This is a genomic window from Sphaerisporangium sp. NPDC049457 (genome assembly GCF_055586705.1).
On sequence record NZ_JBVJHR010000007.1, the window covers coordinates 175,440 to 231,371 of the forward strand.

Annotated in this window: 54 protein-coding genes (1 of these 54 cut by a window edge); 27 read left to right on the forward strand and 27 right to left on the reverse strand. The window is 70.2% G+C overall.

Features of this window, described 5'->3' with window-relative positions; genetic code table 11:
• Positions 1-620: 620 nt before the first annotated feature.
• Positions 621-812, forward strand: coding sequence for a hypothetical protein (locus ACZ6QO_RS13295; RefSeq protein ID WP_465850449.1), 192 nt, complete (start codon positions 621-623; stop codon positions 810-812).
• Positions 813-875: 63 nt separating this feature from the next.
• Here the strand turns inward: ACZ6QO_RS13295 and ACZ6QO_RS13300 are convergent, their stop codons facing one another.
• Positions 876-1,895 carry an aldo/keto reductase gene (locus tag ACZ6QO_RS13300; protein ID WP_465850450.1) on the reverse strand — a complete coding sequence of 340 codons (1,020 nt, stop codon included), beginning with the start codon at positions 1,893-1,895 and terminating at the stop codon, positions 876-878.
• A gap of 157 nt (positions 1,896-2,052) precedes the next feature.
• Between ACZ6QO_RS13300 and ACZ6QO_RS13305 the strand changes: the two genes are divergently transcribed.
• Positions 2,053-2,643, forward strand: a complete 591-nt coding sequence (locus ACZ6QO_RS13305) for a TetR/AcrR family transcriptional regulator (RefSeq protein WP_465850452.1) — start codon at positions 2,053-2,055, stop codon at positions 2,641-2,643.
• Positions 2,644-2,752: 109 nt separating this feature from the next.
• Here ACZ6QO_RS13305 and ACZ6QO_RS13310 read toward each other — a convergent pair whose 3' ends face one another.
• The 3 genes from ACZ6QO_RS13310 to ACZ6QO_RS13320 form a co-directional block, all read right to left on the reverse strand.
• Positions 2,753-3,574: an alpha/beta fold hydrolase gene (locus ACZ6QO_RS13310; RefSeq protein ID WP_465850453.1), complete on the reverse strand. Its 822-nt coding sequence runs from the start codon at positions 3,572-3,574 to the stop codon at positions 2,753-2,755.
• A 19-nt stretch (positions 3,575-3,593) separates the two neighbouring features.
• Positions 3,594-4,163: a DJ-1/PfpI family protein gene (locus tag ACZ6QO_RS13315; RefSeq protein ID WP_465850455.1), complete on the reverse strand. Its 570-nt coding sequence runs from the start codon at positions 4,161-4,163 to the stop codon at positions 3,594-3,596.
• An 87-nt stretch (positions 4,164-4,250) separates the two neighbouring features.
• Positions 4,251-4,994 (reverse strand): GntR family transcriptional regulator, encoded by a 744-nt coding sequence (locus ACZ6QO_RS13320; RefSeq protein WP_465850456.1) that lies wholly within the window; start codon positions 4,992-4,994, stop codon positions 4,251-4,253.
• A gap of 442 nt (positions 4,995-5,436) precedes the next feature.
• On the opposite strand from ACZ6QO_RS13320, the gene ACZ6QO_RS13325 reads away from it, so the two are divergent.
• From ACZ6QO_RS13325 to ACZ6QO_RS13360, 8 genes are all read left to right on the forward strand, one after another.
• A complete protein-coding gene (locus ACZ6QO_RS13325; RefSeq protein WP_465850458.1) occupies positions 5,437-6,816 on the forward strand; it encodes an extracellular solute-binding protein in 1,380 nt (459 codons plus the stop codon).
• A gap of 80 nt (positions 6,817-6,896) precedes the next feature.
• Complete coding sequence (locus ACZ6QO_RS13330) at positions 6,897-7,763, forward strand: carbohydrate ABC transporter permease (RefSeq protein WP_465850459.1); 867 nt, start codon at positions 6,897-6,899, stop codon at positions 7,761-7,763.
• Positions 7,763-8,674 carry a carbohydrate ABC transporter permease gene (locus ACZ6QO_RS13335; protein WP_465850461.1) on the forward strand — a complete coding sequence of 304 codons (912 nt, stop codon included), beginning with the start codon at positions 7,763-7,765 and terminating at the stop codon, positions 8,672-8,674. Before ACZ6QO_RS13330 ends, ACZ6QO_RS13335 begins: the two co-directional genes overlap by 1 nt.
• Complete coding sequence (locus ACZ6QO_RS13340) at positions 8,674-9,741, forward strand: ABC transporter ATP-binding protein (protein WP_465850462.1); 1,068 nt, start codon at positions 8,674-8,676, stop codon at positions 9,739-9,741. The genes ACZ6QO_RS13335 and ACZ6QO_RS13340 overlap by 1 nt, the downstream gene beginning before the upstream one ends.
• A complete protein-coding gene (locus ACZ6QO_RS13345) occupies positions 9,741-10,817 on the forward strand; it encodes an ABC transporter ATP-binding protein (RefSeq protein WP_465850464.1) in 1,077 nt (358 codons plus the stop codon). Before ACZ6QO_RS13340 ends, ACZ6QO_RS13345 begins: the two co-directional genes overlap by 1 nt.
• Positions 10,818-10,840: 23 nt before the next feature.
• Positions 10,841-11,011: a hypothetical protein gene (locus tag ACZ6QO_RS13350; protein ID WP_465850466.1), complete on the forward strand. Its 171-nt coding sequence runs from the start codon at positions 10,841-10,843 to the stop codon at positions 11,009-11,011.
• Between the two features lie 76 nt (positions 11,012-11,087).
• Positions 11,088-12,548 (forward strand): NAD-dependent succinate-semialdehyde dehydrogenase, encoded by a 1,461-nt coding sequence (locus ACZ6QO_RS13355; RefSeq protein WP_465850468.1) that lies wholly within the window; start codon positions 11,088-11,090, stop codon positions 12,546-12,548.
• Between the two features lie 207 nt (positions 12,549-12,755).
• On the forward strand, positions 12,756-13,994 hold the full coding sequence (locus ACZ6QO_RS13360; protein ID WP_465850469.1) for an iron-containing alcohol dehydrogenase: 1,239 nt from the start codon (positions 12,756-12,758) through the stop codon (positions 13,992-13,994).
• Between the two features lie 46 nt (positions 13,995-14,040).
• On the opposite strand, the gene ACZ6QO_RS13365 is transcribed toward ACZ6QO_RS13360, so the two are convergent.
• Entirely contained in the window at positions 14,041-14,643 is a 603-nt protein-coding gene (locus ACZ6QO_RS13365) for a class I SAM-dependent methyltransferase (protein WP_465850471.1), read from the reverse strand.
• Positions 14,644-14,674: 31 nt separating this feature from the next.
• Positions 14,675-15,787 (reverse strand): serine hydrolase domain-containing protein, encoded by a 1,113-nt coding sequence (locus ACZ6QO_RS13370; RefSeq protein ID WP_465850473.1) that lies wholly within the window; start codon positions 15,785-15,787, stop codon positions 14,675-14,677.
• Positions 15,788-16,225: 438 nt separating this feature from the next.
• On the opposite strand from ACZ6QO_RS13370, the gene ACZ6QO_RS13375 reads away from it, so the two are divergent.
• Positions 16,226-16,399: a VOC family protein gene (locus ACZ6QO_RS13375; RefSeq protein WP_465850474.1), complete on the forward strand. Its 174-nt coding sequence runs from the start codon at positions 16,226-16,228 to the stop codon at positions 16,397-16,399.
• Positions 16,400-16,714: 315 nt separating this feature from the next.
• Positions 16,715-17,026, forward strand: coding sequence for a hypothetical protein (locus ACZ6QO_RS13380; RefSeq protein ID WP_465850476.1), 312 nt, complete (start codon positions 16,715-16,717; stop codon positions 17,024-17,026).
• A gap of 20 nt (positions 17,027-17,046) precedes the next feature.
• Here ACZ6QO_RS13380 and ACZ6QO_RS13385 read toward each other — a convergent pair whose 3' ends face one another.
• The 3 genes from ACZ6QO_RS13385 to ACZ6QO_RS13395 all read right to left on the reverse strand — a co-directional run bounded on the left by ACZ6QO_RS13385 (position 17,047) and on the right by ACZ6QO_RS13395 (position 18,397).
• A complete protein-coding gene (locus ACZ6QO_RS13385) occupies positions 17,047-17,772 on the reverse strand; it encodes a spermidine synthase (RefSeq protein WP_465850693.1) in 726 nt (241 codons plus the stop codon).
• A 162-nt stretch (positions 17,773-17,934) separates the two neighbouring features.
• Positions 17,935-18,099, reverse strand: coding sequence for a hypothetical protein (locus tag ACZ6QO_RS13390; protein ID WP_465850477.1), 165 nt, complete (start codon positions 18,097-18,099; stop codon positions 17,935-17,937).
• A 79-nt stretch (positions 18,100-18,178) separates the two neighbouring features.
• On the reverse strand, positions 18,179-18,397 hold the full coding sequence (locus ACZ6QO_RS13395) for a hypothetical protein (protein ID WP_465850479.1): 219 nt from the start codon (positions 18,395-18,397) through the stop codon (positions 18,179-18,181).
• 105 nt (positions 18,398-18,502) lie between these two features.
• Between ACZ6QO_RS13395 and ACZ6QO_RS13400 the strand changes: the two genes are divergently transcribed.
• On the forward strand, positions 18,503-19,831 hold the full coding sequence (locus tag ACZ6QO_RS13400) for an MFS transporter (RefSeq protein WP_465850480.1): 1,329 nt from the start codon (positions 18,503-18,505) through the stop codon (positions 19,829-19,831).
• 239 nt (positions 19,832-20,070) lie between these two features.
• Here the strand turns inward: ACZ6QO_RS13400 and ACZ6QO_RS13405 are convergent, their stop codons facing one another.
• Together ACZ6QO_RS13405 and ACZ6QO_RS13410 are read right to left on the reverse strand one after the other, a co-directional pair.
• Positions 20,071-21,387 (reverse strand): HD-GYP domain-containing protein, encoded by a 1,317-nt coding sequence (locus tag ACZ6QO_RS13405; protein WP_465850481.1) that lies wholly within the window; start codon positions 21,385-21,387, stop codon positions 20,071-20,073.
• A gap of 95 nt (positions 21,388-21,482) precedes the next feature.
• Positions 21,483-22,325: a PP2C family protein-serine/threonine phosphatase gene (locus ACZ6QO_RS13410; protein WP_465850482.1), complete on the reverse strand. Its 843-nt coding sequence runs from the start codon at positions 22,323-22,325 to the stop codon at positions 21,483-21,485.
• 189 nt (positions 22,326-22,514) lie between these two features.
• Here ACZ6QO_RS13410 and ACZ6QO_RS13415 point away from each other — a divergent pair, with 189 nt between their 5' ends.
• The 4 genes from ACZ6QO_RS13415 (at position 22,515) to ACZ6QO_RS13430 (ending at position 26,088) form a co-directional block, all read left to right on the forward strand.
• Entirely contained in the window at positions 22,515-22,706 is a 192-nt protein-coding gene (locus tag ACZ6QO_RS13415; RefSeq protein ID WP_465850484.1) for a hypothetical protein, read from the forward strand.
• On the forward strand, positions 22,703-23,305 hold the full coding sequence (locus tag ACZ6QO_RS13420; RefSeq protein ID WP_465850486.1) for a hypothetical protein: 603 nt from the start codon (positions 22,703-22,705) through the stop codon (positions 23,303-23,305). The genes ACZ6QO_RS13415 and ACZ6QO_RS13420 overlap by 4 nt, the downstream gene beginning before the upstream one ends.
• Positions 23,306-23,836: 531 nt before the next feature.
• Positions 23,837-24,235, forward strand: coding sequence for a MerR family transcriptional regulator (locus ACZ6QO_RS13425; protein WP_465850488.1), 399 nt, complete (start codon positions 23,837-23,839; stop codon positions 24,233-24,235).
• A gap of 347 nt (positions 24,236-24,582) precedes the next feature.
• Positions 24,583-26,088 (forward strand): SulP family inorganic anion transporter, encoded by a 1,506-nt coding sequence (locus tag ACZ6QO_RS13430; RefSeq protein ID WP_465850489.1) that lies wholly within the window; start codon positions 24,583-24,585, stop codon positions 26,086-26,088.
• A 261-nt stretch (positions 26,089-26,349) separates the two neighbouring features.
• On the opposite strand, the gene ACZ6QO_RS13435 is transcribed toward ACZ6QO_RS13430, so the two are convergent.
• From ACZ6QO_RS13435 to ACZ6QO_RS13445, 3 genes are all read right to left on the reverse strand, one after another.
• Entirely contained in the window at positions 26,350-28,524 is a 2,175-nt protein-coding gene (locus ACZ6QO_RS13435) for a HelD family protein (RefSeq protein WP_465850491.1), read from the reverse strand.
• Between the two features lie 363 nt (positions 28,525-28,887).
• Positions 28,888-29,118: an SDR family oxidoreductase gene (locus tag ACZ6QO_RS13440; protein WP_465850492.1), complete on the reverse strand. Its 231-nt coding sequence runs from the start codon at positions 29,116-29,118 to the stop codon at positions 28,888-28,890.
• Between the two features lie 105 nt (positions 29,119-29,223).
• Complete coding sequence (locus ACZ6QO_RS13445) at positions 29,224-30,420, reverse strand: MFS transporter (protein WP_465850494.1); 1,197 nt, start codon at positions 30,418-30,420, stop codon at positions 29,224-29,226.
• A gap of 122 nt (positions 30,421-30,542) precedes the next feature.
• On the opposite strand from ACZ6QO_RS13445, the gene ACZ6QO_RS13450 reads away from it, so the two are divergent.
• Positions 30,543-31,193, forward strand: a complete 651-nt coding sequence (locus ACZ6QO_RS13450) for a TetR family transcriptional regulator (RefSeq protein WP_465850495.1) — start codon at positions 30,543-30,545, stop codon at positions 31,191-31,193.
• A 31-nt stretch (positions 31,194-31,224) separates the two neighbouring features.
• Here ACZ6QO_RS13450 and ACZ6QO_RS13455 read toward each other — a convergent pair whose 3' ends face one another.
• The 6 genes from ACZ6QO_RS13455 to ACZ6QO_RS13480 form a co-directional block, all read right to left on the reverse strand.
• On the reverse strand, positions 31,225-31,482 hold the full coding sequence (locus ACZ6QO_RS13455) for a hypothetical protein (RefSeq protein ID WP_465850497.1): 258 nt from the start codon (positions 31,480-31,482) through the stop codon (positions 31,225-31,227).
• 223 nt (positions 31,483-31,705) lie between these two features.
• Positions 31,706-32,416 carry a PP2C family protein-serine/threonine phosphatase gene (locus tag ACZ6QO_RS13460; RefSeq protein ID WP_465850499.1) on the reverse strand — a complete coding sequence of 237 codons (711 nt, stop codon included), beginning with the start codon at positions 32,414-32,416 and terminating at the stop codon, positions 31,706-31,708.
• Between the two features lie 907 nt (positions 32,417-33,323).
• Positions 33,324-33,500: a hypothetical protein gene (locus tag ACZ6QO_RS13465; RefSeq protein WP_465850500.1), complete on the reverse strand. Its 177-nt coding sequence runs from the start codon at positions 33,498-33,500 to the stop codon at positions 33,324-33,326.
• 192 nt (positions 33,501-33,692) lie between these two features.
• Positions 33,693-35,378 (reverse strand): ribonuclease J, encoded by a 1,686-nt coding sequence (locus tag ACZ6QO_RS13470; protein WP_465850502.1) that lies wholly within the window; start codon positions 35,376-35,378, stop codon positions 33,693-33,695.
• A complete protein-coding gene (locus ACZ6QO_RS13475) occupies positions 35,359-36,150 on the reverse strand; it encodes a hypothetical protein (protein WP_465850504.1) in 792 nt (263 codons plus the stop codon). Before ACZ6QO_RS13475 ends, ACZ6QO_RS13470 begins: the two co-directional genes overlap by 20 nt.
• Position 36,151: 1 nt before the next feature.
• Entirely contained in the window at positions 36,152-36,352 is a 201-nt protein-coding gene (locus tag ACZ6QO_RS13480; RefSeq protein WP_465850505.1) for a hypothetical protein, read from the reverse strand.
• A gap of 204 nt (positions 36,353-36,556) precedes the next feature.
• On the opposite strand from ACZ6QO_RS13480, the gene ACZ6QO_RS13485 reads away from it, so the two are divergent.
• From ACZ6QO_RS13485 to ACZ6QO_RS13500, 4 genes are all read left to right on the forward strand, one after another.
• Positions 36,557-36,967, forward strand: coding sequence for a MerR family transcriptional regulator (locus ACZ6QO_RS13485; protein WP_465850506.1), 411 nt, complete (start codon positions 36,557-36,559; stop codon positions 36,965-36,967).
• Positions 36,964-38,556, forward strand: a complete 1,593-nt coding sequence (locus ACZ6QO_RS13490) for a peptide chain release factor 3 (protein ID WP_465850508.1) — start codon at positions 36,964-36,966, stop codon at positions 38,554-38,556. The genes ACZ6QO_RS13485 and ACZ6QO_RS13490 overlap by 4 nt, the downstream gene beginning before the upstream one ends.
• Positions 38,553-39,560, forward strand: coding sequence for an ADP-ribosylglycohydrolase family protein (locus ACZ6QO_RS13495; protein WP_465850510.1), 1,008 nt, complete (start codon positions 38,553-38,555; stop codon positions 39,558-39,560). Before ACZ6QO_RS13490 ends, ACZ6QO_RS13495 begins: the two co-directional genes overlap by 4 nt.
• A gap of 765 nt (positions 39,561-40,325) precedes the next feature.
• Positions 40,326-41,303, forward strand: coding sequence for a GlxA family transcriptional regulator (locus ACZ6QO_RS13500; protein WP_465850511.1), 978 nt, complete (start codon positions 40,326-40,328; stop codon positions 41,301-41,303).
• A gap of 186 nt (positions 41,304-41,489) precedes the next feature.
• Here the strand turns inward: ACZ6QO_RS13500 and sigJ are convergent, their stop codons facing one another.
• Positions 41,490-43,310 carry an RNA polymerase sigma factor SigJ gene (gene sigJ / locus ACZ6QO_RS13505; protein WP_465850512.1) on the reverse strand — a complete coding sequence of 607 codons (1,821 nt, stop codon included), beginning with the start codon at positions 43,308-43,310 and terminating at the stop codon, positions 41,490-41,492.
• A gap of 383 nt (positions 43,311-43,693) precedes the next feature.
• Between sigJ and ACZ6QO_RS13510 the strand changes: the two genes are divergently transcribed.
• Positions 43,694-44,278: a TetR/AcrR family transcriptional regulator gene (locus tag ACZ6QO_RS13510; protein WP_465850514.1), complete on the forward strand. Its 585-nt coding sequence runs from the start codon at positions 43,694-43,696 to the stop codon at positions 44,276-44,278.
• A gap of 191 nt (positions 44,279-44,469) precedes the next feature.
• A complete protein-coding gene (locus tag ACZ6QO_RS13515; protein ID WP_465850516.1) occupies positions 44,470-45,504 on the forward strand; it encodes a zinc-dependent alcohol dehydrogenase family protein in 1,035 nt (344 codons plus the stop codon).
• Here the strand turns inward: ACZ6QO_RS13515 and ACZ6QO_RS13520 are convergent.
• From ACZ6QO_RS13520 to ACZ6QO_RS13530, 3 genes are all read right to left on the reverse strand, one after another.
• Positions 45,474-46,124, reverse strand: coding sequence for a DsbA family oxidoreductase (locus ACZ6QO_RS13520; protein ID WP_465850695.1), 651 nt, complete (start codon positions 46,122-46,124; stop codon positions 45,474-45,476). The two genes, ACZ6QO_RS13515 and ACZ6QO_RS13520, sit on opposite strands and share 31 nt — an antisense overlap.
• A gap of 32 nt (positions 46,125-46,156) precedes the next feature.
• Entirely contained in the window at positions 46,157-46,366 is a 210-nt protein-coding gene (locus ACZ6QO_RS13525) for a hypothetical protein (protein ID WP_465850518.1), read from the reverse strand.
• 138 nt (positions 46,367-46,504) lie between these two features.
• On the reverse strand, positions 46,505-48,781 hold the full coding sequence (locus ACZ6QO_RS13530; protein ID WP_465850519.1) for an LLM class flavin-dependent oxidoreductase: 2,277 nt from the start codon (positions 48,779-48,781) through the stop codon (positions 46,505-46,507).
• 87 nt (positions 48,782-48,868) lie between these two features.
• Between ACZ6QO_RS13530 and ACZ6QO_RS13535 the strand changes: the two genes are divergently transcribed.
• Complete coding sequence (locus ACZ6QO_RS13535) at positions 48,869-49,405, forward strand: MarR family winged helix-turn-helix transcriptional regulator (RefSeq protein WP_465850521.1); 537 nt, start codon at positions 48,869-48,871, stop codon at positions 49,403-49,405.
• Here ACZ6QO_RS13535 and ACZ6QO_RS13540 read toward each other — a convergent pair.
• The 3 genes from ACZ6QO_RS13540 to ACZ6QO_RS13550 form a co-directional block, all read right to left on the reverse strand.
• Positions 49,378-49,983: a CGNR zinc finger domain-containing protein gene (locus ACZ6QO_RS13540; RefSeq protein WP_465850523.1), complete on the reverse strand. Its 606-nt coding sequence runs from the start codon at positions 49,981-49,983 to the stop codon at positions 49,378-49,380. The genes ACZ6QO_RS13535 and ACZ6QO_RS13540 overlap by 28 nt on opposite strands.
• A gap of 235 nt (positions 49,984-50,218) precedes the next feature.
• A complete protein-coding gene (locus ACZ6QO_RS13545) occupies positions 50,219-51,469 on the reverse strand; it encodes an RNA polymerase sigma factor (protein WP_465850525.1) in 1,251 nt (416 codons plus the stop codon).
• A 57-nt stretch (positions 51,470-51,526) separates the two neighbouring features.
• Complete coding sequence (locus ACZ6QO_RS13550; RefSeq protein WP_465850527.1) at positions 51,527-52,882, reverse strand: serine hydrolase domain-containing protein; 1,356 nt, start codon at positions 52,880-52,882, stop codon at positions 51,527-51,529.
• A gap of 152 nt (positions 52,883-53,034) precedes the next feature.
• On the opposite strand from ACZ6QO_RS13550, the gene recD2 reads away from it, so the two are divergent.
• Both recD2 and ACZ6QO_RS13560 read left to right on the forward strand, forming a co-directional pair.
• Positions 53,035-55,251: an SF1B family DNA helicase RecD2 gene (gene recD2 / locus ACZ6QO_RS13555; protein ID WP_465850528.1), complete on the forward strand. Its 2,217-nt coding sequence runs from the start codon at positions 53,035-53,037 to the stop codon at positions 55,249-55,251.
• Positions 55,252-55,474: 223 nt separating this feature from the next.
• Positions 55,475-55,932, forward strand: partial view of a L,D-transpeptidase gene (locus ACZ6QO_RS13560; RefSeq protein WP_465850530.1) — the 5' portion only. 751 nt of this gene lie beyond the right edge of the window; the window shows 458 of its 1,209 coding nt (coding positions 1-458); the start codon lies at positions 55,475-55,477; its stop codon lies off the right edge, out of view.

Here is a 55,932-nt window from a genome sequence, read left to right on the forward strand (position 1 = left end):
ATTTTTTTCGCGCAGGTTCGTTCGTCACGGATTGCTTCCCCCGACTCTTTTTCCCCCCCCCCCCCCCCCCCCCCCCCCCCCCCCCCCCCCCCCCCCCCCCCCCCCCCGCCCCGCCGACGGTTCGAAGTCCCCGTACGACACGTGCACCGACGACGACACCCGCATTTCACAGCCCCGTTTCCGCAGGTTCCGGCCTCGGCCGTCGATTGTGCGGCATGACCGGGGTCTTGCCGCAAGCCCCCCGGTGCGCTATACGTTGAGAGTGGCAAGGAGTGGTTCGTCCCCTTGCCGTTGCTCGTCCGCTGCGGACGGCAACCTTCTCAGGCTCTCATGAGGCGGCCGCGTGCCGCGCACGCCGGTGCCGTCGGCGCAGGAGAGTTCCCGGCAGGGCCGCGGCACCGATCATGGGGTCTTCCGGGCGCGAACGGGTCGTGGGTGTGCGACGGTGATAGCGACGGGCGCCGTTCGGCGCCCGGCTCCCGCGAGAACGAGGTGTTCAGCTCATGGACATGGAACTCGAGGTCGTCCTCGTGCCGGTTCCCGGCGTCGGCGACCCGGACGGCGGCGGCTGGACGCTGGACATCTCGACGCGCCCGCCGGGCCGGTGACCGATGGACGTCATGAGCCTGACCGCGCTGCTGCGCGAGGCCGAGGAGCACCACGGTGCGTACGAGGCCACCGCTCCCGAGCATCACTGGTCGCACTGGTACGCCGCCTACATCGTGGCCCGCGAGGCGGGCCGCACTCCCGAGGAGGCGGAACGGCAGGCGGCCGAGCACACCGAGGCGACGCGCGCCGAACGCCCACGGTGACCTGATCTCCCTGGACGCGGGTCCTTCGGCGGGGGCGGGCGCGCCGGGCGCCGACGGCAGCGGTCAGCGGCGGCGGAGCGACGCGTCGAGCAGGGCGGGCGGAGTGTCGAACTTCTCGTGCGGCGCGAGGTCGACGCCGGGGGCGACGATCGCGTCGATGGCGTCGAGGACGTCGGCGGAGAGCACGGTGTCCGCCGCGGCGAGCTGTGAGCGCAGGTGGTCAGGCGTGCGGGGGCCGATGATCGCGCTGGTCACGGCCGGGTGCGCGGTAACGAATCCGAGCGCGAGCTGGATCATCGTCAGGCCGGCCTCGTCGGCCACCTTCGCCAGCCGCTCGACCGCGTCGAGTCTGGCGCGGTTGGACGGGATGGACAGATCGAAGCGCTCGGGCAGCAGCGCCGAGCGGCTGGTGGTGATCTCCCGGCCCTCGCGGACCGCGCCCGACAGCCAGCCGGAGGCCAGCGGGCTCCACGCCAGCACGCCGATCCCGTACTGCTCGGTCACGGGCAGGACGTGGGTCTCGATCCCGCGCTGGAGGATCGAGTAGCTGGGCTGTTCGGTGACGTACCGGCTCAGGTGGTGCTCCCGGGCGGCCCACTGGGCCTGTACGAGGCGGTAGGCCGGGAAGGTCGAGGAGCCGAAGTAACGGATCTTGCCGGCGCGCTGCAGGTCGGTCAGGGCCGACAGCGTCTCCTCGTCGCTGGTTTCCGGGTCCCACCGGTGGATCTGGTACAGATCGACGTGCTCGACGCCGAGGCGGCGCAGGCTGTCGTCGAGCTCGGTGACCAGCCAGCGGCGCGAGCTGCCCCGGTGGTTGCGCTCGTCGCCCATCGGCATGCCCGCCTTCGTGGCCAGCACGATGTCGTCGCGGCGGCCGGCGATGGCCTTGCCGACCATCTCTTCGGACTCGCCGTCGCCGTACCTGTCGGCGGTGTCGATGAGGTTGACGCCGGCCTCCAGGGCGGCGTCGACGATGGCGGTGGCCTCCTCCTGGGTGGTGCGCCCGATCCTGCCGAAGTTCATCGCGCCGAGCGCGAGGGAGCTGACCTGCACACCGGTGCGGCCCAAGGTGCGGTACTGCATGAGGGTGTTCCTCCATTGCGGGTGAAAGCGCCGCGGCTGAGTGCGCGGCTTGGCCGTCGGCTCGTGCTCTGACATCATGGCCAAACGGAACCGTGTTCCTGTAACGATAAGGAACGTCGTTCCGTTTAGCAAGCTCGACGGTGGAGGGAACGGCAGAGTGGACGACAGCCAGGGCGGCGCGGGGCGTGCGGCCCCGCGCAAACGGGCCGACGCCCGGCGCAACGAAAGGGCGCTGCTCGACGCCGCCGCGGCGGTCTTCGTGGCCTCGGGCGTACAGGCGCCGGTGCGCGACATCGCGGCCAGGGCGGGCGTCGGGGTGGCCACGATCTACCGTCACTTCCCGACGCGAGCCGATCTCATCATCGCCGTCTACCGGCACCAGGTCGAGGCCTGCGCCGAAGCCGGTCCGGCCCTGCTGGAAAGCTGTGCGACCCCCTACGCCGCGCTGGGACGCTGGGTCAACCTGTTCGTCGACTTCGTGGCCACCAAGCACGGACTCGCTGCCGTGCTGTCGCCCGGCGACGCCGATTTCGAAACGCTGGGCGCCTACTTCATCGACCGGCTCATGCCCGTGTGCGCACGGCTGCTCGACGCCGCGGCCGCCGCCGGCGAGATCCGCCCCGGCGTGGAAGCCTACGAACTCATGCGCGGCGTCGGAAACCTCTGCATCGGCGCGGACAACGATCCCCGCTACGACGCGCGCCGGCTGGTCGAACTCCTCGTCGCGGGACTACGCCCTGCGCGCTAGCCGCCGCGCGTATCGGAATACGGTTCCCGGCGCTCGCCGTACGCGGGCGGAACCATGTTCCGAATCCGCTGATCTGTTTTGAGCACGGGCCGGGAACCGGTCGCAGCGATTACCGACCTCGTTCCCCGCCGAGGAAGCACGACAGGAGTCGCCTGAAGTCGTGCGGGTGCTCGAGCGCCGGCACGTGCCCGCATCGGCCGAACACGTACAGACGGACATCGGCCAGGTGTTCGAGCAGGGGCAGGGCCGCCGTCGCGAGCGGAGTGACCTGGTCCTCGGCGCCGTGGACGAGCAGCACGGGCGCGCGGATCGCTGCCAGCGTTCGCGCCGAGAGGGTGAGATCGTCTGCCCAGCGCGCCCTGGGCGGCGGGAACAGCGACGCGTACGCGGCCGCCCCCGCTCGCATCGCGGCCGCACGGGCGGCGACGGCCGACTCGGTCACGAGTGCCTGGTCGAAGACGAGGCGGCTCAGCATGTCCCGTGCCCCGAGCGGGCCGGCGGGGGCGGCCCAGACCGCGTCGAGCCCGGCGGACAGCGGCGCCCCGGGGGCGCCCATCGTCGAGACCGCCACGACACCGGTGACCTGCCGGGGACGCGCGGCCGCCAGCGCCAGCGCCACGGCACCGCCCATGGAGTGACCCACCACGGCGTAGGACTCGGCGCCGAGAGCGTCCATCAGGCCCGCGGCCTGCTCGGTCCACAGCCGGAGCCCGCCCCTGGAGCCCGCCGGGACCGGTGTGCGGCCGAACCCCGCCTGGTCAGGAGCCACCAGGTGCAACGACGTGCCCAGCGCCTGTGCCGTCGCCGCCCAGGCTCCGGATCCGGTCGTACCGGGTCCGGAGCCGTGCAGCATCAGCACCGCGGGCCCGGCGCCGCTCTCCATGACGTGGACGGGGGAGCCGCCGACGGTGACGGTCCGAAGTGCCGTCACCGCGACAGGCCAGGTGTGCTCATGCCGATGCGGAGTTGACGGACTTCGAGAAGACCTCCATCATCGCCCGGCCGAACTGCGGCATGTCCGGCCACCCGCGGCAGGAGACCAGGTTGCCGTCGATGACGTCGGGAGCGTCGATGACCGTCGCGCCCGCGTTCTCCATGTCACCGGTGATGGGGGGGAAGCACGCCGTCTTCCGGCCCTTCAGCAGCCCGTACACGGCGGGCACCTGCGCGCCGTGGCACACCAGCGCGATCGGCAGGTTGCGCGCGAAGAAGTGCTCGGTGATGCGCCTGACGTCGGCGTCGACCCGGATCCACTCGGGGGCGCGTCCTCCGGGGATGATGAGGGCGTCATAGCGCTCGACGTCGACATCGGCCCAGGGCACGTCGACCGGCAGCTTCCGGCCGTCCTTCTCGACGTAGGCGTCGGAGTTGGGGTCGAACTCGTGGATGACCAGCTGAACGTCACGCATCGTGCGTGACGAGACGTCGACGTCCCAGCCGCCCTCCTGCACGCGGTAGTAGGGATACATGGTGTCGAGCTCCTCGGCGGCGTCGCCGGTAAGGAGCAGCGCTCTGGGCACCTGCTTCTCCTCGCATCTGAGGCGGGTGAGGTGGATCCGATCCGATCCGATCTGGTTGAGTTAGCATTCCTCGGCCCGGCCCGCCCGTCAAGCCTTTACCGCCATTCCGTCAGCGCCCTTGACCTCATCGAACAACCGCCGGAACCGCTCGCCCGACAGCAGGATGTGCCGGCGCATGGCGTAGGCGGCGGCGTCGGGGTCGCGCGCGGCGATCGCGGCCACGACCGCTTCGTGCTCGGCCATGGCCAGGTGGGTGACCTGGGTGTCGTGGAGGAGCCGGAACAGGTGCACGTGCGTGTGCAGGCGGGCGAGCGCTTCGCGGATGACCTGGTTCTCCGCGCTCAGGGCGACGAGGTCGTGGAAGGCGGCGTCGCGTAGCCCGAAGGCGCCATAGGCCAGGGGCCCGTTGCCACCCTCCAGCTCCTCCATCTCCTCCAGCATTCGCCGCAGACCGGCCACCTGCGTCAAGGACGCGCGTTCCGCGGATCTGCGCGCCGCCGCCGGCTCGAGGAGCAGGCGGAGCTCGAGCATGTCCTCGAACCGGTGACGGGTGATCTGTGGGGGAATGCGATAACCGGCATGGGGCACGCGCACGACCAGGCCCTCGGCCTCCATGCGGTTGAGCGCGTCTCGGATCGGCGTCTGCGAGACCCCCAGCTCCCGCGCCAGGACGTCGATCGTGACGCGGGAGCCCGGTTCGATCCGCAGCGACATCAGCTGTCCGAGCAGCGTGTCGTACACCTTGTCGGCGAGCCGGCCGCGGGATCTTCCCTGCGGCGTGCCGCCCGTCATGGCCCCACGGCGCCGCACGATCATCGCTTCGTCGTCCATCGTGACGTGAGGTCCTTTCTTGCGTTTTCCGGGGACCTGTTGACAACGGTCGCAACGCTGCGGGATGTTGACGCCCCCACTCGGATCGTATAGGAAAGGTGGCGGATGCTGGCCAACCCCCCACCCCTCGCGGAACCGCCCGCCATCGCTCCGCTTCGATCAGTTGGAGCTCCTATGAGCACGCTCGACGTCCTACTCGATTCACCACCGGGCCGCACAAGGACCGAAGGACTTCTCGACTGCTTTTAAGCCCCCATCACGTCGCGGCGTACTCGTGACGCCGGTCTGCGGGTCAGCCCTGCGACAGCCGGCAACACGCCTGAACAACCCGGCAACCGCTCGGCGAAGCACGCAGCACGGCTCCAGAGGTCCCCCCCAGAAAGCAGGCAAGAAGATGCGGTATCCAAAACGAATAGGACGACCGTCCGTTCCCCGGCGGAAGGTGCAGCTGGCGGCGGCGGCCATGTTGCTGGCCACCACCACCCTGGCGGCCTGCGGCGACGACGGCGGCGCGAACGCGAGCGCCCCGAAGGCGCCGGCGACCATCCCTGAGCTCACCAAGGACCCGCTCACCCTCAGCTTCATCTGGTTCGAATGGCCCCCCGCCAAGGCGCTGGAAGCCTTCGCGAACGCTGAGTACACCAAGCAGCGGCCGAACGTCACCATCAAGGTCAAGACCGTGCCGAACGCGAACTGGCACGACGCCATGTTCACCCAGTTCGCGGCGCACAAGACCGACTTCGACATCCCGATCCTGGACTCGCAGCACATCGGCGAGGCCGTGACGAACGGCAACATCCTCGACATCACCGACTTCGTCAAGAAGAACATCGACGTCAATGCCTACAACCCGTACCTCCTGGCGGCCTACGGCCAGTTCCCCCAGGCGGAGACCGGGAAGCGCGACGAGAACGCCAGCCTGTACGGACTGCCGCTGCTCGGCGACACCTGGACGATGATCTACCGCAAGGACCTGATCGGCGACAAGCCGCCGCAGACCTGGGACGAGATGATCGCGGCCGCCGAGAAGTGCCAGACGGAGAACCCCGGCGTCAGCGGGCTGGCCTTCCACCAGGCCAACGGCTCCGACGCCGCAGCCGTGACCTACAACACGGTCAACGGCGTCTACGGCGGCAACCTCTGGGACGCCAAGTCGCGTAAGATCAACGGCGTCCTCAACGACGCCGCCGGCCAGGAGGCGATGGACGTCCTGGTCAACAAGATGAAGCCGCTGACAGCCAAGGGCTCCGGCAACTGGTTCATCGACGAGGTGAACGCGGCGGTCGCCCAGGGCAAGGCGTGCATCGCGTTCAACTGGATCGCCGCGAGCGGCGGCCTGCTCGACCCGAAGCAGTCGACGCTCGGCACCACGCGGGAGCAGATTCTCGAGAAGCTGGGTTTCGCCACCCTGCCGAGCCAGAAGACGAACCTGGTGCCTCTCGGCGGCATGGGGATGCACGTGTCGGCCTACTCCTCCGAGGCGAACCAGGCGGAGGCCCTGAACTTCATGAAGTGGTTCGAGCAGGCTGACATCCAGAAGAAGTGGGCCGCCGCCGGCGGCGTGCCGTCGCGTACGGACGCCCTGGAGTCGCCCGAGTTCCTCAATGCCGGGCCGTTCAACCAGGTGTACACCGACTCGGTGCCGCGGATGCGGGACATGTGGAACGTCCCCGAGTACGCGCGTCTCGTCGACATCGAGAACACCAACGTGAACGCGGCTCTCAACGGCGCGAAGAGCCCGAAGGACGCGCTCGACGACATCGCCAAGGAGCAGCAGAGCGTGCTCGACTCCGGCAGCCGCAAGGGCGGCGGCGGATTGTGAGTGACCCCGTCCCTCTGACGACCGAGCACCCGGTGCAGGTGGCGTCCGCGACGCCGCCTGCACCGGGGCGGTCCAGCCGCTTGACCGACCGCCGGCTCGCGGTGGCCTTCATCTCTCCCGCGTTGCTGCTGTTGCTCGCGATGTCGGTGTTCCCGCTGCTGTGGGCGTTGTACCTGTCCTTCACCGACTACTCGGCCACCCGCGGCGGCTCCGCCCATTTCGTGTGGTTCGAGAACTACACCGCCATCCTGGCTTCGGCGCAGGTCCACCTGAGGGCCCTGACGACGTTGATCTACGTGGTCGGCGCGGTCGTCCTGCAGACCGTGCTCGGTTTCGGCATCGCGTACCTGATCTCACGGCGCACGCACGGGCGAGGACTGCTGACCACGCTGTTCCTGGTTCCGATGATGCTGTCGCCGGTCGTGGTCGGGCTGTTCTGGCGATTCATGCTCGACGCGCAGTTCGGCGTGATCAACAGCATGCTCGGCTCGCTCGGCCTGGGGCAGGTGGAGTGGCTCACCCGGCAGCGAACGGCACTGGTCTCCCTGATCGTGGTCGACACCTGGCAGTGGACGCCGTTCATCATGCTCATCGCGCTCGCGGGCCTCACCGCGGTCCCCAAGTACCTGTACGAGGCCGCCTCGATCGACCGGGCGTCGGAGTGGTTCCGGTTCCGCACCATCACTCTTCCGCTGGTGTGGCCGCTGCTCCTCATCGCCGTGTTGTTCCGGGCCATCGAGGCCTTCCGGCTGTTCGACCTCGTCTACATCCTCACCAGCGGAGGTCCCGGGGTCTCCACCGAGACGTTGTCGTTCCACGTCTACAAGGTCGCGTTCCTGGGCTTCAACACCGGAACGGCGTCGGCGTACGGGATCCTCATGGTCCTGGTCGTCATCGTCCTCACGCAGCTCTACCTCCGCTACTTGAACAAGCTCAAGGAGGACTGATGGCCGTCTCCGTCGACGAGGCCGTGTCCACAGGTCCTGTCCGCGATCGCAGGCCCCCCGCGCGCCGCCTCGGCGGCCGGGGCCGCTCGGTGCTGGAAGTCGCGCTGCTGACCGTCCTGGCCGTCGTGATGCTCTTCCCGGCGCTGTGGATGATCGAGACCTCCATCAAGGAGAACCGGGACGTCTACGCCATCCCGGCCAAGTTCTTCGACTTCACGATCACGCTGGACCATTTCAGGGACGTGTTCGTCGCCTCCGGCGGCGGCCGCTCGGCCTTGTCGGTCTCGTTCCTCAACTCCGTCGTGGTCGCCGGGGTGTCCACGGCGCTGGCCACCGTGCTGGGGGTGCCGGCGGCCTGGGCCTACTCGCGCTTCGCCGTGAAGGCCAAGAAGGACCAGCTGTTCTTCATCCTGTCCACCCGCTTCATGCCGCCCGTGGTGGTCGTGATCCCGATCTTCCTCATGTACCGCCAGGTCGGGCTCATCGACAGCAAGCTCGGCCTGATCCTCATCTACGCCGCCTTCAACGTCCCGTTCACGATCTGGATGATGAAGGGGTTCGTCGACGAGGTGCCCGCGGAGTACGAGGACGCCGCCATGCTCGACGGCTACACCCGCCTGCAGGCGTTCTGGCGATTCACCCTTCCCCTGCTGCTGCCCGGCATCGCCGCGACGGCGGTCTTCGCCCTCATCTTCTCGTGGAACGAGTTCGTGTTCGCCATCTTCCTCACCTCCAGCGACAGCGTGCGGACGGCCCCGCCGGCCATCGCCGGCCTCATCGGCGGTACCACCGTGGACTGGGGTCTCGTGGCCGCCGCCTCCGTGGTGTTCGCCCTGCCGGTGCTCGTCTTCGCCTACCTGGTGCGCAAGCACCTCGTCGCCGGCGTGACGCTCGGGGCGGTGCGACGCTGATGGCGGGCATCGAGGTGACCGCGCTGCACAAGCGCTACCCGGACGGGACGGTCGCGGTCGAACACGTGGACCTGTCCATCGGCGACGGCGAGCTGTTCGTGATGCTCGGCCCTTCGGGGTGCGGCAAGACGACCACGCTGCGGGCCATAGCCGGGCTGGAGAGGCAGACGACGGGCGACATCCGCATCGGCGACACGCTGGTCAACGACCTGCCGCCCGCCGAGCGCGACATCGCCATGGTGTTCCAGTTCTACGCTCTCTACCCGCACCTGAGAACCCGCGACAACCTGGCGTTCCCACTGCGGGCCGAGGGACTGCCCAAGGCGGAGGTACAGGAGCGGGTCGACGAGGCCGCCCGGCTGATGCGGCTCGGACCGCTCCTGGACCGGCGACCGCACCGGCTGTCCGGCGGTGAGCAGCAGCGCGTCGCGCTCGCTCGCGCCCTGGTGCGGCGACCGCGCGCGTTCCTCATGGACGAACCCCTCACCAATCTGGACGCGGAGCTGAGGGCGGACATGCGCACGGAGATCAAGCACCTGCAGGGGGAGCTGGGGACGACGATGGTCTACGTCACCCACGACCAGGTCGAGGCGATGTCGCTCGGCCACAGGATCGCCATCCTCAACAAGGGCCGCGTCGAGCAGATCGGCACGCCGCTGGAGGTCTACGACCGTCCGGCGAGTCTCTTCTGCGCGGCGTTCATCGGCTCTCCGCCGATGAACCTGATCGAGGTGGAGGTGGCCGACGGGAAGCTGCGCAGCAAGAGCGGACTGGTCCTCACGCCACCGCCGAACCTGCCGCGCGACCGTTCCCTGGTCGCGGGCGTCCGGCCGGAGGCGCTGGAAGTCACAGAACCAGGGGCGGAACGTTCGGTCCCGGCCCGCGTGGTGTCGGCGGAGTGGCTGGGCGACGAGATCATCTACGTGGTCGACCACGGCGGCGAGCGCGACGTACGGGTGCGGATGCCACCGACCGTCCGTTTCGCCGCGGACGCACCGGTCGGGCTGCGGCACACCGGCGGGCCCCCGGCGGTCTACGACCTGAACACGGAAGAGCTGGTGGCCTGATGGGAACCGTGTCAGTACGCGGGCTGTGCAAGTCCTTCGGCAAGGTCCAGGCCCTGGACGGGGTGACCCTGGACGTGCCGGACGGCTCGTTCTTCGTCGTGCTCGGGCCCTCCGGGGCGGGCAAGACGACGACCCTGCGAGCGATCGCCGGCCTTGAGAAGCTCGACGCCGGGTCGGTGCACCTGGACGGGAAGGACGCGACCGGTGACACCCCGGCCGCACGCGACCTGGCCATGGTCTTCCAGAGCTACGCCCTCTACCCGCGGCACACGGCGTACGAGAACATCGCTTCGCCGCTGCGGGCACGCCGCTGTTCTTCGAGCGAGATCGCCGCCGCCGTCGAGCGGATGTCGAGCCTGCTGCACATCGAACGCCTGCTGCAGCGTCGTCCCGCGCAGTTGTCGGGCGGTGAGATGCAGCGCGTCGCCCTGGCCCGGGCGCTGGTCCGTAGCCCGCGCGCGTTCCTCATGGACGAGCCGCTGACGAACCTCGACCTCAAGCTCCGCGTCGAGATGCGCACCGAGCTCACCCGCATCCACCGCAGCCTCGGGGCGACCTTCATCTACGTGACCAACGACCAGGTCGAGGCCCTGTCCATGGCCGACCAGGTCGCGGTGCTCAAGGAGGGGAAGGTGCAACAGGTCGGGACGCCGGCCGAGGTGTACGAGCGTCCGGCCAACCAGTGGGTCGCGGGCTTCGTCGGGAGCCCGCCGATCAGCCTGCTCGCCTGCCACGCCGAGGGAGATCGTCTGGTCGGGGCGGAAGGCTGGACGCTGCCGCGGCCCCGCTGGACCACGGCCGAGGACGGCCGTCCGCTGATGCTGGGCCTGCGCGCGGAGGACCTGTCCGTCGAGCAGCGCGGGGACGCGTCCTTGCCGGGTGAGCTCTACGGCCTTGAGCCGCTCGGCGACCGGACGCTGGTCGACGTCCGAGTGGGGACGCAGATCCTCAAGGTCAAGGCACGACCCACCGTCACCGGTACGCCGGGCGAGCGGCTGCACGTCACGGTCGACCTGGACCGTGCGCACCTGTTCGACGCGGGCACCGGGCTGGCGCTGTCCGAGGCCGGGCGGTAACCGCGCAGCGCGGCGACGTCGGCATGCGCCCGCACGCGGCGATCGAGCCCCGGCGGACCGTCACCGGTGAGCACGGCCTGACGACGCGCAAGCGGCCATGGCCGGGGAAGGCGATCGGTGGCGCGGGGCCTCGCCCTAAGGCCGGGGCCACGTTCGACCCGCTCGGCGACCTCGCCTCCGGCGAGGCCGGGTGATCCGTTCGTCAACGCGCGTGGCGCGATCGCCGAGGTCACGCCGGACAGCACCAAGAACAGCACAGGAGGCGACGCAATGAGTGACCCGATGGACGTCCTGGCCCCCGAGCACCGGCGGCTCCGGATCGGCGACGCCTGGCGCGACGCCGCCGGCGGAGCCACCTTCGCCGTCGAGGACCCGGCCACCGGCAAGACCATCGCCGAGGTGGCGGACGCCGGCGTCGCCGACGGGCTCGCCGCTCTGGAGGCGGCGAGCAAGGCGATGGCGGAATGGGCGGCGACCCCGCCGCGAAAACGGTCGGAGTTGCTGACCGCGACGTACCGGGCACTGACCGAGCGGTCCGAGGAGGTAGCCCGGCTGATAACGCTCGAGATGGGCAAGCCGCTCGCCGAGGCTCGGGGAGAGGTGGCCTACGGCGCCGAGTTCTTCCGCTGGTTCGCCGAGGAGGCGGTGCGCGTCGAGGGGCGCTACAACACCGCTCCCGGCGGCGGCTATCGCGTCCTCACCGTGCCGAAGCCGGTCGGACCGTGCGTCTTCGTGACGCCGTGGAACTTCCCGCTGGCCATGGGCGCCCGCAAGATCGCTCCTGCGCTGGCGGCGGGCTGCACGACGATCACCAAGCCGGCGGCCCAGACGCCGCTCACCATGCTGCTCCTGGCCCGCATCATGGAGGAGGTCGGCGTTCCCCCGGGCGTCGTCAACATCGTGACGACCAGGCGCGCCGGCGAGGTGGTCTCGGCGCTGCTGGCCGACCGCCGGACCCGCAAGCTCTCGTTCACCGGGTCGACCGAGGTCGGGCGCGTGCTGCTACGGCAGGCGGCGGACAACGTGCTGCGCACCTCCATGGAACTGGGCGGCAACGCGGCCTTGATCGTGTGCGCCGACGCGGACCTGGACGTCGCGGTCAACGGCGCCATGGTGGCCAAGATGCGCAACATCGGGGAGTCCTGCATCGCGGCCAACCGGATCTACGTCGAGGAGCCGGTGCGCGAGGAGTTCACGGCCCGCTTCGCCGAGCGGATGGGCGCGCTCTCGGTGGGCCATGGTCTCGACGACGGCGTGGACGTCGGGGCGTTGATCGACGAGGCCTCGGTCACCAAGATCGACGAGCTGGTCGCCGACGCGGTCGGTCGCGGCGCCCGTGTCGTGGTGGGCGGCGAGCGCCCGGACGGGCCGGGTCACTTCTACCCGCCCACGGTCCTGGTCGACGTGCCCGAGGACGCGCGGATGCTGGAGACGGAGATCTTCGGCCCGGTGGCGCCGATCATCTCGTTCACCTCCGACGACGAGGTGATGGCGAAGGCCAACGACACCGAGCACGGCCTGGTCGGATACGTCTTCACCCGTGACCTCCAGCGGGCGCTCCGGTTCACCGAGGGGCTGGAGACGGGGATGGTCGGCGTCAACCGCGGTCTGATCTCCGACCCGTCGGCTCCGTTCGGAGGCGTGAAGCAGTCCGGGATCGGCAAGGAGGGGTCGCACGAGGGCATCCTCGAGTACCTCGACGTCACCTACGCGGCGATCGACCTGCCGTGACCGGCCTGCAGCTCCGGGTGCCCGCCGAGGATCACCGCGCCGTGTGCGCGCATGACCTGACCGGCCCGCACCCGTGGGGCGGGACCTGGGCCATGGCCGGCACGAATCCGCCGGCACCCGGGGACGCCGCCGACTCCGCCGGTGCGCGCGCCACGGACGCGGCCGCCGCCCGGCAAAACACCGCCGACGTTCCAGAGAGGCACCGACATGCTTGAGACCGTCCGCGGGCCACGCCAGCTGATAGTGGGCGAAGGGGTCGCGCAGAACATCCCGCGAGTGGTGGCCGAGTGCGGCTCGCGCGTCCTCATCGTGACCGACCGGGTTCTGTTGGGGCAGCCGGGCGTGGCCGAGATCGTGGCCGCCGTGCGGGAGAAGGTCGAAGTCGTCGGGGTGTTCGCCGACGCGACTCCGGACGTGCCGCTCGACGATGTCGCCCTGGCCGTCTCGGCCGCCACGGAGGTGGACGCCGACGTGCTCCTCGCCATCGGGGGCGGCACGGTGATCGACCTCGCCAAAATCGTCGGCGTCATCCGGCGCCACGGCGGGACGCCGCGCGACTTCTACGGCGAGTCGAAGGTGCCGGGGCCGACGATGCCTCTCGTCGCGGTCCCGACGACGTCGGGCACCGGCTCCGAGCTCACGCCCGTCTCGGTGCTGACCGACCCGGAGCGCGAGCTCAAGGTCGGGGTCTCCAGCGTCCACATCGTGCCCGACTTCGCCATCGTCGACCCCGAGCTCACCTACACCTGCCCGGCGACCGTCACCGCCCACTCCGGCATCGACGCGTTCTGTCACGCGGTGGAGAGCTACACCGCGCGGCCCCGGGCCCACGGGCCGCGCGACCCGGTGGAGCAGGTGTTCCTCGGCCGCAACGCGATCACCGACCACTACGCGCTCCTGGCCGCGGAGCGGATCGCCCGCAGCCTGCCCCATGTCGTCAGGGACGGAGGCGACAAGGACGCGCGCGCGGACATGTCCTATGGGTCCATGCTGGCCGGGCTCGCGTTCGCCCACGCGGGCAACGGGGCCCCGCACGCCCTCCAGTACCCCATCGGCGCGGCCACCCACACGCCGCACGGCCTGGGCGTCGGGCTGCTGCTGCCCTACGCGCTGGACGCGGCCAGGGATGCCATCGGCGACCGGCTGGCCGTCCTCGCCCGGGTGTGCGGGCTCGACGTGGCCGGCGCCTCGGACGCCGAGGCCGCGGACGCGTTCCTCACCTGGCTCGACGGGCTCCTCGCCGGCATCGGCATCCCTGCCACCTTGGCGGACATCGGCGTGGCGCGCGCCGACCTCCCGCGCTTCGCGGAGATGGCCGGTGGCGTCACCCGCTTGATCCAGAACCATCCGGGCCCGGCCGACACCGCCAGCCTGACCGCGATCCTCGAAGCGGCCTGGACCGGGGAGCGGACCCGGCACGTCTCGACTTCGGAGCAGAGACGGTGACGGGCCTTCCGCACGCCGACGAGTTCCCCGCCGCTCGGCCCCGGGGTCAGTCCCGCGGCTTGCGCCAGATGACGCTGTAGCGCAAGAGCAGATGGCGGCGGTATTCGGAACCGGGCAGGATCTCGGCGGACAGCGCCCGCATCTGCGTGTACGTCACCGGCGGCGGCCACACTCTGGGGGAGGGATGCTCCCAGTGGCCCTTCGCGGCGCGGTGGAAGGCGCCGGCGGCGACGCCGGCGAGGTCGCGCGGCAGATCGCCGGGCATGCTGCTGCGGGCCAGGCCGACGACGGCCAGGACGCCGCCGGGGCGCACCAGGTCGCGCATGCGGGCCAGCCCGGTGGCGGCGTCCATGTGGTGCAGGGTGGCCACCGACGCGACGACGTCGAACGAGGCGGGCTCGAAAGGGTGGGTGAGGAAGTCGCCGAGGATGTAGCCGACGTCGTCCGGGTGCTCGCGGGCCTGGTCGATGCTGGGCCCGTGGAGGTCGATGGCGGTGACGTGCGGCACCGTCCGCCGGAGTTCGCGGGCCAGCATGCCCTCGCCGCAGCCGACGTCGAGTGCGCTCCGCGCGCCGTCGGGGATCGCGCGCAGGATGCGGGGGTGGTGATGGATGTTGTGGTTCCATCGCCTGCCGTTCCGCGCTGTCATGTGCTCATCCTGCCAGGCGTCCGCCGTGGCCTCAGTGGTCTTCGGTCGTCTCGTAGAGGCCGGTGAAGGTGTCCTGGAAGTCGTTCCAGTCGCCGTTCAGGTTGCTCACCAGCGTGCGCGTGCCCTCGCGGTCGCCCATCGCGTACGTCATGGAGCCCTGGATGTAACCGCCGCCGCCCCAGAGGGTGGCTCCGCACGAGAGCTTCTGGGCGTAGACGCCGAGGCCGTACCTGGTGTCCGGCACCCAGCCCGAGCCCTCCGTCGAGACGGTGGTGAACATCTCCGCCTGCTGGGCGGGCGGGAGCAGGCGGCCGCGCAGCAGGGCCCTCAGGAACACCTGCAGGTCCGAGGTGGTCGACACCATGCCCCCGGCGGCGCCGGCCCAGCTCAGGTCGGCGCCGGTCACGTCGTGGATCTCGGCGGGACGGCCGATCTGGTCGGCTTTGGAGTAGTGCCGGGCGTGCGGGTCACGGATGGTGTCGCCGGCGCCCGGCAGGTAGGTGCCCGTCAGGCGCAACGGACCGGCGACGCGGCGCTCGATCTCCTCGGCGAGCGTCGCGCCCGTCACAAGCTCGGCGATCATGCCCGCGAGGGTGTAGTTGACCTTGGAGTAGACGAAACGCCCGCCGGGCTCTTCGGGGCGCGGAGTCTCCTGGCCGAGGATCGCGTCGGGAAGCCCGCTGGTGTGGTTGAGCAGTTGCCTGACGGAGATCGCGGCGCCGTCCGCGCCGAGGTGCTCCTCGACCACGCCGGGCAGCCACGCGGCCACCGTGTCGTCCAGGGTCAGCCTGCCCTCGGCCACCAGTTGCAGGACCACCGTGCCGGTGAACGCCTTGGTGAGGCTTCCGATGCGGAAGTGCTCACCGGGACGCCGCCGGTCGCCGGTCGTCATGTCGGCGACTCCCGCCGTGCCGAACCACGGCGCGGTGCGGCCGTCTCTGAGCTCGGCGACGATGCCGGGACCGCCGCCGTCGGCGACGGCCCGGTCGAGCGCTCGCTGGAGACCGGCGTGCTCCCCGCCGCGGTCGGCCGCGGAAGCCGCGGAGGCCCCGGCGGCCCGGGAAATCCTGGAACTCATCATGGCGGTGCTCGCCACGGTCAAAGCGGCCACGAGCAGGCCCCTACGGGCGCCGAACATGGACATGGTGCCTCCCTGGCATGGACGTAGGCATGGAAGTAGACGCGGAAGGGGCGGAAGCCGCCGACTGCCGCGAGAGCGCTGGTGCGCGAATCGGGTGGGTCGTCCCGCCGCGGGTCGGCTCGCCGTCGACGAGTGGGGCGCCGCAGCGGATGTAGGCAACGTTAGTTGACTGATCTGAATTAGTCAACACAAGTTGCTTAACGCGGGGCGGCCCTGGCGCACCTCCGGCGACCTCCGCGCGGCGGGACTGCATGGGGCGCAGACCAAGTACGAGAGAAAGGGGCGGTGAGCCGCGTAGCCAGCGGCTCGACTGACCGCTGGTTTCCGTCAGCGATGCGACTTCTCGCACGAAAACCAGTGGCGGAGTGAGTATTCACTCCATACCGTTGATCGCATGACTGAAACCACCCCCCGCCGGCGAGCACCGGCGATGAGCGTCGAGTGGACCCGGCCACCTTCGATGGCATCCTGGCCCGCCTGCGCGAGCACGGCGTCGCGTTCGGCGATCACCCGGCCCATCCCGACAACGGCCGGATCGATCACCCGCTGTGCCCGCGCGGGCTGTTCTTCGTCGACGCCGCTCGCAATCTGTATGAGGTGATGTCCCCGGCGTGAACGCCATCGAGCCCTCCGCCGGCGGGGTGACACGGTGTGCGCGGAGCCGCCCCAGCGCAGAGCTTCGCTCGCGCGTGGTGTTTTCGCAGAGATGCTCAGTTCTGACAGACCGTGGCGCACCACCGAGTGGTATCCGGTTTGTCGCTGGCCGTCGTTCTCATAACTTCTCTCAAAATTGGGTTCTCTGGCTCGCGTTGGGTTTCGCGACATGAGCGATCTTCCTGACCCGGCGGCCGCGGTCGAGGCCTTCGACTGTCCCATGTGTGAGGTGCCGGCGAGCAGCGCCTGCCGCCGAAGTACCACACGCCGCGCTTCATGCTGGTGCCGCAGCTGCGGGCCGAGCTCGAGGTGCGCACGCCCGCCGGTCGGGGGCCGGGCCTGGGCCGAGGGCCCGGCGCGGGGGGCCGCCACGGCGGGCGGCCGAAGGTGTTCGACGACGACATGGTCGCTTATGCGCGCAGCCTGCGCGAGCGCGGCGTGCCCGTGCCGGAGATCGCGGCCAAGCTGGTCATCCCCGCGGGAAAGAACAAGGGCAAGGACTACGGTGGACGTGAACGCCTCATCGGCCGCGTGGTGGAGGCTTTCGACGCGCTGCCCAGCGCGCTGGACCTGGCTCCTCCGGTCTGACCCGCGGATCGGCCCGCGACCTACGGTATCGAGCCGGCGGTGGCGACATAGACGGTATTGGCCGCCTCACGCCCCTGCAGCGGGTTGCGGAAGGTGACCACGTGTGCCCGGGAGGCGGTGAAGACCTGTTCGAGCACGGCGAGGAACGCCTCCTGCGGCGGTTCGTTCGACCACAGGGCGAAGACGCCGCCGGGGTGCAGGTGCCGGGCCAGCCGGGCCAGACCGGCGGGGCGGTAGAAGGCCGCGTGGCGCGGATGCAGGAGATGGTCCGGGGCGTGGTCGATGTCCACCAGGATCGCGTGGAAACGCCGGCCTGCGGCGTCGGAGTCGAGCCCGGCCGGGGAAGCGGCCATCGCGAAGAAGTCGCCGTGCACGAACCTGCAGCGCGGATCGGCGGCCAGGGCGGCGCCGAGGGGCAGCAGCCCGCGCCGGTGCCACTCGATCACCTCGGCCAGCGCGTCGATGACGACAAGGGAGCGCACGCGCGGATCGTCCAGGGCCGTTCGTGCGGTGTAGCCGAGGCCGAGCCCGCCGACCGCGACATCCAGCTCCTTCTCGCCGCAGGCGGCCAGGGCGAGCGTGGCGAGCTGGGTTTCGGCCTCGGTGAACAGGCTGGACATCAGGAAGTCGTCATCCAGCTTGATCTCATACACCTCCACGCCGAGTGATGGTTCCCGTCTGCGTCGCAGGCTGAGCTCGCCGAGCGGGGTGGGCCGGAAGTCGAGCTCTTCGAACCGGACGTCCATCATCTGTTCTCCCCATCCCGGCTGGGTGGTGTGACATCAGCCGAGCCTGCCAGGCTTGGGAGGGTGGATCGCCGCCCCGGGCCGACGAGATCGGCAAGATGGGCGGGGCCGCTAGGATTGGTGAGGCAGGCGACGGCGGTGCCGCCCGCCGGCCTCAACGGGTCAGTGCGGATGGGCGGCGAGCAGCTTCTTGGTCTTCTCCGCCCGCTCCCGGCTCTCGCGCAGCGATCGGTCCAGGGTGTCGGCCGCCTGGAGATCTTGACGCAGCAGGCCGACGAGGTTGTCGAGCTCATCCCGGGTACCGGTGAGCAGCTCGTTCGTGGCCATGATGTGGCCTCCCTCCGCTGCCTTTCTACCCTTACGTCAAAGGAGAGACAGGTTCCTTGGCAAGGCCTCCTCGTGTAGATCATGACTGGTCCAGTTCGGTGATCCAGGTCCAGCGGCCGTCCGGTTCGTTGAGCCGCCGCTGGACGCGGGACACCTCGCCCAACGGCAGGAACATCACCTGCGACCAGGTGCCCGAGCTGCGATTCTCCCAATATGCGTGACTGCTGTCGGTGCGCCATCGGCTCGCCTGGCAGGTGTGCTCCCGCCCGTCGGCGGTGCGGATGCGAAAAGTCGGCATGGATTCTCCACGATGGATGCTGGTCCGCGGTCCGCGATGAGGACATCGCTCGGAACCGAATTACCCTTACGAGAGATTAGCTCACGTGGTGGGCATCCGCTGGGGATGCCCACCATCCGGCGGCCGGCGCTCATCGGCCGCCCGAGATCACTTGGAGAACTGCTGCACACCGTCACGCGCGCTCCCGCACGCCGCCGATCCGCAGAACAGGGCCGGATCCGCCGCTCGCAGTGGCGGATCATGCTCTGCGCCACCGCCGCCATCGCCCTGACGGCTCCCGGCCAGACCGTAGGACTGTCGATCTTCGTCGATCCGCTCATCACCGATTTGAACGTGAGCCGGACGCAGATCAGCACCGCTTACCTCATCGGCACGCTGACCGGAGCGGCAGCCCTGCCCTGGATCGGCCGCGCAATCGACCGGTGGGGGGTGCGCCGGCTCGCGATCGCGATCGCCGCAGGCTTCGGCGCGGTCCTGCTCTGCCTGTCGTGGGTGACGGATCTGGCCGGGCTCACTGTCGGGTATGTCGGCGTACGGCTGGCGGGTCAGGGAGCACTGACGTTGGTGGCCACGACGGCGGTGGCGCTGTGGTTCGACCGGCGGCGGGGCAGTGTGTCCGGGGTGACGACCGCGATCGGCGGCATGGGCATCTCGCTGACCCCGGTGCTCACCGAACGGCTGATCGCCGAGATGGGCTGGCGCGAAGCCTGGACCATCCAGGGGCTGGTGATCTGGGTGGTCTTGCTGCCGTTGGCGATCTTCGGCCTGCGCGGTCGGCCGCCCGTGCGCGACGGCGGCGTGCCGCGTGATGGCGGGATCGGCGTCGGAGTCGGCCAGGCGCTGCGGGCCCCACTGTTCTGGGTGATCACCGCTGGGGTGGCCGCGTCCGGGATGCTCTCTACCGCGCTGGCCTTCCATCAGATCTCCCTGCTGGCCGAGCACGGCATGACCGCGACCGAGGCGGCGGCCAACTTCCTGCCGCAGACACTCGCGGGCCTGGCGATCTCGCTGGCGGTGGGACCGTTGTGCGACCGGTTCTCGGCCCGGCCGATGATCGCGGTGTGCATGCTGGTGCTTGCCGCGGGCATGTGGTGGCTGCCGCAGGTGGGGGCCGGTTGGCGGGCTTTGGTGTTCGCTCTGTTGCTGGGCGCCGCCGGCAGTGCGATCCGGACGGTGGAGGTGGCGGTGATCCCTCGCCATTTCGGCACCAGACATTTGGGCGCCATTCGCGGCATCGTGCACTTCGTCAGTGTGGCCTCGACCGCGTTCGGCCCGATCGTGCTGGCGCTGGGGCAGGAGTTGAACGGCTCGTATACGCCGGTGGTGCTCATCCTGTCGGCTGTGCCTGCCGTCATCGCGGTGACCGCTCTCCTCGTGCCGCTGCCGCGCGTCGCGGCTGTCTCCAGTCTCCGGGTTCCCTCTACCCTCCCGTGAGGGTAGAGTCTGTTCGGGCCTGCAGCGGGGTTCCGTTTCGCCGCGTGCTCTCCCGCTTCGGGCCCACCGGTGCCTTGCGCCGCGGCCGTCCCGGGATCTTCCCCCTCACCCAGGCCGGCCGCGGCGGCACCGACGGCACTCAGCTGACGCGCTCGATCCGGGTCCCATCGGCGGGGGCGTTCGTCGACGAGGCTCAGCGGCAGCGGCCCCCGGAATCCTTCGGTGCGGCCGCGCACGCCTCACGGTTCCGCCCCGGCTCTGGAGGGCTTGCCGGCCGAGGGCGGCGCTGCCGAGCCCGCCAGTCGGCTGTCACCGCGTTCGAGGGCTTTCAGGAACGCCGACACGTATGCGGTGTCGAACTGCGTGCCGGCTCCCTCGCGCAGCTCCTGGATGGCGTCTTCGACCGATTTGGCTCCGCGGTAGGACCGGTCGGAGGTCATGGCATCGAATGCGTCGGCCACGCCCAGGATCCGGGCGAACTCGGGGATCTCCGCGCCGGCCAGGCCCATCGGGTATCCCCTGCCGTCGATGCGTTCGTGGTGATGCATGATGCCCGCGTACGCCTCGGCGAGGAAGCCGATGTCGCGCACGATCTCCACCCCGTAGACAGGATGCCGTTGAATCGCCGCGAACTCTTCTTCCGTCGGACGGCCCGGGTTTTGCAGGATCGGGGTCGGCACTGCGAGCTTGCCGATGTCGTGCAGCAGGCCCGCATACCGCAGCGCTTGTAGCCGGTGCGCTCCCATGCCGATCTCCCGCGCGATCATGGTTGCGCCCTCGGCGACGCGCGCGCAGTGCCCTCGCGTGTAGGGATCCTTGGTCTCCACCGCCTGCGCCAGCGCGGCGATGGTGGACTCCCTAGCCCGCCGCTCAGCCCGGTAGTGGCCGAGCGCCCAGCGGGCCACGAACAGCGGGATCAGAATGAGGACCGCGGAGATCGACCGCACACTGACCCACAGCCCGGCGATCAGCAGACCGAAGCCCGTATATCCGAGATAGGACACCGCCAGCAACGCCAGGCTGCTCGCGGGTAGCCGCTCGTGCTGGCCGGCCAGCGTGAGCATCCCTGCGGTCAGCACCAGGTTGAGCGGCACGAACACGAGCGCGGCCCCGGCGAACGGCACCAGCACTTGGCCGAAATCGCCCACCTGGGGCATGCGGCTCTCCCCGCCCAGCGTAAGGAAGACGCATCCGGCGACGTACCCGCACACGACGAACTGGGCGCCGTTGAACAGCCGCTTCACCAACGGCACGCCGGGCCGAACAGTGAGGGCCGCCGTCAGGCCAACGAGCGCGGCGCCCTCGGGCCCCAGTAGCACCACGGCGGCCAGCACCGCCGAGAAGCTCAGCGAGACCGCCGCATGGCGCACCATGAGCGGGGTCGGCATCGACTCGCACACCACGAACAGGAGCGACAGCACCAGCAGCACGGGCCAGTGATCGTCGACGTCGTGGTGGAGCAGCGTGACGGCGCGCACCTCCAGCGTGCCGGCGGCAAGCAGCACCATGAGCAGGTACGCCTTCGCCCGAGAGGGCAGTCCGAGCACCGCGGCCATCCGAGCTGTCCGATCAGTTCGCATCTTGTCATCTCCGGTGCCGAGGGCCGTTCGGAGCCGGTCGCTCCTGTGGTCGGTGGTGGCATCGCCGGCCGTCATCTCACTGCCGGGGCCGCCGATCCCACCCGCATCTCGGTGGTGCGCTCCGGCCACGCTCCCTTCCCATCGTCGTGGATGTCAGCCACCACACAGGTCACGTTGTCGGGTGCGCCGTGCCGGTAGGCCAGATCGATCAGGCAGGCGACGGCCAAATCGGGTGCGGCCATGCTGGACAGCACCTGCAGCAGGTGTTCGGCGGGCACCACGCCGCTGAGCCCGTCGGTGCACAATAGATACCTGTCGCCGAGCTCGGCCGGAGCCGTCCACAGATCGCACTCGACGTCCTCGCCGGCATCCAGCGCGCGCGACAGCATCGCACGACGGGGATGCACCGCGGCCTGCTCAGCGGTGATCTGCCCGTTGTCCAGCAGCATCTGGACCAGGGTGTGGTCTCGGGTGAGCTGGTAGAGCGCGGTGCCGCGCAGCAGGTAGGCGCGCGAGTCGCCGATGTGCGCACAAGCGATGTGCCCGTCCATCCACAGCAATGCAGACAGGGTGGTGCCCATGCCCAGCAGACTCGGGTCGCGATCGGTGTGCTCCCGTAGCCGTCGTGCCGCCTCCCGCACCGCCTGCCTCAGCGCGTGTTGCCCGAGCGCCGGCTGCCCGAGCGGTAGTTGTCCGAGCGCTACCTGCCCGGGCAGGCTCAGCACATCGTCCCCGATGTCCTGATCGAGAGCGGCCACGGTCTCGATGGCGATCCGGCTCGCGATCTCACCGCCCGCGTGACCGCCCATGCCGTCGGCCACAGCCAGCAGCCGCTGGCCCGCATAGGCCGCATCCTGGTTGTTCCGCCGCAGCAGGCCCGGCTCCGAGGCGGCGGCGACGCTCAGGACGCTCATGAAGCACGCGGCCACGTCAGTGACGAAGGCGCCGGGAGACGGGCTGCACGCGTGAGCGAGCAGCGGCGGCGATCGGACATGAGGTGCACCTCCGGGCGAGAACGGCGGACTAGCACAGCCGAATCTACCCTAACGTTAAGGTAGGCTTCTTGGGGCGGCATTGCCGCGCATCGCGTCAGGAGGGCACCTATGAAGCGCTTCCGCATCACCCTCATCGATGACGCCGTCTTGTTCCTCGCGGCTCACCGCAGCCGCCGGGACGGCTCATCGGTGCTCTTCGAAAGGGTCGACGACACCAGCGGGCAATGGGTGATCGTCAGCGACATCCATCGTGACAACATCGTCGCCATCGAGAGCCTGCCCGACGTCTCGCCGGCATGACCGACCGCTACGGCGGACGGCGGCATCACCGTGATGTCGCCATCGCGCTGACGCCCGCCGCGGCCCTGCAGGCGCAGCAGCAGCTGGCGGCCGACGGTCAGGACGGCGTCCTGGAACTGGGCCCGCGGTGGGAGCCGCGTACGGTCGATCAGCGCACGCACCTGTTCGACCTGTACGCCCGGCTCCTGCTCACGCGCCTGCGTGGCCGGGCGGGGCGCTTGACCGTGCTGGCGCAGGAATGCCGGGCGCGGGCGGGCACGCTGACCGTGCCGCGAGTCCTGGCCGCGCGTCTGCGGCCTCGCGGCCGTGAGCGAGCCGGCCCATCCGTGCTAATACGCCCGGCCCGGCTGCGCCGCCTACGTCATCTGCACCCTCTGGCCGCTGAACTGGCCGCGCATTGCGTGCGGAATCGTGGTCGAGGCCGCAGCGGCGCGCGATCGAGTCGCCCGCACCCGCCTGCTGGCCATGTGCGTTGTCAGTCCAGCCGGGACGTATTGGAGCTTCTGCTGGGGGACCCGTCCCTGGCCGGGCCTCCCGATCGGCTCCTGGCCGAACTCGCCCGGCTCGATGGACGCATGCCGGGGCACGACCCGGGATGACACCGGGCCCGAGGACGACGGCTTGCGCGAGCAGCGGTCCTACTGCTCGCCGGAGGGAGATTCGGGCAGAAGGAGCAAGACGCTCCCTGTCGTACCCGCGTCGGCGCGGCTTGGCCGCGGCGCAGCCGGCGGAGAACGGCTCGCGTCGCCAGCCGACGAAGGAACGCCTGCCAACCCCGCGCGTACTGGGTCAGAGCCTGAGGAGGGAACTCGATGTCGGTGCCGCCGCACATAGTGCAGGTTGCGGGGATGGAATCGCGCAGCCGGTTCGCCTGGTAGGACTAACAGGTGATGAGGATGCCCTCTGCGGTGCTGCTGTTGAGATCTTCGCTCTCGCCGCAGGCCGGGCAGACGATGTGCCATGGCATGCTCTGTCTTGCCTTTCCCGGCGTCGCCGCGGAACCGGGTATCGTCACCAGAACGCCTCGCGCTCCTACCGCGCTACTCACCTGCGATTAAGTTAACGTAAGGATAGGTTGTGCGCCTCGTAGGCGTAGTGGGCCAGGGTCAGCGACGACAGTGGAGGATCGGATGTCCGACGGGCGGGTGCAGATCGGCGAGGTGGCCGAGCGGCTCGGGCTGTCCTTGCGGACGATCCGGCACTACGAGGAGGTCGGCCTGGTGGTGCCGGAGCGCACGCAGGGCGGCTTCCGCCTCTACAGCGAAACCGACATCGGCCGGCTGGCGCTGGTCAAGCGCATGAAGCCGCTCGGGTTCAGCCTGGAGGAGATGCGCGACCTGCTGGACATCACCGACCGGCTGGCGGCCGGCGACACTGATCCCGGCCTTGTGACCAGGTTGCAGATGTTCGAGCGGGCCGTCGCCGACCGGGGCGACAAGCTCCGTGAGCAGCTGGCCATGGCCAGAGAGTTCGCCGAGCAGCTGCGCCGCTCCCGCGTGGAGGCGGCCTCCTCGGCGTCTTCCCGTTAAGCCTCGCCGGGCAGTGAGAGGTTTCTCACCCCGCATCCGCTCGACCTAACTCTCACGTCAGGGTAGTTTGGACCTTGCTCGTCTGTGTCGACGCGAGCATGCTCCCTAGAGCGCGGACGCGCCGGGGGCCGGTCTATCGACAGTGTTCTACCCCGGGGGATTTCATCGTGCTCGTCCAGCCTGCCGTTCATCCGCGCCGCTCGGACCGCATCCGGTAATCCCATTCGGCCAGACATGGTGGTGTCACCGCCATGTCACGGCGCTGCCATATCTCCGCGTCAGCCTGTCCTGGTAGCGCCTTGCCCTCTGCTCGCGTAGCCGCTTCGCGCTGCGCGCCTTCCCTATGGATGGTCGTGTTGTCTTCTCCTGTCCTTGCCGCGCGCCGTTTCCGATTCCCTGACCTGCGTCATCTGACGCCCAAGGTGCTCCGTGTCGAAATACTGTCCGGCCTGGTGGTGGCCCTGGCGCTGATTCCCGAGGCGATCTCGTTCTCGATCATCGCCGGAGTGGATCCGAGCGTTGGATTGTTCGCCTCGTTCACCATGGCCGTGGTCATCTCCATCGTGGGCGGCCGCTCGGCCATGGTCTCCGCCGCCACCGGCGCGATGGCTCTGGTGATCGCCCCGCTGGCCCGCGAGCACGGCCTTGGCCACCTCATCGCCGCGGTCATTCTGGGCGGGGTGTTCCAGGTCGCCCTGGGCGCGCTCGGGGTGGCCAGGCTGATGCGGTTCGTGCCGCGCAGCGTGATGGTCGGCTTCGTCAACGCCCTCGCGATCTTGATTTTCATGGCGCAGGTGCCCGAGCTCACCGGCGTACCGTGGGCGGTCTACCCGCTGGTGATCGGCGGGCTGGCCCTGATGGTGTTCTTCCCGCGTATCACCAAGGCCGTTCCCGCGCCGCTGGTGTCCATCGCCATTCTGACCGCCATCACGCTCGGTGCGGGACTGGCCGTGCCCAGCGTGGGTGACAAGGGCGTCTTGCCGTCCTCGCTGCCCATCCCCGGGCTGCCGGACGTGCCCTTCACCCTGGACACGCTCACCCTCATCGCCCCGTACGCGTTCGCCTTCGCGCTGGTCGGGCTGATGGAGTCGCTGATGACGGCCAAGCTGGTGGACGACATCACCGACACCCACTCCGGCAAGACCCGGGAGTCCATCGGCCAGGGCATCGCCAACATCGTCACCGGCTTCTTCGGCGGCATGGGCGGCTGCGCCATGATCGGCCAGACCATGATCAATGTCAAGAACGGCGCCCGGACTCGGATCTCCACCTTCTGCGCCGGTGTCTTCCTCATGGTGCTGTGCATCGTCTTCGGGCCCTGGGTGTCGCAGATCCCGATGGCCGCGCTGGTCGCCGTCATGATCCTGGTGTCGGTCGGCACCTTCGACTGGCACTCCATCGCCCCCACCACCCTCAAGCGCATGCCCTGGGGCGAGACCGGCGTCATGGTCATCACCGTCGCCGTCGTCGTCGCCACCCACAACCTGGCCATCGGCGTCGTCGTCGGCAGCCTGGCAGCCATGGTGGTCTTCGCCCGCCGCGTCGCGCACCTGGCCAACGTCACCGCCTGTCTCGACCCCGACGGCAAGCAGGTGGTCTACGCGGTAACCGGCGAGCTCTTCTTCGCTTCCAGCAACGACCTGGTCTCCCAGTTCGACTACGCCACCGACCCCGATGACGTCGTCATCGACCTCACCGACGCGCACGTCTGGGACGCCTCCTCCGTCGCCGCCCTGGACGCGATCGAGACCAAGTACGCCAGCCGCGGCAAGAAGGTCACCATCATCGGCCTCAACCAGCCCAGCGCCCGCCTCCACGACACCCTCGCCGGACAGCTCACCGGCAGCCACTGACGCCATGGCCGGCCGCCCCTGGTGGCCGGTCGCACGTCACCCGGCCCGTGGACGAACCTGCAGGATCCGCAACTCGGTGTCGGACGGCAGCGTCTGCACCTGCGCTTCGTGGCGAATCCGCGCGACCTGTAGGGCCGGACCGTCCGCGCGGACGTTTCGAATCCGTTCTCATGCGATCTGGTCGGGACATTGGTTTTCGACAGCAGAACGCGGATCCTGCAGAACCACCCGAGGTTGGGGGCGGCCGGTCGGCGCCGAGCGTCAAGCCTTGCCGGTGTCGTCCAGTCGTGCGCCTGCCACGCGAGCGGGAATCTCCGCCGTCTCGGCAGAGCCGATGCCCAGACGGTTCCCGGACTTCTGCGCGAACTCCAGCATGTGCGAGACCGGCCCGTCGTGGGTCAGATGGAGCTCGTGCATGGCCCTGGTACAGGCGATGTAGAGCATGCACCTGTCCATCTCGTTGGCGTAGTTCGCCTCGTCCACGTGCGGGACGATCACGGTGTCGAACTCCAGTCCCTTGGAGAGGTGCGCCGAGGTGATGACGATGCCGGCGGCGAAAGCCTTGCTGTCGTAATCGAGGAAGGTCAGCTCGACTCCGGCCTCTGCCAGGGAGCGATGGAGCGTTTCCGCCTGAGCGACGGTCTTGCAGATGATGCCCAAGGAGTTGTGATCGCTGCGCTTGTGCCGCTCGATGAGGGTCAGGATCCGGCTCTCCTGCTCCTGCGGGTGCGCGCAGGAGATGATCTGCGGTGGCAGTCCCGGGCGCTCGATCGGGACGAGCTTGTCATTCCTGGAAATGTTCTGGGCGAAGTCCGTGATGTCGGTCGTGGAGCGGTAGCTCTTGCACAGCTCCAGGCAGTCGGCCTCCGGGAAGATGCTGTGGATCGTCGACAGTGACGAGGAGCTGAACGGGTTGACCGACTGGTTGGCGTCTCCAAGGATGGTCATCTTGCAGGAGAAGAGCCGGCGCAGCACGGCGTACTGGATGGGCGTGTAGTCCTGCATCTCGTCCACCAAGAGGTGGCGGATGTGCCCGTAGCTCTCGTATCGGGACGTTCTGATGACGGTGTAAATCAGCGGGAAGACGTCGGCGTACTCGATTCTTTTCCGGCCGAGTGGCTTGAACAGGGCGCGGCGGGCAGAGTCTTGGTAGAACGCCTTGTACATGGCGAGCGCGTCTTTGTAGGGGAACATGGCGCTGACCTGCTGGCGGACGGCGGCCGTGTCCGCGGCCGTCCACTTGCCGCCTCTGTCCAGCACCTCGTTCTTGAGCAGGCGAGCAGCGGTGAAGGCGATGTGCTCGAGTCGCGTGAAGACCGGAAGGGCCCGTGACTCGTGGAAGACGTCCGCGACCCATTCGGCCGAGAGTCGTTTGTTCTTCTGCTCGATCTGCCCGGGAGTGAATTCCTCGTCCGCGCGCGAGGTGATCCATGCGTCGAGGCGGGTGACGAACTCGGGTGTCGCCTTGTAGCGGATGCGCTCGGCCGTCGCTTCGTCGACGTGGTCGAGCAGCTTGACCACCTGTTCGCTGAACGTCTCGTAGTCGGTGACCTTCGCCAGGAAACCGCCGGCGATCCTGTCGAAGTCGATCTCCGCGATCTGCTCCTCACCCAGCTCGGGAAGCACGTCGGCGATGTAGTCGCCGAAGACCTTGTTGGGGGAGAGGATCATGACGTTGTCGGAGGAGATGGTGTCTTTGAAGCGGTAGAGCAGGAATGCCACCCGGTGCAGCGCGATCGACGTCTTTCCGGAGCCCGCCACGCCTTGCAGGATCAGCACCTGTGCCGTCTCGTTGCGAATCACCGCGTTCTGTTCTCGCTGGATGGTCGCGACGATGTTCTTCATCTTGTCATCGGCGGACTGGCTCAGCTCCCGCTGCAGGACGTCGTCGCCGATGTTGAGCGAGCTGTCGAACATGTACGCCAGGCGCCCACCCTGAATCTTGTATTGCCGCTTACCCGTGATGTCGCCATGGGCGGTGCCCTCGGGAGCCTCGAAGAAGGCCTCCCCCGATTCGAAGTCATAGAAGAGACTGGACACCGGGGCCCGCCAGTCGTGAACCACGATCTCCTGAGTGTCGGGGTGCAGAAGATGATGCACCCCGATGTAATGCGCCGTGGCCTCCGCGTCGCCCCGCCTGCGGAAGTCGACACGCCCGAAGTAGGGAGAGTCCAGCAGGCGCTCGATGCGCCTTCGGGCCTGCACCGCATGATCGCCCAAGGCGACCGCCATGTTCACCTCGGTACGATAGTTGGCCTTCTCCGCCGCATCCATGTCACGCCAGCTCGCCCACATGAACTCCTTCTGCTCCTTGATGCTTCTGGCGGACCTGTCGACGGAGTCGGTGAATCGCTTCAGCTCCGTTGTCAGCAAATGCACCGTCTCGGCGAGACGCTGGTGCTCGTATTGCTCATCTCGTGTCAGCGCGTCCGTCAATGCCGCCTCCGGATCAGGGTTCCGCCTTGGCCGCTCATGCAGAACCGCCACAAGGGCCACTACGCACGTGGTCGACGGTGCGCGCTCTGCCGCCGCATCGCCGGGCGGAGCCCTCGCACCGTAAAACCTATTGTCACGTAAGAGTAGGGTAGCGGAAGGGGTGTGTCGGCCGATGCGCATCGGTCGGCTGCCAGGCTCCCCCGCGCACCCAGCGAGATGTGCGTAGGCGTCGCGCTCGCCCTGCTGTCGGCCTTCGGCGGCGGTGTCGCTGCCCCGTGCGCGAACCGCTTCGGCTCGGTCAGCCCCACCACGGCGAACCACGTCCGTGGAGCTTGGTGCTGCCGTCGACTTCGTGTACGGCGTTCATGCTCTGGTGGGGCGCCTGGGGCCCATCGGGGTCAGCAGCCAGAGCACGTCCACGCCCTCGAAGGCGGAGGTCAGCGAGGCGGGGACGTCCAGGTCGCCCACCGCGAAAGCCACCCCTTCGGGTGCTTTGGCGGGGTCACGTACAAGGGCGCGGACGTCCCGGGAACCGAGAGCGCGCGGCAGAGCGCTGGACACGTTGCCGCCGGCGCCTGTGATCAAGATGGTCATGAGGGTTTTCCCTTCCTTCGGGGTTGTGAGCGCGTTGGTCGGACACGGGGACGTCTTCGGTGCCCGGCGAGATCGGCGCCGTACGCGGCTGGGGAACTCCGTGGCTCAGGCTTGCCTTCCGCGCCGGGCCAGGGTTGCGTAGCCGAGCGCGCCCAGCGCCGAGACCCCGGCAATGCCGAGGAACGCCGGTCGCAACCCGGCCACGTCGATGATGGGCTGGGTGAGGACGGGGGAGAGGAACTGACCGGCGAACAGTCCGGTGGTGAGCATGCCGACGGCCCGGCCGCGAACCTCGTCGCGGGCTCTGGAGATGATCCAGTTGTTCAGATTCGGTCCGGCGAGCGCCAGTCCTGCGGCGGTGATCATCAGTCCGGCTACGAGCACCCACCTGCTGTGGGTCGTGGCCAGGAGGGCGAAGCCGGCGACGGGGGCGGTGAAGGTGGTGGCGATGAGGGCGGGGCCACTTGCGCGCTTGCTGAGCCGCGGGTAGAGCAGCGACACCGGGAGCATGGTCAGCGTCATGAACGACAGGGCGATCGAGATCTGGAACGGGCCGGCGGCGAAGTCTCGGGCCAGCAGTCCCGGTATCTGGGTGGGGATGACGTAGAAGATCGCCTGGGCGAGGAACATGGCGGCGACCGGGGCGACCAGCCATCGACCGAGCCGGCCGTCGCCTGTCATCCCTTGAGGTGCTGCGGTGCCGGTCAGCCGCGATCGCGGCAGGAACACCAAAGCCGGCAGTAGCACCACGGCTCCGGTGAGATACATCAAAAAGGCCTCTCGCCAGCCGATTGTGGCCAGCGCGCCTGCGCCGAGCATGAACAGCAGGCCGCCGCCCGCGCCGGCGGCCTGCTGTCGGCTGAGGAGCCTCTGCCGGGTCGCCTCGTCGAAAAGTTCTCCGACAAGCCCGGTCATGCTCGTCATCAGCAGGGCGATGCCGGCGCCGAGCAGGAACCTGCCCACCAGGATGGAGGGCAGGTTCGGCAGCCATGCCCCGCTGGTGCCGGCCAGGGTGAACCCGGCCAAGCCCGCCAGCATCGTAGGTTTGCGACCGATTGTGTCGCCTAGCCATCCAGCGAGCGGGGACAGCAGCATGATCGCCAGTGCGTGCGTGGACAGGACCATCCCCGTGAGCATCGATGCGTTCTGCGCGCCCGCGAAGGCCTCTCGAATCGCGGGAAGTGCGGGGGCGATAGTGGCGCCGCCGAGCATGGGCAGTAAGGCGGCGGCGATGAGCGTGGCCTGCACGAGGAGGCCCGGGTTCAGCCGTCTGGCCGGCGGGTGCTGCAGTGTCGCGGTCATGGGGTGCCCTTCTACGGTGATCGGCCCTCCCAAAGTTGGCACTAAGAGGCACTTGGCGTCAAGAGGCGTTAGGCGATGAAGGGCTATTGCGTCTGTGTTTTTCTTGCGTTACGGTGGCGGCTATGCCGGTTCAGAACGTCGCGTCGCCATCGCTGCGAGAGCGCAAGAAACAGCGCACTCGCCGGGATCTGGCCGAGTCCGCCCTGCGGCTGTTCAACGCGCAGGGCTATGACGCCACGACGCTCGACGAGCTGGTCGAGTCCGTGGAGGTGTCCAAGCGGACCTTCTTCCGGTACTTCGACTCCAAGGAATCAGTGGCGCTGAACGCCGAGGCCGAGCTGTGGGACGCCTACATCGAGATCGTCGACCATGAGGCACTGAACGGCGAGATTCTGGCCATGTTGCGTGACGCACTCGTGGAAGCCACACACAACCTGCCCGATGATTGGCCCGAGCGGCTCTTCCGCACCCGAGCGCTCATCGGGCGCACACCGGAGCTGCGGGCGGCAAGCATGATGCTCGCCGCCCGCACGCAAGACCGCTTGACCGCGACGCTCGCACCCCGGCTAGCCCTCGACGAACACGACCTACGACTGCGCATGGCCGTCGAGATCACTCTGGGCGCCTACCGCTGCGGCGCGAAGGACTGGATCTCCGACCGCAAACGCGGAGGCAGGAAGGTGCTCGCGGATCGGATCCGGGTGGCCTTCGACGCCGTTCCCGACGCCATAGCCCTGGTCGGCACCGCCATCTCGGAGTCAACGTCGGCCTGACCGTCCGGTTGGGCCCGGCTCCCATCTTCGCTTACCGGGTGGCGATGTAGACGGTGCTGGCCGCCTGGCGCTGCTGGAGCGGGTCGGGGAAGGTGACCACGTGCGCTTGCGCGGTGGTGAAGACCCGGCCGAGCACGGCGAGGAACGCCTCCTCGGGCGGGTCGTTCGAGGACAGTGCGAAGACGCCGCCCGGGTACAGGTGCCGGGCCAACCGGCGCAGCCCGTGCGGCTGGTAGAAGGCGGCGTGGCCGGGCTGCAGGACGCGGTCAGGGGCATGGTCGATGTCCACCAGGACGGCGTGGAAGCGCCGACCCGGGGCTGCCGGGTCGAACCGGCCGGCGAGCCTGCCATCACGAAGAAGTCGCCATGGACGAGCGAGGTGGGCTTGAAGTCGAGGTCCTCGAACCGTATGCCCATGGGGCCGCCTCTCCATCCGCATCCGGCCTGGCGCGGCCTTGAGCCGCCCGCCCCATCGCAGGGAGCAGATGGGCAGGAGGCGGTACCGACGGCGATCACATGCGCGAGCCGAGCCGAAGTGGTGCTGTGGAGGACTGCTGGTCCGGTCCGGCGTGTCGCCTGGCGTCGGCCACGATGCAGGTGACGTCGTCGGGCGCCTGGGCGTGGCGGGCCAGAGCGAGCAGATCCTGCACGGCGGCGTCGGGGTCTGCGGCCGACGTCAGCACCTTGCCGATCGTTGCGGTGTCCAGGGCTTCCCTGAGCCCACCGCTCATGATCAGGAAGCGATCATCGACGTGCATCGAGCGCAGGTAGAGGTCCCAGTGCACCACCGGACCTCCATCCAGCCCGCTGCCGCCGGGAACTGAGTTCAGGTACGCGGGCGTGCGGGTCAGCTGCTGCAGAGATCCACCGCGCAGGAGAAACGCGCATGTTTCGCCGGCGTGCGCCACGGCCACCCGCATTCCGGTGCAGGCCAGAACGGTCAGACTGGTGCTCATGCCCGCCAGGGAGGGATCCTGCTGTCCACGTTGCCGGATCAGGGCATTGGCGCGGCCGAGCGCCGAGTCGAGCTCGAACAAGCTGTGTGATGTCCCGTCCAAGGCGGCGACGGCGTCGAGGGCGATGGCGCTGGCCACCTCTCCGGCCGGGCTACTTCCTGCACCGTCGGCGACCGCCAGAATCTGCGTTCCGGCATAGGCGGCGTCTTGATTGCTCAGACGCATCGGGCCGGCGTCGCAGGCGGCCGCTCGCGTGAGTTGGATCATTGTGGCCATCCCTGTGTGAACTCGGCGACATGCAGGAGCGATGAGATGACCCCCACACATACTCTAACGTAAAGGTAGGGTTAGGGGGAGCTGGTGATCCGCAGGTCGGCTGCCCGGCATCAGAGGTCGGCTCTGCCGGGCGGACGATAAGCCCTCAGGAAGGCGCGCACCCCCGCAGTGACGAGGTGTCGCTCATGTCGGCAGAATGCGGCCAGGCCCGGCCATCGTCGCGAGACGGGCCGTTGCGTCCGTCATCGCCTGTACGGGCGCAAGCGCCGTTCACGGCGTGGCGTCTTCGCATGTGCAGAGGGAGGGCGACCCCTTTGTCATCATCTCGATCCTGAGCCGGCAGAGGTGCATGTCTCGGGCCGGACAAACGCACGGCCTGCTCCGGCCACGGCTGGTTGGTCCGGTGTCGTACCCATCGGAGGCGTGGACGTGGGCGCCGTCACCTCCGAGGACCTGATGCGGCAGACCGCCCTGGGCGCGTCGCGTCTTCGAGGCCCAGATCGTCACTCAGCCGGGCCAGTGCCGTCCGGGTGGGCGGAGGCGCCGTGGTGAGTCAGGAAGAGCCGCAGGCAGGCCTGGCCGTCGGGATGGGTCGAGCCCGGACGCGGTCGCATACTTGGTCGATGATCCACAAGCCCATGCCGCGGGTTGCGATGCTGTCGGGGTACGCCGCAGATGATCGTGGGTGAGGGTGCCGGCGTGGTCGGGGACGTGCACGTTCACGCCGTGCTCGTCAGACGCTCAGGCATCCAGTGCCACCGGCGTGGTCCAACTCTCCATCAAACCCGGGGCTTGACATGCGGCTGCACTCCGCTGGTGACCAGCAGGAGTGAGTGTAGGCGGCGTTGCGGGGATTGACGGGATCGGCTTGTCATATGGAAGGACGTCCTGGCCGAGTTCAGCCCTCGGTGGTGGGCGCGACGATGCCGTGCGAGGCGTGGCCGGGGTCGTCATATACGGGGAAGAGCCGTCCCAGCCCGGTGATGTGCAGCAGGCGGGCCAGCGGGCCGCTCCGGCCAGAAAGAGCTGTCCGTCGCTCTCCTGGGTTCGGCGATGAGCGCGTACCAGTGTCCATAAGCCGCTCGAATCGCAGAAGCCGAGATCGGCTCGCCTCGCCGGCTACGGTCGCGGCGGTACCGATCTCCGGTGTCCCGATGGGAGACCGGGACTGCGCGCGGTCACGTCCCGGGGGCCGCCAGGCGCAGGGACGTCGGCGGCGCCCGGCGTCATCTGGCGTGCCTCCTGGCGGCCGGGCCTCCCGGTTGAGTCAGATTTCCACGATGACCGGGATGATCATGGGGCGGCGGCGGTAGGCGTCGCTGATGGAGCGGCCGGCGGCCCGCCGGACCAGGCGGCGCAGCTGATCGGGATCGGTGACGCCGTCGGTCGCCGCGGTGTGCAAGGCCTTTTCGATCTGGACGATGATGTCCTCGATGCCGGAGGGGTCGATGCCCGAGCCGCGGGCGTGGATCTCGGGACCGACGATCATGTCACCGGTGGTGGAGTCGACGGCGATGACCACGGAGACGAATCCTTCCTCGCCGAGGATGCGCCGGTCTTTCAGCGACCCCTCGGTGATGTCGCCGACGGAGGCGCCGTCGACGAAGACATAGCCGGTGGGGACGGCCCCGGAGATGGTCGCCCGTCCGCCTGCCAGGTCGACCACGACCCCGTCTTCGGCGATCACGATGCGGTCGTCGGGGACGCCGGACAGAGCGGCGAGCTTGGCGTGCGCGCGCAGGTGCCGCCACTCGCCGTGGACGGGCAGGAAGTTGGCCGGCTTGGTCAGGTTCAGCACATACAGCAACTCGCCTGCCGGGGCGTGACCGGAGACATGTACGCGGGCGTTGCCCTTGTGCACGACGCGGGCGCCCCACCGGTTCAGCCCGTTGATCACCTTGTTGACGGCGCTTTCGTTGCCCGGCACCAGAGAGGAGGCCAGCAGGACGGTGTCGCCCGCTTCGATGCGGATGGCGTGGTCGCGGCTGGCCATCCGCGACAGCGCGGCCATCGGCTCGCCCTGGGAGCCGGTGCACACCAGCACCACCTTTTGCGGTGGCAGCAACTCGGCTTCCTTCGCCGATACCAGCACGTCCGGCCCGATGCGGAGATAGCCGAGGTCGTGGGCGATGCCCATGTTGCGCACCATGGAGCGGCCGATGAGGGCGACCTTGCGGCCGTGGTGTTCGGCGGCGTCCATGACCTGCTGGATGCGGTGCACGTGAGAGGCGAAGCTGGCCACAATGACCCGCTGGGCCGAGGTGCGGATCACTTCGTCGATGACTGGGCCGATCTCGCGTTCGGCGGTGACGAATCCGGGCACCTCGGCGTTGGTGGAGTCGGACATCAGCAGGTCGACGCCTTCGCGGCCGAGCCTGGCGAAGCCGCCCAGGTCGGTGAGGCGGCCGTCCATCGGCAGCTGGTCCATCTTGAAGTCGCCGGTGTGCAGGACCAGCCCGGCCGGGCTGCGGATGGCCAGGGCGAGCGCGTCGGGGATGGAGTGGTTGACTGCCAGGAACTCGCAGTCGAACGGGCCGAACCGGTGCCGTTGACCTTCCTCCACCCGTTGTGTCACGGGCTGGATGCGGTGCTCGGTGAGCTTGGCCTCGATCAGCGCGATCGTGAGCCGTGACCCGGCGATCGGGATGCCGGGCCGTTGCCGGAGTAGGTACGGCACGGCGCCGATGTGGTCCTCGTGCCCGTGGGTCAGGATCAGCGCTTCGACCTTGTCGAGACGGCCGGCGAGGTAGTCGAAGTCGGGCAGGATCAGGTCGATGCCCGGCTGTTCCGGTTCGGGGAACAGCACGCCGCAGTCCACGATGAGCAGATGGCCGTCGTATTCGAAGACGGTCATGTTGCGGCCGATCTCGCCGAGGCCGCCGAGCGCCACGATGCGCAGCGCTCCGGCGGGCAGCGGCGGAGGCGGGCCCAGCTCAGGATGGGGATGGCTCATCGTGGTCCTTACGTTGTGAGCGGTCGTAGGTGGCGCCGTAGGTGGCTGGGGCGGGTCTCTCTGTACGCCAGGTGACCGTGCCGTCGGCCTCGACGCACCGGCGCAATACCCGTACCACCAGCTGCCTGGGCAGCTGCAGAGCCGCCACCCAGGTGCCGTATTTGTTTTTCTCTAGGCATATGTTGTCACTGTTGGTGACGACGCGGTCGGCGGCGAGGGTGTGCCGGAAGCCGCCGTACATTCTGACCTGATAAACGTGCACCGCAGTTGCTCTCCCTTCTACGTCCTTTATGCAGTGGCGTTGGTCGAGGATGAGAGCGGCCACCGTGTCCTCGGGTGCTTGCGGTTGCAGGTGGACCTGTTCGACGGCGATCGCGGTGCCGCCGTCGGCGAAGACCGCTTCCATGACATCGTGCCGTAGCAGCGAAAGGGGCCGATCCGCGGCCGCCCGGACCAGGTCGGGATGGGTGATGAGGGGCGCATCGGCGAGTGCCGCTTGACGACGCGCCCACACGCTCGCCTGGGATCTGACATCGATGGGGCGGCGGCGGCAGACGCGGTCGGGTGTCGGGGTGAGCTCCCGGACGGCATATCCGGCAGCGGTGAGCCGGCGGCACGGCTGGGCGGCGGCACGGCGTTCGTGCACGGCGAAGCCGCGCACGATGTCCACGGACTGGATACTGCGGGTCAGCTGCGCTGTGGCGCCGACCACGTCGTCGAGCAGCACGCGCCCGCCGGTGTCGAGCCGGGCGGCCAGCCGGTGAGTGCTCACGCTAGGCCCGTACGGCAAGGTCGGGCAGTTCTGTCCAAAACCGCCGCAGGTCGCTGTAGCGCTTGCCGGGCAGGCGCTGCAGGGTGGCGACCTCCAGGCGGGCGCCTGACTGCCGGGCGGTTTCGATCAGTTCGGCAGGGCCGGCTCCGAGCAACACCTCCTCGACGTGGTCCGCTATTTCGCTGCGTGTGACGACGTCCACTGTCACGCCTGTCCTCCGGTGGCTGGTCAGGGGCGGCCACGGTTCCCGGACGGCGCGTCCCATGGAGTGTCCCCCGCGAGGCCGGGCGTAGGGGCAACCGGCGTCGCAGGGACGTCTGCGGTGTCAGTCAGGAGAAACACATGACCGCGATCACTCTACTCTAACGTTACGGTAGAGTGATGCAGATGGGCGAAGGAGGCCGGAATGTCCGATGAGCTGAGGCAGATCGGAGATGTCGCAGAGGCGACCGGATTCTCCCAGCGGACGATCCGCCACTACGAGGAGGTCGGTCTGGTGGTGCCCGACCGTACCAGCGGGGGCTTCCGTCTCTACGGCGAGGCCGAGATCGTCCGGCTGCGGCTGATCAAGCAGATGAAACCTCTCGGGTTCACGCTGGCCGAGATGGGCGAACTGATCGAACTGCTGGACCAGCTGGGCGCCCCCAACTTCATCGAAGCAGCCCAGCTCGCCTTCCTGCTCGAGCAGCTTGCCCGCTTCGAAGAGCAGGTCAAGGCACATGCCGAGCGACTGCGCGAGCAACTCCTGGCCGCCCGCGACCTCGGCGCCGAGTTACGGCACATCTGTGTGAACACAACCTTCGAGGCGAGACGATGACTGATGTGGCATGGCAGGCCGGCCGGCGGCGCACCTTCGCGGTGATCAGCCATCCGGACGCGGGCAAGTCCACGATGACCGAGGCGCTGGCCCTGCACGCCTCGGCGATCAGTGAGGCCGGCGCGGTGCAGGGCAAGGCCGGGCGGCGCGGCGTCACCTCCGACTGGATGGAGCTGGAACGCTCGCGCGGCATCTCCATCACCTCCGCCGCCCTGCGCTTCACCTACCGCGACCACGTGTTCAACCTGGTCGACACCCCCGGCCACGCCGACTTCTCCGAAGACACCTACCGGGTGCTGGCAGCCGTCGACTGCGCGGTGATGCTCATCGACGCGGCCAAGGGCATGGAGCCGCAGACCATGAAGCTGTTCGAGGTCTGCCGGCACCGCCGCATCCCGGTCATCACGTTCGTCAACAAGTGGGACAGGCCCGGCCGCGACGCCCTGGAACTACTCGACGAGATCGAGGACCGTACCGGCCTGCGGCCCACACCGGTCACCTGGCCCATCGGCATCCCCGGCCACTTCCACGGAGTCGTGGACCGGCTCCGCAACCGCGTGAGCCGCTACGAGCGCACTCCAGGTGGCGCCACCAAGGCCATCGAAACGGTGCTCACAGCCGCGGAGGCCGCGGCCGAGTGGGAGTCCGAGTGGCGGCAGGCGGACGAGGAGGTCGCCCTGCTGGAGGCGATCGGCGCCGACCATGACCAGAAACAGTTCGAAGCCCACCAGTCGACGCCGGTGCTGTTCGGTGCCGCGCTGCCCAACTTCGGCGTGGCCCGCTTGCTGGACGTCCTGGTGGAGTTGGCACCCACTCCGGGCCCACGCTCGGACGTCTCCGGCAGCGGCCGTCCCCTGGAGGCGCCGTTCTCCGGGCTGGTGTTCAAGGTGCAGGCCAACATGGACCCGGCCCACCGCGACCGGATCGCCTTCGTCCGCGTCTGCTCGGGCCGGTTCGAGCGCGGCATGGTACTCACCCACGCCGCCACCGGCCGCCCGTTCGCCACCAAATACGCCCAGTCGGTGTTCGGCCAGGAACGCACCACTATGGACGAGGCATACCCGGGCGATGTCGTCGGCCTGGTCAACGCCACCGCGCTGCGGCCAGGAGACACCCTGTTCGACGGGCCGCCCGTGACCTACCCGCCCATCCCCAGTTTCGCGCCCGAGCATTTCGCTGTCGCCCGCGCCCGCAACAGTGGCAAATCCAAGCAGTTCCGGCGCGGCATCGACCAGCTCGACGCCGAGGTCGTCATCCAGGTGTTGCGCTCGGACCTGCGCGGCGACCAGGCGCCGGTCCTGGCCGCGGTCGGCCCGATGCAGTTCGAAGTGGTCCAGCATCGTATGGCCGCCGAGTTCGGCGCCGAGATCAGCCTGGACCATCTGGAGTACACCGTGGCCCGACGCACCGATGCGGCCTCGGCCGAGACGCTCATGCGCCAGCGCGGCGCCGAGGTGCTGACCCGCAGCCGTGACCAGGCGCTCCTGGCCGTGTTCAGCGACCGCTGGCGGCTACGCTCCATCGCCGCCGACCACCCCGGACTGACCCTGCAACCGCTCATCGCCGACACCAGCCAGGAGCACGCGTGATACCCGCCTTCGACGACCGGATCCGCGGCTGCCTGTTCGGCCTCGCCTGCGGGGACGCGCTGGGAGCGCCCTTCGAAGGGCAACGCCTGGTCGATCCCGCCGAGATCCGTTCCTGGACGGACAGTGCGGCGGTGCTGCGGCACACCGACGACACGGCCATGACGCTGGTCATCGCCGAACATGTGGCCGACGCCCTGGCCAAGGACGAGCCCGTGGAGGAGGAGCGGATTCTCGAAGGCTTCATCGCGGCATGGCGGCGCGATCCCGCCCGCGGCTACGGCCCCGGCATGCACGAGCTGTTCAGCCTGATCAGCAGCGGTATGCCCACCGTGCAGGCGGCCGAACGGCTGTATGGCGGGGCCGGGTCGCTGGGCAACGGCGCGGCCATGCGTACCGCCCCCCTCACCTTCCTCGACCTCGGCCTGGGCGAGATCGCCACGCTGGCCCGGCGCGTCGCCCGCACCACCCATACCCACCCGCTGGGCGTGGAAGGAGCGGTCATGCAAGCCACCGCCGTCGCTCTGGCCCTGCGCAGCGACACCCACCGGCCCTTGCAGCCAGCCGCGTTCATCACCACGCTCCGCGACGTCACAGTCCCCATGACCTACGCCCTGCCGCTCAACCGGCTGGCCAACCTGCACCCTTTCGCCACCCCGCACCAGATCGCCAACTGGTTCGGCAACGACTCCACCGCCCTGAGCAGCGTGCCCGCCGCGATCGCCGCCTTTCTCACCACACCCGACGATCCCGAGCAGGCCATCCGCACCGCCGTCGAGATCGGCGGCGACACCGACACCATCGCGGCCATGACCGGCGCCCTGGCCGGAGCCCGCTGCGGCCTGGCCGCCCTGCCCGCTTTCTGGCTCTCACGCCTGGAGGCCAGCGACCGCATCGAGGACATCGCCGAGCGCCTGGCGTCGGCGGTCTCTGATTCCCCTGCCTCCACCAGCCGCCGAGCTCGACCCCAACCGTTCCGCGACAGCAGAGATCGTACTTGCCCCTAACACCCGCCGCCCGTCACGTCGGTTACGATCCCGCACCGTCCTCGATCCGCCAGGCTTGTGGCAGTCTCGACATCACCGCCAGCGGGCCCGATTTCCTATCGGACCTCGTGCAGGCCTGCCGGCGGGCGCTGGGAAGGCGACGGCTCAGTCGGGCTCACCGCTGTCGGCGCTCAGTTCAACCCGCACAAGTACTTGATGGCCGAAGTTCTCAGACCACGCTCCCTGCCGCGACGCCGTCGCACTGGAGATCGCTCGCCTGATCTGCCTCCCAGATACCCCGGCCAAAGGACTGGAGTTCGACATCGTCGTCGTCGAGCCCGCTCACATCGCCACCGCCGAACCACGCGGCCTACACCGTCTGTTCCCAACGGGAACGGTCAGTCTGGAACGAGTGCCCGCTTCCCCGATGCCGCAATTTGTGCCTTTTCACCGACCTCATTACTCCGCATGGGCTCCCAGCCGCACCGGAGGCCGGGCCGAAGTGGCGGCAGGGTCACGTCAGCTGACGACCATGCCGTCCGACCAGCGGCTCAGCGGCTCACTGCCCTCTCTCTCGTACTTGGTCTGCTTCCCTGCATGACCAACTGCACAGACCCGGCCGTGACCGTTCACCGGTGCCGGCGCGGAAACCCGGGTGCGGTGTGGCGGCGGTCGTGAGAGCCTCCAGTCGCACCACGAGTACGGCGCGGCGGGATCGGGGAACCACGCGCGGCCGCATCGCGCCGGGCGACACGGGCCCGGTGTCCTCGAACAGGAGGTGTGCCAATGGACGAGAGGCTGACCGTCGTCGTCGGATACCCCAATTCGGAGCTGATGGACATCGCCTGCGTCACCACGCCGCTCTACATGGCCAACAACCTCGGCGCCCGGCCCGCCTACCGGGTCGTCCTCGCCACCTCCGGCGGCCGGCCGCTGGCCTGCGATTCCGGGCTGGTCCTGCAGAGCCAGGGCGCCCTCGAACGCGTCACCGGGCCGCTGGACACCCTGATCATCTCCGGCGGGGTCGGGCACGAGGCGGCCGCCGAGGACGCGCGGCTGGTCGGCCACGTCCGGCGCCTGGCCGAGGTCAGCCAGCGGGTCGCCTCGGTGTGCACGGGCGCGAGCGTGCTGGCCGCCGCCGGCCTGCTGAAGGGGCGGCGGGCGACGACCCACTGGCACTACGCCGCGCTGCTCGCGGCCCGCCATCCCGAGGTCACCGTGGACCCGTGCCCGATCTTCATCCGCGCGGGCAAGGTCACCACCGCCGCGGGCGTCACGAGCGCGCTCGATCTGACGCTGGCGTTCATCGAGGACGACCACGGCCCGGCGCTGGCGCGCATCGTGGCCCGCGGGCTGGTGACGTACCTGCAACGTCCGGGGGACCAGGCCCAGGTGAGCCTGTTCGTGGGCGCGCCGCCGCCCGAGCACCCGTTGATCAGGCAGGCCGTCGACCACATCACCGGGCATCTCGACGGCGACCTGACCGCGGTCACCCTCGCCGCCCGGCTGAACGTCAGCGAGCGCCACCTCACCCGGCTCTTCCTGGAGCACCTGGACCTGACGCCCGGCCGGTACATCCGGCAGGCCCGCACCCAGGCGGCCGCGCAGTTGCTGGCCTCCTCGTCGCTGCCGGTGTCCGGGGTGGCCGAGCGTTGCGGGTTCGGGACGGCGGAGAGCCTGCGGCAGGCGTTCCTCGCCCAGTACGGCATGTCCCCCTCCCGCTATCGCCGCACCTCCCGCACCACGCCCGCGTCACCGGCGTGAACCTCGGCCCCGGATGAACCGACCGTCCGGCGGACGGGGAATCCGTCCCCGCGGACCCGGGCCGCGCGCCTTCCGGGCCCCCGCTGTCCGATCTTGCCGGCGGTGGTCGCGCGATCCGCCGTGGTCAACTGCGCCCGCGCCGGACATGCGCCGATCGCGACCCGCTGCGCCGCGGCTGGCCGACTTCTACCGGCTGATCTGACGCGGAACCGTCAGTGCGAGGAGTTTGTCCGGGTTGCGGATGACGTAGAAGTTGGTGATCTTCCCGTCGCCGACCTCGAACAGGCAGACGCCTACCAGGTGATCACCGTCGTAGGCGGCCGTCGCGGGCGCGTTGTTGCAGTTGACCATCTCGATCCGCGAGTCGGGCAACCGCCCCGCGCGGAACAGTTCCATGACAAGCACGGCCACCTTCTCCACGCCCGCCACCGGCCGGCGCGCCGCGGTGGTCTTGCCGCCGCCGTCGGCGGTCCAGGTGACCTCCGGCGCGAGCAGCCCGAGCAGTCTCTCCAGGTCACCGGTCGCCGCCGCGGTCATGAACTGCTCGGTGATCCGCGTGGTGGTCCCAGCGTCGACGGGGTCGAACCGTTTACGCCGCTCCTGTACGTGCTCGCGGGCGCGGTGCGCCATCTGGCGCACCGTCGCCACGGACTTGCCCACCGCCGCCGCGATCTCGTCGTAGTGGAAGCCGAACACCTCGCGCAGCACGAACACCGCGCGTTCATCGGGGGTGAGCGTTTCGAGCAGCACGAGCATCGCCATCGACACCGACTCGGCGAGCAGTACGTCGGCCGAGGCGTCGTTCTCCTCCAGCAGCAGCGGCTCGGGCAGCCACGAGCCGATGTACTCCTCGCGACGGCGCGCGCTCGCCCGCAAGGCGTTGAGCGCCTGACTGGTCACCAGCCGCGCCAGATACGCCTTGGTGTCGCGCACCGTCGCGAGGTCGACTTGGGCCCACCGCAGATAGCTGTTCTGCAGCACGTCGTCGGATTCGGTCGCCGAGCCGAGGATCTCGTACACGATCGTGAACAGCAGCGGCCGCAACAGGGTGAACCGCTCGGCATGCTCGTCGGCGCTCACGGTGAGGTGACCGCTCGCGCGGCGGAGGCTCGCTGCCCGGGACGCGGACCACCCTTGGGCCAGCCCATGGAACCCGGCTCGGCCGCCTCGCGGCGCGGCGGCGTCGCCGGCCGCGACGATGCGATCGTCGTCGACGCCGGTCAGCGTCTCGTCGGTGAGCAACCGGCCGAGCGTGTCGGTGCGCAGCCCGCTCGCCGCCGCCAGCCCGGGTACACCGAAACCGGCCGTCCAGATGGTCAGCGCGCTTGGACGCACCACGCTGCCGGCGGAACCGCCGCCCAGGACGACCGCGTCCGGCCGGACCTCGGTCACCGCGCCGCCCTCGAGCACGGCGACACCATGGCGGGCCAGCCATTCGGCGACGTATCGGCGCCCCCCTGCGCTCAGGTAGGGCGCCAGAGCCCGGCCACACGCCAACGTGACCTTGCGCCCTTGTTCGGCCAGTTCGGCGGCCGTCTCGACGCCGGTCAACCCGCCGCCGACCACGGTGACCGGAGCCTTGAGGGGCAGTTCCTCCAGCCTGGCGCGCAGCCGCTGCGCGGACTCCAATTCCGCGACGGACCAGGCGAATTCGGTCGCGCCTGGCACCGAGGGGACCGCGCCGGTGCTGCCGACGGCGTAGATGACGTAGTCGTAGTCCAGCGCGCGGCCCGACGCCAGCCGCACGGTGCGGGCGGCGGTGTCGATGCGCGTCGCGCTGTCGACGACCAGTTGTACGCCCTCGCCGAGCAGTGTGCCGTAGTCGATCGTGGCCTCGCCGGTACGGGCCACGAACTGGTGCAGCCGGATGCGTTCCACGAACCGCGGACGCGGATTGACCAGGGCGATGTCGACGTCGTCGCGCATTCGCAGACGGTTGGCCGCCAGCGTTCCGGCGTAACCGCCACCGATCACCACGATCTTGTTGGATGTGCTGTGTTCGATCATGCCCTCAAGACACCGCTGATCGCTGAGGCGTGACAGGACGCGACGTGACGTGCGTCACTCCGATCGAGATCGCGGAACACGTGCTCGCGGCAGAGCCTTCGGCCGATCGCGGCTGTGACACCGGACCCGGGTGCCCGCCGTACCCGAACACCGGCCTCTCGTCGCTCATGGTCCACACCGTGAGCGAACAGCGACCTTCCATCTCGGGGAAGGAGATCCGTGCAGGTCAGTGGATCCGACCAGAATTTCCTGGGCCCACAGGGAGGCCTTCCGCTCGGATCCTCAGCAGCTGAACGCCGGATTTGCAATCGGACAGACCTGTTCGTATGGTTATGTCTGGTTCGGCGGGGGTGCCGGCCACGGGCGAGAGATCGGTGAACGGCATGAGCACGACCGCCAAGCGCCTTCCGGCGCGCGAGCGCATCCTGACCACGGCAGGCGACCTGTTCGCCGCGCACGGGCTGCGCGGCGTGGGCGTCGACCGCATCATCGCCGAGTCCGGTGTGGCCAAGTCGACGCTGTACGTCCACTTCCCGTCCAAGGACGAGCTGGCCGCCGCCTATCTGCGCCGCACCGACCACTCCTGGCGCGGCAAGCTGCGCCGCGCCGCGCTGGCGGCCGGAGACGACCCTCGCGAGCAGATGGTGGGCCTGTTCGACGCGGTGGCCGAGGCCTACGCCCGGCACGGCTTCCACGGGTGCCCGTTCATCAACGCGGCGGCCGAGAGCGAGCAGGGGAGCCTGCCCTACGCCGTGACGGTCGAGCACAAGCAGGCCGTGCGGGCCTGGGTGCGCGAGCTCGCCGAGGCGGCCGCGGCCGTGGACGCCGACGCTCTCGCGCTGCAGCTCACGCTGCTGATCGACGGCACGCTGGCCGCCGGCAAGCTCGAACAGGACGCCGCCATGCCCGCCGCCGCCAAGGCGGCCGCGCGGGCGCTGGTCGAGCGTTCCTGCCCGGCGCCCGCCTGACCTTCAAGCCCCTGGCGCGCCCGGCTGACTGACGGCGCGTTGAGGTCGCGGAGCCGGACCGGACAGACCTGTCTGTCCGTCGTCCCGCGCCGCTATCCGTCTCCGCCCGTACGCGTCACAGGCGCGTGGGCCGGGGCATGTCCATATGCGCGAGAGCGCACGAGCTGTACAGACACGAGAAGGCGATTCCCATGCGTGCGGTAGTGCTGCGAGAGTTCGGCGGTCCGCTGACCCTGAGCGAGATCGAGACCCCGGTCCCCGGCCCTGGCCAGGTCCTGGTGCGGATCGCGGCCAGCGGGGTCAACCCGCTGGACACGAAGATCCGCGCGGGCAGGGCCGCCCACGCCCGCACCCGGCTGCCCGCCGTGCTCGGCATGGATCTGGCAGGGGTGGTCGAGCAGGTCGGCGCGGACGTCACCGGGTTCGCCCCCGGCGAGGAGGTGTTCGGGCTCACCGGCGGCGTCGGCGACCTGCAAGGCTCGCTCGCCGAGTACGCCGCCGTGGACGCGCGGCTGCTGGCCCGCAAGCCCGCGTCGCTGGGCATGCGCGAGGCGGCGGCGCTGCCGCTGGCCTTCGTCACCTCCTGGGAGGCCCTGGTGGACCGGGCAGCCGTGCGCGAGGGGCACAAGGTGCTGGTGCACGGCGGGGCCGGCGGCGTCGGGCATGTGGCCGTCCAGCTGGCCAGAGCGCGCGGCGGCGAGGTCTTCGCCACCGGGTCCGCCCGCAGCCTGCCGGCCATCCGGCGCCTCGGCGCCACCCCGATCGACCGCGGCGCGACCTCGGTGGAGGACTACATCGCCGAGCACACCGGCGGGGAGGGCTTCGACGTGGTCTTCGACACCGTCGGCGGGGAAACCCTCGACGCGTCCTTCGCCGCGGTCCGCACCTACACCGGTCATGTGGTCAGCGCCTTGGGATGGGGCTCGCACAGCCTCGCCCCGCTGTCGTTCCGCGGCGCCACCTACTCCGGGGTCTTCACCCTGCTGCCGATGCTGACCGGCCGCGGACGCGACCACCACGGGGAGATCCTGCGCGAGGCCGCCGCGCTCGCCGACGCCGGGGCGCTGTCACCCCTGCTCGACCCGCGCCGCTTCACCCTCGGCTCCGCCGCCGAGGCGCACGCGCTGGTGGAGGCCGGCGCCGCCACCAGCAAGATCGTCGTGGACGTGGACGTGGACGTGGACGTGGACGGCGGTCAGCGGGCCGCCGGGCGGGCGCGCTCGTAGGCCTGGCGCAGCGCCGACAGGAACAGCTCGGCCGGCTGCGCGCCGGACACCGCCAGAGCGCGGTTCAGCACGAAGAACGGCACGCCGGTGACGCCGAGTTCGGCGGCCTCGCGGATGTCGGCCTCGACGTCCTGGAGGTGGTCGGCGCCGCCGACGACCCGCCGCGTCTCGTCCTCGGGCAGCCCGGCCTCGACCCCGAGACGGACCAGCGTCTCGGGGTCGTCGAGGATCTGCCCCTCGATGAGGTTGGCGCGCAGCAGCCTCTCGTGGACCAGCCCGCCCAGGCCGTGCGCGTCGGCCAGGTGCGTCAGCCGGTGCGCGTCGATGGTGTTGACCATGATCGAGTTTTCCAGGTCGTAGACCAGGCCCTCCTCGGCGGCGAGCGCCGTGACCCGCGCCTGCATCGCCCGCACCTGGGCGGGCGTGGCGCCCATCTTCTCGGCCAGCATCTCGGGGACCGGCCGTCGCACACCGGCGGGGAAGGACGGGTCGAGCTGGAAGCTGCGCCAGACGACCTCGACCTCGCCGGCGTGCTCGAAGCGCTCCAGGGCGTGCTCCAGACGCCGTTTGCCGATGTAGCACCAGGGGCACACGACGTCGGACCAGACTTCGACGCGCACCGTCTTCACCGCTTCCACCCTCTCCGCCGCCTTCACCGGCACGTCCCGTCCGCGCACATGGCGGCGGGGTCGTCGCCGAGGACGATGAGCCCCGGCGCGGCGGCCGTCGTGCGCGGGGCCGGCTCGAACGCCGCGGCGGGCTGGAACGGCATGCCGGGGTCGAACGCCGTGCCGGGTCCGGCGGGCGCCGCGGGCCTGGGCGCCGGCTCGGGGGGAGCGGTCGTTCGCTGGTCGTCGGGCATTGGTGGTGGCCCCTTTCACATTGACGCGCCGGTGCTCCGCGGGCGCGGGTCTCATCGCCGCGCCCGGGGACAACCGCAACCGTACTCGGGAAGATGATGTGTCAACCGGCCGGGTGGCGGGCGGCCCGCCCGGAGCGGTCAGCCCGCGGGTTCCGGGGCGATGGGGAAGTTGTGCCGGAAGAGGTTGTCCGGGTCGTAGGCGGCCTTCACCCGCCGCAGCCGCCGCAGCGTGGCCGGCGGGAACGCCTTGGCGAGCAGGCTCTCGTCGCCGTGCGACTCGAAGCTGAGGTAGATCGCCTCGGCGCCGAGCCGTTCCCACTCCTGCTCGGCCCGCGCGCTCGCGGCCTGGCGGAAGACGCCGGTGAGGGAGAAGTTCTGCGTGCGGTGGGCGTAGGCGGTCGCGTCCGCCGGTGTGTCGTTGACCGCGCCGCCGACGGAGCGCACCTGCAGCATGCCGGTGCCGTGGTCGGCGAACAGGCCGGCCAGCAGGGCGGCGGTGGCGCCGTCGAGATGGTCGACCAGAGCCGAGCGCGTGCGCATGCCGGACTGGCCGTGGTGCTCGTTGTGGTGCGGCGCGACGATCGCGGCGTACGGGACGAGCTGGGCCTGCTGCTGCAGCACCGGACCCAGGTTCAGGAAGGGCTCGATGGCCGAGACCGCGGCGGCGGTGTCGTCGCCGGCCCAGACGATGAGGTTCTGCGCGAGGATCGGCTGGCCGGGGCCGCCGGGAAAGACCGACATGAAAGCCGTGAGCGCCCGCGGGCTGTCCTCCACCAGCCGCCCGAAGCCCTCCAGCAACGCCGCGGTGTCGGAGGCGTCGTACACCAGCGCGGCGAAGACGACCTCGCCGACCTCGGCGGCCTCGATGTCGAAGGAGGTGACGACGCCCATGTTGCCGCCCGCGCCGCGCAGCGCCCAGAACAGGTCGGGGTGGTGCCCGGCGTCGGCGCGCACCACCCGCCCGTCGGCGAGCACCACCTCGGCGCCCACCACGTGGTCGAGGGTCAGCCCGTAGGAGCGGCCGAGGAAGCCCTGCCCGCCGGCGGTGGCCAGGCCGCCGACGCCCACGTCGCCGTAGTCGCCGGAGCTGATCGCCAGCCCGTGGGGCTCCAGCGCCCGCGCCACCTCGCCCCAGCGGGCGCCGGCGCCCACGCGCACCAGCCGCCGTGCCCGGTCGATCACCTCCACGCCGTCCATGGCGCCGACGTCGATGACGATGCCGCCGTCATTGGTGGAGCGCCCGCTGATGCCGTGGCCGCCGCTGCGGACCGCCAGCGGCACGTCCTGCCGCCGGGCGAACGCCAGGGCGTCGGCCACCTGGCCGGGGGTGGCGGGGCGCAGGACCAGGCCGGGGGCGCCCCGCCACACGTAGGAGGAGCGCACCCGCCGGTAGTCGCGGTCGCCGGGTTCGACGGCGGCGGCCGACACCGAGGCCGGCAGCGCGTCGTAGTCGATGCCGGGGTGGCGCAGCGCCAGCGCCCGCGCCGGACGCGCCGGGCCGGCGGCGGAAGCGGTGCCGGTGGAGGCCCGTTCGGCGGCGACGGCCTCCCGCAGGCCGGGGGCGACCTCCTGGGCGAAGGTCTGGATGACCCGCGGGTCATCGGAGGCGATGATGAAGGCGCTGACGCCGTCCTGGAGCGCCAGCGGCAGCAACTGCTCCACCCAGGTGGCGGGCGGACCCTGCAGCAGGCCGCCTCCCGCGGCGCCGAAGTCGCCGCCCATGAGGTTGAGCAGGCGGCGCACCTCGCGCGGGTCGCGTCCCGCCTCGGCGGCGGCCTCGTCGATGATCTTGTTGCCCGTCGTGACGTCCTCGGGCGTGAGGTAGCCGAGGCTGGGCAGCCAGCCGTCGGCCTTGGCGCCGACCAGGCGCAGCATGCGCGGCTTGTACGCGCCCAGCCAGATCGGCACCTCGTGCGCGGGAGCGGGGCCCCGCTTGGCCCCGCGGACCGAGTAGTAGGCGCCCTCGACGCGCAGCTGGGCACGCTCGCCGGACGCCCACACGCCGCGGATCACGTCGATCGCCTCGCTCAGCGCGTCCACGCCCTGCCCGGGGGTGAGCCGGCGGCCTCCCATGGCCTCGATGGCGTCCCAGAAGCCGCCGGCTCCAAGGCCCAGCTCGATGCGCCCGCCCGAGAGCAGGTCGAGGCTGGCCACCGACTTGGCCAGGACCGCCGGCGGGCGCAGCGGCAGGTTCAGCACGTTCCCCGACAGGTGGACGCGCTCGGTGCGGGCGGCCGCCCAGCTCAGCAGCGTCCAGGTGTCCAGGTGGGCGGGCTGGTAGGGGTGGTCCTGGAAGGTGACCAGGTCAAGGCCGGCCCGCTCGCTCAGCAGGGCGAGGTCGACGGCGGCCTCGGGCCGGCGGCTCTGTGGCGTGATGAACGAGCCGAACCGTAGATCGTGGCCGTAGTCGGGCATGGGGGCCTCCGCCGAGAAACTGGTAGATATATCAACCATACTCGCGATGAGGGTGACGTATCAACCTGGCGGACGTAGGCTGTCTCCATGACCGTGCAGCAGCAGCCTGTGGCGACCGGCCGTCCCGCGGAACTGGACGCCTGGCGCGGCTACACCACCGTCCACGCGCAGCTCGCCGCCCACCTCGCGCGCGAGCTGACCCGCGCCACCGGGCTCTCTGAGGCCGACTACCAGGTGCTGGACGCGCTGCTGGACGCCCCGGACGGGCGCATGCGGGCGCTGGAGCTGCGCTGGACGCTGCAGTGGGAGAAGAGCCGCCTGTCCCACCAGGTCGGCCGCATGCGCTCACGCGGCCTGCTCGAACGGCAGGCCTGCACCGAGGACGCCCGCGGGTGGGACATCAGCCTCACCGCCGCGGGACGCGAGGCCGCGCGGCGCGCGCGGGAGGTGCGCGAGGAGTCCGTGCGGCGCTTCGTCGTGGAGACCCTCGGCGCCGAGCGCCTGGCCCAGTTCGCCGAAGCCGCGGCCCTGCTGGCCGACCGGCTCCAGCGGGCGGCCGACATCGATCCCGAGTGCCGCGCCGCCCGCGCCGTCCTCTACCCCGACGCCGGCCCGCCGGCCTGAAGGTGCACGGCGTCGGTGCGCTGACGCTGGTAGTGGCGGGCGGCCCTGGCCCGGTTGCCGCACGAGGACTTGCACCACTCCTGGCGCCCATGGCCCTTGACGAAGTAGCGCACGCAGCGCGGCGCGGTGCACGCCCGCAACCGCTCGCGGTCAGGGCCGGACAGGAACTCGATGGCGGCGCGGGCCAGGGCCGCCGGCAGCCGGACGCGCGGATCGGCCTCGGCCGACAGCGGCCGGGCCTCGGCAGGCCCGTCGGCGGGCCAGTGCAGCTGCGGGGCGATCGGCTCGCGGGCGGCGACGGCGTTGAGATGGGCCAGCGCCTGATCGGCGGGGACCAGGCTCCGCGCGTCGGCCGGGCTCGGCGGGCCGGGGGCGACCGCGCGGGCGAACAGCGCCCGGACCGCCCGCCGCAGCTCGACGATCTCGCCCCTGAGGTCCTCGTCGGCCGGGACGGCCGCGTCCGCCACCGCGCGGATCCAGCCGGCGGTTCCCGCGACGGTGGCCAGATCGTCGGTGACGCCTCCGTGGCCGTCATGGCGGATGGTGTTGACCAGGTCCACCGCCGCTGAGCGCTTCACAGGTCCTCCCTTGGGCGTCCGGTCGTCCGGCGGCCTGGACGCCTCGCCCACCAGATTAGATCCTCTAACGCGAGAAGCGGCATGTTCCATCAGGCGTCAGGTGGGCGCAGGGCCGGCGCCGGCTCGCCGGGCCGCCTCGCCCGCCGCCGGACCGTCCGCGGAGGCCGCCGCCGCCCCGGGCACGACCGCCCGCGTGGGGGCCGGGCGCCGTCCGGGGATCAGGTGTCCTCCGGGATCAGGTGTCGTCCGGGGACAGGCGGGCGGCGCGGTTTTCCAGGTAGCGCTGTTCGGGAATGCTCGTGGTGCCGCGGGCCGCGGCCCGGTAGCAGGCGCGCGCGCCGTCCAGGTCGCCGGCCATCTCCAGCAGGTGGGCGCGCACCGCGTCGAGCCGGTGGTGGCCGGCCACCCGCTCGTCCCCTTCCAGCGTTGCCAGCAGCTCCAGCCCGGCCGCGGCGCCCTTGACCATGGCGAGCGCGACGGCGTGGTTGAGCGTGACCATCGGGTTGGGGGTCATGCGGTCGAGCAGCTCGTACAGGGCGAGGATCTGCGCCCAGTCGGTGTCGGCCGCGCTCGCCGCCTCGGCGTGCACCGCCGCGATGGCCGCCTGGAGCTGGTAGGGGCCGAGCGGCGCGCTGGACAGCGCCCCGGTGACGAGCGCCACGCCCTCGTCGATCTGCTCACGGGTCCACTTGGCGCGGTCCTGCTCGGCCAGCGGGACCAGCCCGCCGTCCGCGTCGGTGCGCGCTGGCCTGCGCGCGTCGGTGAGCAGCATCAACGCGAGCAACCCGGCCACCTCGCCGTCGCCGGGCAGCAGCCGGCGCACCGCGCGGGTCAGCCTGATGGCCTCGCCGGTCAGCTCGGCGCGGTGCAACTGCGCGCCGGAGGTGCTGGTGTACCCCTCGTTGAAGATCAGATACAGCACGTGCAGGACCACCCGCAGCCGTTCGGCCCGTTCGGGCTCCGGCGGCGGGGCGAAGCCGATGCCGGTGGCCTTGATGCGCTGCTTGGCGCGGCTGATGCGCTGCGCCATGGTCGCCTCGGGCACCAGGAAGGCGCGGGCGATCTGCGCGGTGGTGAGGCCGCCGACCGCGCGCAGGGTGAGGGCGAGCTGCGAGGCCGCCGACAGGGCGGGGTGGCAGCACATGAACAGCAGGGTGAGAGTGTCGTCCTGATCGGGCGGGGCGTCCTGGTCGGGGCCCGGGGCCACCTCGCCGCCGGGGGTCATGGTCGCGACCGTGATCTCGCGGACCCGGCGCGCCTGGTCGCTGCGCCAGTGGTCGGTCAGCCTGCGGGTGGCGACGGTGATCAGCCACGCCTTCGGCGCCTGGGGAAGACCCTGCTCGGGCCACTGGACGGCGGCGGCCAGCAAGGCCTCCTGCACGGCGTCCTCGGCGGCGTCGAAGTGCCCGTGCCGCCTGATGAGGGCGCCGAGGACCTGCGGCGCCAGTTCGCGCAGCAGGTCCTCGATCTGGTCGTCGGTTCGCACGTCCGTATCCCCGCGTCTCCGCGTCTCCGCGCCCTCGTGTCGCCGCCGGTCGGCGCGTCAGCGCCAGCCGGACTCCTCCACGCCGCCCGGGATCGGCGCGGAGGGGTCGTAGGGCACGCGGGTGAAGATGAAGGTGTTGAGGTCCAGGTGGCTGACGGAGCCGTCGGCCCGCCGGACCACGCGCAGGGTCTCGCCGGCGTAGTAGCCGTCCAGGCCGAGCCAGGCCCCGTCGGGCTGCGCGGCGAAGCGGGAGGAACGGCCCTGCCCGCTCACCGGCGAGATCATCAGGTCGCGTCCGGGCAGCAGGCGCAGCAGGTAGGCGGTCGGCCCCCAGTACCAGGGGCCGGTCAGCTCCAGCAGGGCGGGGTCGGCCGGGGTGGGCGCCCACGGGCGGGGGATGGCCGGTTCGTGGGCCTCCAGGATGTCCAGCAGGTCGGTGGCGACCGAGGGACGCAGGCCGGAGGTGGCGTTGGCCATGCACAGCACGCCCGTGCCGTCGGCGGGGTCCGCCCAGACCACGGCCAGGAAGCCGGGCATCGACCCGCCGTGCCCGGCCAGACGGCGGCCGCGGTGGCGAAGCAACTGGATGCCCAGGCCGAAGCCGACGCTCCACACGTCGGCGTCGTCCACGCCCGCCGGCTCGCGCATCTCGGCGAGCGTGGCGGGGGCCAGGACGCTCCGGTCGCCGCGGGCCAGGAAGCGCGACCACTTGGCGAGGTCGGCGCAGGTGGACCAGAGCTGCCCGGCCGGGGCCATGGCGACCGCGTCGTGCTCGGGCTCGGGCAGCAGCACGTCGGCCCATGGGTGCACGGCGTACCCGCGGGCGTGCGGCTCGCGCGGCCGTGTCGTGGTGTCGTGCATGCCGAGCGGTTCGAGGATCTCAGAGCGGGCAACGTCGGCCCAGTCGGCCTTGCGGTGGCGGGAGACCAGCTCGCCGAGCAGGGCGAAGCCGAGGTTGGAGTAATGGAAGCGGCGGCCGGGCCGGTGGCGGGAGGTCCGCTCGTCCAGGGCCTCGGTGAGCGCCTCGATCTCCATGCCGGGCACGCGCTCCCACCACTGGCCGGGCGGTTCTGCGGTGAGGCCGGCGGTGTGCGACAGCAGCTGGGCGATGGTGACGTCGCCGACCGGGGTGGCCGGCATGTGACGGGAGAGCGGGTCGTTCAGCTCCAGCAGGCCCTCGTCGCGCAGCCGCATCACCAGGACGGCGACCAGGGACTTGGTGATGGAGCCGATGCGATATTGGGTGTCGGCGGTGGGCAGGGCGCCGTCCTCGGCGGCGCCCCTGGCGCCGAACCAGATCGGCTCGCCGTCGCGCAGCACGGTCGCGACCAGCGAGGGCACCCGCGCCTCGGCCTGTTCGATCGCCACGCGGCGCAGCAGCGCGCGCGCCGTGCCTTCCAGAATCGCCGCCATCGGCCGCCTTCCCGATCGGTGTACCTCGCCCCGAACAGTGCCACATTAGCGGGGATCCACACGCCGGCCGGGCGACCGAGTCGTATACCCGCCAGCGTGAGCCGGGCACTGACGGGAACGCGCGGGGCGCGGGCTGCGGGAGAATACCGGCCATGACCACCTCGGCGGAAGGACGTCCCCCCGGCCACGTGCTCAACGCCGTCCTTGAGCGCATCACCTTCGCCAGCGAGGAGACCGGGTACACCATCGCCAGGGTGGCCGTCGAGCGGGGCGGGGCCGAGCTGGTGACGGCGGTGGGGCCGCTGCTCGGCGCGCAGGTCGGCGAGAGCCTTCGGCTGACCGGCCGGTGGACCTCCCACCCCAAGTACGGCAAGCAGTTCGAGGTCTGGTCCTACACCACCGTGCTGCCGGCCACCGTGCAGGGCATCCAGCGCTATCTGGGGTCGGGGCTGATCAAGGGCATCGGCCCCAAGATGGCCGAGCGCATCGTCGGCCATTTCGGGGTGGCGACGCTGGAGGTGATCGAGAAGTCGCCCGAGCGGCTGGTCGAGGTGCCCGGTCTTGGCCCCAAGCGCACCAAGATGATCGCCGCCGCCTGGGAGGAACAGAAGATCATCAAGGAGGTGATGATCTTCCTGCAGGGCGTGGGGGTGTCCACCTCGATCGCCGTGCGCATCTTCAAGCAGTACGGCGACACCTCGATCACCGTGGTGAAGACCGAGCCCTACCGGCTCGCCGACGACGTGTGGGGCATCGGGTTCAAGACGGCCGACACCATCGCCCAGGCCGTCGGCATCCCGCACGACAGCCCTGAGCGGGTCAAGGCGGGGCTGCGCTACACCCTGTCCCAGGCGGCCGACGCCGGGCACTGCTACCTGCCCGCGCCCAACCTGGTCGGCGACGCGGTGAAGATCCTGGAGGTGCCGGCCGAACTGGTGGCGAGCTGCCTCGCGGAACTGGCCGCCGCCGAGGGCGTGGTGCGCGAGGAGGTCCCCGCCGGCGACGCCGTGGTGCCGGCCGTCTACCTGGTGCCCTTCCACCGTGCCGAGCTGGCGCTGGCCGGCGGGGTGCGCCGCCTGCTGGACTCCGGCAGCGACCGGCTGTCGGCCTTCGCCGGGGTCGACTGGAGCGCCGCGCTGGCCTGGCTGCGCAAGGAGACCGGCTCCGAGCTGGCCCCCGAGCAGGCCGAGGCGGTGCGGCTGGCGCTCACCTCCAAGGTGGCCGTGCTGACCGGCGGTCCCGGCTGCGGCAAGAGCTTCACGGTGCGGTCCATCGTCGCCCTGGCCCGCGCCAAGAAGGCCAAGGTGGTGCTGGCCGCCCCCACCGGCAGGGCCGCCAAGCGGCTGGCCGAGCTGACCGGCCACGAGGCCACCACCGTCCATCGCCTGCTGCAGCTGCGCCCCGGCGGCGATGCCACCTTCGACCGTGACAACCCGCTGGACGCCGACCTGCTGGTGGTGGACGAGGCCTCCATGCTCGACCTGCTGCTGGCCAACAAGCTGGTCAAGGCGGTGGCCACCGGCGCGCACCTGCTGTTCGTGGGCGACGTCGACCAGTTGCCGTCGGTGGGCGCCGGCGAGGTGCTGCGCGACCTGCTGGCCGCCGACGGCGTCCCGCGGGTGCGGCTGACGCAGATCTTCCGCCAGGCCCAGCAGTCCGGGGTGGTGGTCAACGCCCACCGCATCAACACGGGCCTGCATCCCACGCTGGCCGGAATGAACGACTTCTTCCTGTTTCCCTGCGAGGAGCCCGAGGAGATCGCCGCGCTCACCGTGGACGTGGTGGCCCGGCGCATCCCCCGCAGGTTCGGCCTGAACCCCCGGCGGGACGTGCAGGTGCTGGCCCCGATGCACCGGGGCGCGGCGGGGGCCGGCAACCTCAACAGCGCGCTGCAGGAGGCGCTGACCCCCTCGCGCGAGGGCATGCCCGAGCGGCGCTACGGCGGCCGGGTCTTCCGCGTCGGCGACAAGGTGACCCAGCTGCGCAACAACTACGACAAGGGCGTGGCCGGGGTTTTCAACGGCACCGTCGGCGTGGTCACCGACCTGCGCCCGGAGGACGGCAAACTCACCGTCCTGACCGACGAGGACGAGAGCGTCGAATACGGCTTCGACGAACTGGACGAGCTGGCGCACGCGTACGCCGTCTCGATCCACCGTTCGCAGGGCAGCGAATACCCCGCCGTGGTGATCCCGCTGGCCACCAGCGCGTGGATGATGTTGCAGCGCAATCTCCTCTACACCGCCGTCACCCGCGCCAAGAAACTCGTCGTGCTGGTCGGCTCCCGCCGCGCCCTGGCCCAGGCCGTGCGCACCCGGGGCGCGGGGCGCCGTCACACCAGCCTCACCCACCGCCTCCGCCAGGGCTGACCCGGCGCGGACGCCGGGTTACCTACGTCACATTCGACGGTTTTGTCATGTTGCTATGACAATCTTGTTCAGCCCTTCCGGCGGGCCCGTTACGGCTTTCGCGGCCTGAATGCCACCTGTGAGTTGGCCGAAATGTGATCCCTGGCCTCCCAAACCCGTACATTCCGGTGCCGATCCCCATTAGTGTTTTTTGTAAGCACTTTGCCGTCCTGGGGGAGAGGTCGTGCGGGACTTCCGTCAACGTCTGAGGACTCCGATCGCCGGACTGGCCGTCGTCACGGCCTGCCTGCTGACCGTGTCGTGCTCGGGCGGCGGGGGCGCTAGTCCCTCGGGCCCGGGCGCCGAAGGCGGCACCAGCGCGCCCGCCACACCGGCGCCGGAGATCACGATCAGTCCGGCCAAGGGCGCCGGCAAGGTCCGTCCGGAGAAGAAGGTCGTGGTGACCGCCAGCAACGGCGAGCTGGAGGAGGTCACCGTCGAGGCCGGCGGCAAACAGCTGAAGGGCGACTTCGACGCGAGCCGTACCAAGTGGGTGTCCAAGGGTCCGCTGAAGCCCTCCGCCACCTACACCGTCTCGGTCAAGGCCGGCGGCGACGGCGGCCCGGCCACGGCCAGCAGCTCCTTCACCACCCTCAAGCCCGCCCAAGAGCTGCGCATCGCCGACATCACCCCCAACATCAA

Coding starts and splice junctions, on each gene's coding strand:
- ACZ6QO_RS13295 (WP_465850449.1), top strand. CDS start 621: ATGAGCCTGACCGCGCTGCTGCGCGAGGCCGAGGAGCACCACGGTGCG.
- ACZ6QO_RS13300 (WP_465850450.1), bottom strand. CDS start 1,895: ATGCAGTACCGCACCTTGGGCCGCACCGGTGTGCAGGTCAGCTCCCTC.
- ACZ6QO_RS13320 (WP_465850456.1), bottom strand. CDS start 4,994: ATGGACGACGAAGCGATGATCGTGCGGCGCCGTGGGGCCATGACGGGC.
- ACZ6QO_RS13335 (WP_465850461.1), top strand. CDS start 7,763: ATGGCCGTCTCCGTCGACGAGGCCGTGTCCACAGGTCCTGTCCGCGAT.
- ACZ6QO_RS13340 (WP_465850462.1), top strand. CDS start 8,674: ATGGCGGGCATCGAGGTGACCGCGCTGCACAAGCGCTACCCGGACGGG.
- ACZ6QO_RS13345 (WP_465850464.1), top strand. CDS start 9,741: ATGGGAACCGTGTCAGTACGCGGGCTGTGCAAGTCCTTCGGCAAGGTC.
- ACZ6QO_RS13350 (WP_465850466.1), top strand. CDS start 10,841: ATGCGCCCGCACGCGGCGATCGAGCCCCGGCGGACCGTCACCGGTGAG.
- ACZ6QO_RS13355 (WP_465850468.1), top strand. CDS start 11,088: ATGAGTGACCCGATGGACGTCCTGGCCCCCGAGCACCGGCGGCTCCGG.
- ACZ6QO_RS13360 (WP_465850469.1), top strand. CDS start 12,756: ATGCTTGAGACCGTCCGCGGGCCACGCCAGCTGATAGTGGGCGAAGGG.
- ACZ6QO_RS13365 (WP_465850471.1), bottom strand. CDS start 14,643: ATGACAGCGCGGAACGGCAGGCGATGGAACCACAACATCCATCACCAC.
- ACZ6QO_RS13370 (WP_465850473.1), bottom strand. CDS start 15,787: ATGTCCATGTTCGGCGCCCGTAGGGGCCTGCTCGTGGCCGCTTTGACC.
- ACZ6QO_RS13380 (WP_465850476.1), top strand. CDS start 16,715: ATGCTGGTGCCGCAGCTGCGGGCCGAGCTCGAGGTGCGCACGCCCGCC.
- ACZ6QO_RS13385 (WP_465850693.1), bottom strand. CDS start 17,772: ATGGACGTCCGGTTCGAAGAGCTCGACTTCCGGCCCACCCCGCTCGGC.
- ACZ6QO_RS13390 (WP_465850477.1), bottom strand. CDS start 18,099: ATGGCCACGAACGAGCTGCTCACCGGTACCCGGGATGAGCTCGACAAC.
- ACZ6QO_RS13395 (WP_465850479.1), bottom strand. CDS start 18,397: ATGCCGACTTTTCGCATCCGCACCGCCGACGGGCGGGAGCACACCTGC.
- ACZ6QO_RS13400 (WP_465850480.1), top strand. CDS start 18,503: ATGCCCACCATCCGGCGGCCGGCGCTCATCGGCCGCCCGAGATCACTT.
- ACZ6QO_RS13405 (WP_465850481.1), bottom strand. CDS start 21,387: ATGGCCGCGGTGCTCGGACTGCCCTCTCGGGCGAAGGCGTACCTGCTC.
- ACZ6QO_RS13410 (WP_465850482.1), bottom strand. CDS start 22,325: ATGAGCGTCCTGAGCGTCGCCGCCGCCTCGGAGCCGGGCCTGCTGCGG.
- ACZ6QO_RS13415 (WP_465850484.1), top strand. CDS start 22,515: ATGAAGCGCTTCCGCATCACCCTCATCGATGACGCCGTCTTGTTCCTC.
- ACZ6QO_RS13420 (WP_465850486.1), top strand. CDS start 22,703: ATGACCGACCGCTACGGCGGACGGCGGCATCACCGTGATGTCGCCATC.
- ACZ6QO_RS13425 (WP_465850488.1), top strand. CDS start 23,837: ATGTCCGACGGGCGGGTGCAGATCGGCGAGGTGGCCGAGCGGCTCGGG.
- ACZ6QO_RS13430 (WP_465850489.1), top strand. CDS start 24,583: ATGGTCGTGTTGTCTTCTCCTGTCCTTGCCGCGCGCCGTTTCCGATTC.
- ACZ6QO_RS13440 (WP_465850492.1), bottom strand. CDS start 29,118: ATGACCATCTTGATCACAGGCGCCGGCGGCAACGTGTCCAGCGCTCTG.
- ACZ6QO_RS13445 (WP_465850494.1), bottom strand. CDS start 30,420: ATGACCGCGACACTGCAGCACCCGCCGGCCAGACGGCTGAACCCGGGC.
- ACZ6QO_RS13450 (WP_465850495.1), top strand. CDS start 30,543: ATGCCGGTTCAGAACGTCGCGTCGCCATCGCTGCGAGAGCGCAAGAAA.
- ACZ6QO_RS13460 (WP_465850499.1), bottom strand. CDS start 32,416: ATGATCCAACTCACGCGAGCGGCCGCCTGCGACGCCGGCCCGATGCGT.
- ACZ6QO_RS13465 (WP_465850500.1), bottom strand. CDS start 33,500: ATGGACACTGGTACGCGCTCATCGCCGAACCCAGGAGAGCGACGGACA.
- ACZ6QO_RS13470 (WP_465850502.1), bottom strand. CDS start 35,378: ATGAGCCATCCCCATCCTGAGCTGGGCCCGCCTCCGCCGCTGCCCGCC.
- ACZ6QO_RS13485 (WP_465850506.1), top strand. CDS start 36,557: ATGTCCGATGAGCTGAGGCAGATCGGAGATGTCGCAGAGGCGACCGGA.
- ACZ6QO_RS13490 (WP_465850508.1), top strand. CDS start 36,964: ATGACTGATGTGGCATGGCAGGCCGGCCGGCGGCGCACCTTCGCGGTG.
- ACZ6QO_RS13500 (WP_465850511.1), top strand. CDS start 40,326: ATGGACGAGAGGCTGACCGTCGTCGTCGGATACCCCAATTCGGAGCTG.
- sigJ (WP_465850512.1), bottom strand. CDS start 43,310: ATGATCGAACACAGCACATCCAACAAGATCGTGGTGATCGGTGGCGGT.
- ACZ6QO_RS13510 (WP_465850514.1), top strand. CDS start 43,694: ATGAGCACGACCGCCAAGCGCCTTCCGGCGCGCGAGCGCATCCTGACC.
- ACZ6QO_RS13515 (WP_465850516.1), top strand. CDS start 44,470: ATGCGTGCGGTAGTGCTGCGAGAGTTCGGCGGTCCGCTGACCCTGAGC.
- ACZ6QO_RS13525 (WP_465850518.1), bottom strand. CDS start 46,366: ATGCCCGACGACCAGCGAACGACCGCTCCCCCCGAGCCGGCGCCCAGG.
- ACZ6QO_RS13530 (WP_465850519.1), bottom strand. CDS start 48,781: ATGCCCGACTACGGCCACGATCTACGGTTCGGCTCGTTCATCACGCCA.
- ACZ6QO_RS13535 (WP_465850521.1), top strand. CDS start 48,869: ATGACCGTGCAGCAGCAGCCTGTGGCGACCGGCCGTCCCGCGGAACTG.
- ACZ6QO_RS13550 (WP_465850527.1), bottom strand. CDS start 52,882: ATGGCGGCGATTCTGGAAGGCACGGCGCGCGCGCTGCTGCGCCGCGTG.
- recD2 (WP_465850528.1), top strand. CDS start 53,035: ATGACCACCTCGGCGGAAGGACGTCCCCCCGGCCACGTGCTCAACGCC.